The sequence below is a fragment of the Roseburia sp. AF02-12 genome, from assembly GCF_003461765.1.
In the GTDB taxonomy this organism is placed as follows: domain Bacteria; phylum Bacillota; class Clostridia; order Lachnospirales; family Lachnospiraceae; genus Roseburia_C; species Roseburia_C amylophila.
This window is the reverse complement of the sequence record NZ_QTXS01000001.1, coordinates 1566952-1624622: the sequence shown is the minus strand read 5'-3', so window position 1 is coordinate 1624622 and position 57671 is coordinate 1566952. Positions and strand designations below refer to the sequence as shown.

Annotated in this window: 56 protein-coding genes, 3 tRNA genes, 1 riboswitch and 1 other annotated feature (1 of these 61 running past the window's edge); of the genes, 54 read left to right on the top strand and 5 right to left on the bottom strand. The window is 41.9% G+C overall.

Features of this window, described 5'->3' with window-relative positions:
* The 11 genes from ftsH to fba form a co-directional block, all read left to right on the top strand.
* Positions 1-1956 carry the 3' portion of an ATP-dependent zinc metalloprotease FtsH gene (gene ftsH, locus DV740_RS07990; RefSeq protein ID WP_118087807.1) on the top strand. Its footprint begins 6 nt before the window's first position, so only the last 1956 of its 1962 coding nucleotides appear in the window; its start codon lies off the left edge, out of view; its stop codon occupies positions 1954-1956.
* The gene (uvrC, locus tag DV740_RS07985) at positions 1946-3820 is read left to right on the top strand and encodes an excinuclease ABC subunit UvrC (protein ID WP_242994249.1); all 1875 of its coding nucleotides are present in this window, start codon (positions 1946-1948) and stop codon (positions 3818-3820) included. Before ftsH ends, uvrC begins: the two co-directional genes overlap by 11 nt.
* Before the next feature lie 20 nt (positions 3821-3840).
* Complete coding sequence (locus tag DV740_RS07980; protein ID WP_117842222.1) at positions 3841-5136, top strand: methyl-accepting chemotaxis protein; 1296 nt, start codon at positions 3841-3843, stop codon at positions 5134-5136.
* A 46-nt stretch (positions 5137-5182) separates the two neighbouring features.
* On the top strand, positions 5183-6124 hold the full coding sequence (hprK, locus tag DV740_RS07975) for an HPr(Ser) kinase/phosphatase (protein ID WP_118087805.1): 942 nt from the start codon (positions 5183-5185) through the stop codon (positions 6122-6124).
* Positions 6125-6140: 16 nt separating this feature from the next.
* Positions 6141-7532: an aminopeptidase gene (locus DV740_RS07970; RefSeq protein ID WP_117696662.1), complete on the top strand. Its 1392-nt coding sequence runs from the start codon at positions 6141-6143 to the stop codon at positions 7530-7532.
* A 27-nt stretch (positions 7533-7559) separates the two neighbouring features.
* Positions 7560-8471 (top strand): UDP-N-acetylmuramate dehydrogenase, encoded by a 912-nt coding sequence (gene murB, locus DV740_RS07965; RefSeq protein ID WP_117842223.1) that lies wholly within the window; start codon positions 7560-7562, stop codon positions 8469-8471.
* Positions 8468-9340 carry an RNase adapter RapZ gene (gene rapZ / locus DV740_RS07960; RefSeq protein ID WP_118087804.1) on the top strand — a complete coding sequence of 291 codons (873 nt, stop codon included), beginning with the start codon at positions 8468-8470 and terminating at the stop codon, positions 9338-9340. The genes murB and rapZ overlap by 4 nt, the downstream gene beginning before the upstream one ends.
* Positions 9341-9353: 13 nt before the next feature.
* Positions 9354-10271, top strand: coding sequence for a DNA-binding protein WhiA (whiA, locus tag DV740_RS07955; RefSeq protein ID WP_022243580.1), 918 nt, complete (start codon positions 9354-9356; stop codon positions 10269-10271).
* Between the two features lie 21 nt (positions 10272-10292).
* Complete coding sequence (locus tag DV740_RS07950; protein ID WP_118087803.1) at positions 10293-10547, top strand: HPr family phosphocarrier protein; 255 nt, start codon at positions 10293-10295, stop codon at positions 10545-10547.
* A gap of 25 nt (positions 10548-10572) precedes the next feature.
* Positions 10573-11481 carry a diacylglycerol/lipid kinase family protein gene (locus DV740_RS07945; RefSeq protein ID WP_117696671.1) on the top strand — a complete coding sequence of 303 codons (909 nt, stop codon included), beginning with the start codon at positions 10573-10575 and terminating at the stop codon, positions 11479-11481.
* A 70-nt stretch (positions 11482-11551) separates the two neighbouring features.
* Positions 11552-12418, top strand: a complete 867-nt coding sequence (fba, locus tag DV740_RS07940) for a class II fructose-1,6-bisphosphate aldolase (protein ID WP_022243577.1) — start codon at positions 11552-11554, stop codon at positions 12416-12418.
* A gap of 49 nt (positions 12419-12467) precedes the next feature.
* Here the strand turns inward: fba and DV740_RS15415 are convergent, their stop codons facing one another.
* Complete coding sequence (locus tag DV740_RS15415; RefSeq protein ID WP_242994275.1) at positions 12468-12749, bottom strand: DUF4368 domain-containing protein; 282 nt, start codon at positions 12747-12749, stop codon at positions 12468-12470.
* A gap of 435 nt (positions 12750-13184) precedes the next feature.
* Here DV740_RS15415 and DV740_RS07930 point away from each other — a divergent pair, with 435 nt between their 5' ends.
* The 3 genes from DV740_RS07930 to DV740_RS07920 all read left to right on the top strand — a co-directional run bounded on the left by DV740_RS07930 (position 13185) and on the right by DV740_RS07920 (position 17254).
* Complete coding sequence (locus DV740_RS07930) at positions 13185-15305, top strand: glutamine synthetase III family protein (protein ID WP_117842224.1); 2121 nt, start codon at positions 13185-13187, stop codon at positions 15303-15305.
* Positions 15306-15550: 245 nt separating this feature from the next.
* Positions 15551-15889 carry a P-II family nitrogen regulator gene (locus tag DV740_RS07925; protein WP_022243575.1) on the top strand — a complete coding sequence of 113 codons (339 nt, stop codon included), beginning with the start codon at positions 15551-15553 and terminating at the stop codon, positions 15887-15889.
* Positions 15890-16057: 168 nt separating this feature from the next.
* Positions 16058-17254 carry an ammonium transporter gene (locus tag DV740_RS07920; protein ID WP_117947749.1) on the top strand — a complete coding sequence of 399 codons (1197 nt, stop codon included), beginning with the start codon at positions 16058-16060 and terminating at the stop codon, positions 17252-17254.
* Positions 17255-17441: 187 nt separating this feature from the next.
* On the opposite strand, the gene DV740_RS07915 is transcribed toward DV740_RS07920, so the two are convergent.
* Complete coding sequence (locus DV740_RS07915; protein ID WP_118087802.1) at positions 17442-20264, bottom strand: transglycosylase domain-containing protein; 2823 nt, start codon at positions 20262-20264, stop codon at positions 17442-17444.
* A 177-nt stretch (positions 20265-20441) separates the two neighbouring features.
* Here DV740_RS07915 and DV740_RS07910 point away from each other — a divergent pair, with 177 nt between their 5' ends.
* From DV740_RS07910 to DV740_RS07890, 5 genes are all read left to right on the top strand, one after another.
* Positions 20442-21098, top strand: a complete 657-nt coding sequence (locus DV740_RS07910) for a YigZ family protein (protein ID WP_117696681.1) — start codon at positions 20442-20444, stop codon at positions 21096-21098.
* 99 nt (positions 21099-21197) lie between these two features.
* Positions 21198-21269, top strand: a tRNA-Gln gene (locus DV740_RS07905).
* 179 nt (positions 21270-21448) lie between these two features.
* Positions 21449-22153: an acyl-[acyl-carrier-protein] thioesterase gene (locus DV740_RS07900; protein WP_118057107.1), complete on the top strand. Its 705-nt coding sequence runs from the start codon at positions 21449-21451 to the stop codon at positions 22151-22153.
* A gap of 13 nt (positions 22154-22166) precedes the next feature.
* Positions 22167-23003 carry a CvfB family protein gene (locus tag DV740_RS07895; protein ID WP_118087801.1) on the top strand — a complete coding sequence of 279 codons (837 nt, stop codon included), beginning with the start codon at positions 22167-22169 and terminating at the stop codon, positions 23001-23003.
* 95 nt (positions 23004-23098) lie between these two features.
* Positions 23099-23473 (top strand): RidA family protein, encoded by a 375-nt coding sequence (locus DV740_RS07890; protein ID WP_022243569.1) that lies wholly within the window; start codon positions 23099-23101, stop codon positions 23471-23473.
* Positions 23474-23583: 110 nt separating this feature from the next.
* On the opposite strand, the gene DV740_RS07885 is transcribed toward DV740_RS07890, so the two are convergent.
* Positions 23584-23778: a YjfB family protein gene (locus DV740_RS07885; protein WP_022243568.1), complete on the bottom strand. Its 195-nt coding sequence runs from the start codon at positions 23776-23778 to the stop codon at positions 23584-23586.
* A gap of 39 nt (positions 23779-23817) precedes the next feature.
* Between DV740_RS07885 and trxB the strand changes: the two genes are divergently transcribed.
* The 20 genes from trxB (at position 23818) to glpK (ending at position 44945) form a co-directional block, all read left to right on the top strand.
* A complete protein-coding gene (trxB, locus tag DV740_RS07880; protein ID WP_118087800.1) occupies positions 23818-24822 on the top strand; it encodes a thioredoxin-disulfide reductase in 1005 nt (334 codons plus the stop codon).
* 125 nt (positions 24823-24947) lie between these two features.
* Positions 24948-26189, top strand: coding sequence for a C40 family peptidase (locus DV740_RS07875; protein ID WP_118057109.1), 1242 nt, complete (start codon positions 24948-24950; stop codon positions 26187-26189).
* Between the two features lie 399 nt (positions 26190-26588).
* Positions 26589-27584 carry an aldo/keto reductase gene (locus DV740_RS07870; RefSeq protein WP_118057110.1) on the top strand — a complete coding sequence of 332 codons (996 nt, stop codon included), beginning with the start codon at positions 26589-26591 and terminating at the stop codon, positions 27582-27584.
* Positions 27585-28225: 641 nt separating this feature from the next.
* A complete protein-coding gene (locus tag DV740_RS07865; RefSeq protein ID WP_117842233.1) occupies positions 28226-28897 on the top strand; it encodes a WecB/TagA/CpsF family glycosyltransferase in 672 nt (223 codons plus the stop codon).
* A 9-nt stretch (positions 28898-28906) separates the two neighbouring features.
* The gene (locus DV740_RS07860; RefSeq protein WP_330415600.1) at positions 28907-29779 is read left to right on the top strand and encodes a YitT family protein; all 873 of its coding nucleotides are present in this window, start codon (positions 28907-28909) and stop codon (positions 29777-29779) included.
* Between the two features lie 150 nt (positions 29780-29929).
* Positions 29930-31018 (top strand): PucR family transcriptional regulator, encoded by a 1089-nt coding sequence (locus tag DV740_RS07855; RefSeq protein WP_117696702.1) that lies wholly within the window; start codon positions 29930-29932, stop codon positions 31016-31018.
* 22 nt (positions 31019-31040) lie between these two features.
* Positions 31041-31724 carry a cell division ATP-binding protein FtsE gene (ftsE, locus tag DV740_RS07850; protein ID WP_022243561.1) on the top strand — a complete coding sequence of 228 codons (684 nt, stop codon included), beginning with the start codon at positions 31041-31043 and terminating at the stop codon, positions 31722-31724.
* The gene (gene ftsX, locus DV740_RS07845) at positions 31714-32619 is read left to right on the top strand and encodes a permease-like cell division protein FtsX (RefSeq protein ID WP_117842235.1); all 906 of its coding nucleotides are present in this window, start codon (positions 31714-31716) and stop codon (positions 32617-32619) included. Before ftsE ends, ftsX begins: the two co-directional genes overlap by 11 nt.
* Before the next feature lie 79 nt (positions 32620-32698).
* On the top strand, positions 32699-33916 hold the full coding sequence (locus DV740_RS07840) for a murein hydrolase activator EnvC family protein (protein WP_117947720.1): 1218 nt from the start codon (positions 32699-32701) through the stop codon (positions 33914-33916).
* A gap of 16 nt (positions 33917-33932) precedes the next feature.
* Positions 33933-35231 carry a S41 family peptidase gene (locus DV740_RS07835; protein ID WP_117947719.1) on the top strand — a complete coding sequence of 433 codons (1299 nt, stop codon included), beginning with the start codon at positions 33933-33935 and terminating at the stop codon, positions 35229-35231.
* Complete coding sequence (locus DV740_RS14790) at positions 35231-35395, top strand: hypothetical protein (protein WP_022243557.1); 165 nt, start codon at positions 35231-35233, stop codon at positions 35393-35395. The genes DV740_RS07835 and DV740_RS14790 overlap by 1 nt, the downstream gene beginning before the upstream one ends.
* Positions 35388-36089 carry a DNA alkylation repair protein gene (locus DV740_RS07830; RefSeq protein ID WP_117947718.1) on the top strand — a complete coding sequence of 234 codons (702 nt, stop codon included), beginning with the start codon at positions 35388-35390 and terminating at the stop codon, positions 36087-36089. Before DV740_RS14790 ends, DV740_RS07830 begins: the two co-directional genes overlap by 8 nt.
* A gap of 243 nt (positions 36090-36332) precedes the next feature.
* Positions 36333-37461 (top strand): peptide chain release factor 2 gene (prfB, locus tag DV740_RS07825; protein WP_118087799.1). Its coding sequence is split into 2 segments (ribosomal slippage): positions 36333-36407 and positions 36409-37461, totalling 1128 coding nucleotides; the frame shifts between segments, so codons are not numbered across the junction.
* Between the two features lies 1 nt (position 37462).
* Positions 37463-38221, top strand: coding sequence for a TIM44-like domain-containing protein (locus DV740_RS07820; RefSeq protein WP_117696722.1), 759 nt, complete (start codon positions 37463-37465; stop codon positions 38219-38221).
* Between the two features lie 36 nt (positions 38222-38257).
* A complete protein-coding gene (locus DV740_RS07815; RefSeq protein ID WP_117696725.1) occupies positions 38258-39595 on the top strand; it encodes an SPFH domain-containing protein in 1338 nt (445 codons plus the stop codon).
* Positions 39596-39613: 18 nt separating this feature from the next.
* Positions 39614-40708, top strand: a complete 1095-nt coding sequence (locus DV740_RS07810; protein ID WP_117696727.1) for a TFIIB-type zinc ribbon-containing protein — start codon at positions 39614-39616, stop codon at positions 40706-40708.
* Entirely contained in the window at positions 40702-41526 is an 825-nt protein-coding gene (locus DV740_RS07805; RefSeq protein ID WP_117696730.1) for a TPM domain-containing protein, read from the top strand. Before DV740_RS07810 ends, DV740_RS07805 begins: the two co-directional genes overlap by 7 nt.
* Before the next feature lie 184 nt (positions 41527-41710).
* The gene (locus DV740_RS07800; protein ID WP_022243550.1) at positions 41711-42154 is read left to right on the top strand and encodes an ACT domain-containing protein; all 444 of its coding nucleotides are present in this window, start codon (positions 41711-41713) and stop codon (positions 42152-42154) included.
* A gap of 7 nt (positions 42155-42161) precedes the next feature.
* Entirely contained in the window at positions 42162-43361 is a 1200-nt protein-coding gene (locus DV740_RS07795) for a homoserine dehydrogenase (RefSeq protein WP_117696733.1), read from the top strand.
* A gap of 69 nt (positions 43362-43430) precedes the next feature.
* Complete coding sequence (gene glpK, locus DV740_RS07790; RefSeq protein WP_118057114.1) at positions 43431-44945, top strand: glycerol kinase GlpK; 1515 nt, start codon at positions 43431-43433, stop codon at positions 44943-44945.
* A gap of 206 nt (positions 44946-45151) precedes the next feature.
* Here glpK and DV740_RS07785 read toward each other — a convergent pair whose 3' ends face one another.
* Complete coding sequence (locus DV740_RS07785; RefSeq protein ID WP_117698934.1) at positions 45152-45604, bottom strand: DUF2752 domain-containing protein; 453 nt, start codon at positions 45602-45604, stop codon at positions 45152-45154.
* Between the two features lie 154 nt (positions 45605-45758).
* On the opposite strand from DV740_RS07785, the gene DV740_RS07780 reads away from it, so the two are divergent.
* A complete protein-coding gene (locus tag DV740_RS07780; RefSeq protein WP_242986237.1) occupies positions 45759-46229 on the top strand; it encodes a hypothetical protein in 471 nt (156 codons plus the stop codon).
* A gap of 19 nt (positions 46230-46248) precedes the next feature.
* Positions 46249-47070 carry a DUF975 family protein gene (locus tag DV740_RS07775; protein WP_117698933.1) on the top strand — a complete coding sequence of 274 codons (822 nt, stop codon included), beginning with the start codon at positions 46249-46251 and terminating at the stop codon, positions 47068-47070.
* 65 nt (positions 47071-47135) lie between these two features.
* Here the strand turns inward: DV740_RS07775 and DV740_RS07770 are convergent, their stop codons facing one another.
* Positions 47136-47558 carry a DUF4190 domain-containing protein gene (locus DV740_RS07770; protein WP_022243544.1) on the bottom strand — a complete coding sequence of 141 codons (423 nt, stop codon included), beginning with the start codon at positions 47556-47558 and terminating at the stop codon, positions 47136-47138.
* A 142-nt stretch (positions 47559-47700) separates the two neighbouring features.
* Here DV740_RS07770 and DV740_RS07765 point away from each other — a divergent pair, with 142 nt between their 5' ends.
* From DV740_RS07765 to DV740_RS07705, 13 genes are all read left to right on the top strand, one after another.
* Positions 47701-49842: a Tex family protein gene (locus DV740_RS07765; protein WP_117698932.1), complete on the top strand. Its 2142-nt coding sequence runs from the start codon at positions 47701-47703 to the stop codon at positions 49840-49842.
* Positions 49843-49918: 76 nt separating this feature from the next.
* Positions 49919-50067: riboswitch (FMN riboswitch) on the top strand.
* Between the two features lie 119 nt (positions 50068-50186).
* On the top strand, positions 50187-50831 hold the full coding sequence (locus tag DV740_RS07760; protein WP_022243542.1) for an ECF transporter S component: 645 nt from the start codon (positions 50187-50189) through the stop codon (positions 50829-50831).
* Between the two features lie 98 nt (positions 50832-50929).
* Positions 50930-51433 carry a YcxB family protein gene (locus DV740_RS07755; protein ID WP_117698931.1) on the top strand — a complete coding sequence of 168 codons (504 nt, stop codon included), beginning with the start codon at positions 50930-50932 and terminating at the stop codon, positions 51431-51433.
* 12 nt (positions 51434-51445) lie between these two features.
* Complete coding sequence (gene tsaE / locus DV740_RS07750; protein WP_022243540.1) at positions 51446-51877, top strand: tRNA (adenosine(37)-N6)-threonylcarbamoyltransferase complex ATPase subunit type 1 TsaE; 432 nt, start codon at positions 51446-51448, stop codon at positions 51875-51877.
* Entirely contained in the window at positions 51874-52581 is a 708-nt protein-coding gene (gene tsaB / locus DV740_RS07745) for a tRNA (adenosine(37)-N6)-threonylcarbamoyltransferase complex dimerization subunit type 1 TsaB (RefSeq protein ID WP_022243539.1), read from the top strand. Before tsaE ends, tsaB begins: the two co-directional genes overlap by 4 nt.
* Entirely contained in the window at positions 52568-53002 is a 435-nt protein-coding gene (gene rimI, locus DV740_RS07740; RefSeq protein ID WP_117698930.1) for a ribosomal protein S18-alanine N-acetyltransferase, read from the top strand. The genes tsaB and rimI overlap by 14 nt, the downstream gene beginning before the upstream one ends.
* 72 nt (positions 53003-53074) lie before the next feature.
* On the top strand, positions 53075-53269 hold the full coding sequence (locus DV740_RS07735) for a hypothetical protein (protein WP_117698929.1): 195 nt from the start codon (positions 53075-53077) through the stop codon (positions 53267-53269).
* 17 nt (positions 53270-53286) lie between these two features.
* Positions 53287-54198 (top strand): ribonuclease Z, encoded by a 912-nt coding sequence (locus DV740_RS07730; RefSeq protein ID WP_117698928.1) that lies wholly within the window; start codon positions 53287-53289, stop codon positions 54196-54198.
* Positions 54199-54200: 2 nt separating this feature from the next.
* A complete protein-coding gene (locus DV740_RS07725; RefSeq protein WP_117698927.1) occupies positions 54201-54797 on the top strand; it encodes a DUF6715 family protein in 597 nt (198 codons plus the stop codon).
* Positions 54784-55815: a tRNA (adenosine(37)-N6)-threonylcarbamoyltransferase complex transferase subunit TsaD gene (gene tsaD, locus DV740_RS07720; protein WP_022243534.1), complete on the top strand. Its 1032-nt coding sequence runs from the start codon at positions 54784-54786 to the stop codon at positions 55813-55815. The genes DV740_RS07725 and tsaD overlap by 14 nt, the downstream gene beginning before the upstream one ends.
* Positions 55815-56528 carry a 2-C-methyl-D-erythritol 4-phosphate cytidylyltransferase gene (ispD, locus tag DV740_RS07715; protein ID WP_117698926.1) on the top strand — a complete coding sequence of 238 codons (714 nt, stop codon included), beginning with the start codon at positions 55815-55817 and terminating at the stop codon, positions 56526-56528. Before tsaD ends, ispD begins: the two co-directional genes overlap by 1 nt.
* 134 nt (positions 56529-56662) lie before the next feature.
* Positions 56663-56748: transfer RNA gene (locus DV740_RS07710), tRNA-Ser, on the top strand.
* 29 nt (positions 56749-56777) lie between these two features.
* Positions 56778-56867, top strand: a tRNA-Ser gene (locus DV740_RS07705).
* Between the two features lie 371 nt (positions 56868-57238).
* Positions 57239-57618, top strand: a sequence feature (16S ribosomal RNA rRNA prediction is too short).
* The last annotated feature ends 53 nt before the right edge of the window (positions 57619-57671 follow it).

The following is a 57671-nucleotide window of genomic DNA, read 5'->3' as shown; positions in this document are numbered from 1 at the left end:
AACCTGTTTAATAATGGAAATAATAATCAGAATGGTGGAAATAATAACCAGAATAATGGGAATAATAATCAGAACGGCGATAAAAAGGGCGGTAATGGCCAGATGATACTGGCATTTGTTATCATTACTCTTGTGACGCTGTTCTTTATGAGTCTTTTAAACCGTTGCAGTGCAGATATGACTTCCCAGCGGATTACCTATACGGAATTTGTCCAGATGGTAAAGGATGACAAGGTAGAAAAGGTCGAAGTAGGTGCAAACCAGTATAATATCACACCAAAGTCAGATGATAAGACGCTGGTAAAGATGACCTATTATACCGGATTTATTAAAGATGAAAAATTATTAGATCTCTTAAATAAACACAAGGTAGAAATTGACGGATATATTCCGAATAATACATCGACATGGGTATTTAATATTTTAAGTATTGTATTGCCTTTGATTATTATCTGGATTATTTTTGGCGCAGTCATGAAGAAGGCCGGCGGCGGAATGATGGGAGTCGGCAAGAGCAATGCCAAAGTATATGTAGAAAAGACAACCGGTGTAACCTTTAAGGATGTTGCCGGACAGGATGAAGCAAAAGAATCTTTACAGGAAGTGGTAGATTTCCTGCATAATCCGAAAAAATACCGTGAAATCGGAGCAAAACTTCCGAAGGGAGCATTGCTTGTAGGACCTCCTGGAACCGGTAAAACGCTGCTTGCCAAGGCAGTTGCCGGAGAAGCAAATGTTCCGTTCTTCTCACTGGCCGGTTCTGACTTTGTAGAGATGTTTGTAGGTGTCGGTGCATCCCGGGTAAGAGATTTGTTTAAGGATGCCCAGAAACAGGCGCCATGTATCATATTTATTGATGAGATTGATGCCATCGGCAAGAGCCGTGACAGCAGATTCGGCGGTGGAAATGATGAGCGTGAGCAGACCTTAAACCAGCTGCTGGCAGAGATGGATGGATTTGATACTTCAAAGGGACTTTTGGTTCTGGCAGCAACAAACCGCCCGGAAGTACTGGATAAAGCGTTACTTCGCCCAGGCCGGTTTGACCGTAGAATTATTGTAGACAAACCGGATTTGAAGGGTCGTCTTGAGACGCTGAAGGTACACTCCAAAGATGTGCATATGGATGAATCCGTAGATTTGGAAGCAATTGCTCTGGCAAGTGCAGGACTGGTTGGCTCCGATCTTGCAAATATGATTAATGAAGCTGCTATTAATGCAGTAAAACATAACCGTAAATTTGTAAATCAGAGTGATTTGTTTGAAGCCTTTGAAATCGTGGCAGTTGGTGGAAAAGAGAAGAAAGACCGTGCCATGAGTAATCATGAGAAGAAGATTGTTTCTTATCATGAAGTAGGTCATGCAATGGTTACTGCATTACAGAAGAATACAGAACCGGTACAGAAAATTACTATCGTACCAAGAACCATGGGGGCATTGGGATACACCTTGCAGACACCGGAAGAAGAGAAATTTCTTGAGACCAAGGATGAATTAATTGCCAAGATAACGACTTATATGGCAGGCCGTGCAGCAGAAGAACTGGTATTCCATTCTGCAACCAGTGGAGCAGCAAATGATATTGAAAATGCGACCAAGATTGCAAGGGCAATGATTACACAGTTTGGTATGTCAGATAAATTTGGCATGATGAGTTTGGCTTCTGTAGATAATGCATATCTGGATGGTGCAGCACATTTGAATTGCGGCGATGAGACAGCGGCACAGATTGATGAAGAAGTCCGTACCATGATTCATAACTGCTATCAGGAGGCATATCAGCTCTTAGAAGAGAATCGCGAGGTATTAGACCATATTGCGGATTATTTATATGAACATGAAACCATTACGGGTAAAGAATTTATGAAGATATTCCGTGAGTTAAAAGGGCTGCCGGATCCGGATGAGGAAAAGAAGGAAGAAGACCAAAAAGAAGAGAACGGGAATGACGTTTAATATTAAAGAAGAATTAAAGAAGCTTCCGGATCAGCCGGGGGTCTATATCATGCATGATGCCAGTGATGCCATTATCTATGTAGGTAAGGCAGTAAGCCTTCGAAACCGGGTACGTCAGTATTTTCAGGCGTGTCATGACGAAGGAATCAAGAAAGACCAGATGGTAAAGAAGATTACCCGGTTTGAATATATTATCACTGATTCGGAATTAGAAGCACTGGTATTAGAATGCAATTTAATAAAAGAGTACAGACCGAAGTATAATACCATGCTCCGGGATGATAAGACTTATCCCTATATAAAGGTGACTCTGGGGGAAGAATTTCCCAGGGTTCTCTTTTGCCGTCAGCTGAAAAAAGACAAATCCAGATATTTTGGTCCATATACCAGTGCCGGTGCGGTGAAAGATACGATAGATTTGTTGAAAAAAATTTATCATTTAAGAACCTGCAACCGGGTATTGCCAAGAGATATTGGAAAAGAACGTCCGTGCCTTAATTACCATATTCATCAGTGTCAGGCACCCTGTCAGGGTTATATTTCCAAAGAGGAGTACCGGGAGAAAATCAATCAGGCAGTAGATTTCTTAAATGGCAATTATCAGCCGGTTTTAAAAGAATTAGAAGAGCGTATGATGCAGGCATCGGAAAATATGGATTTTGAGCGGGCAATTGAGTACCGGGAACTTTTAAACAGTGTAAAACAGGTGGCACAGAAGCAGAAAATCACCAGTTCCGATGGAGAAGATAAAGATATAATAGCTCTTGCAGCCGATGACCGGGATGCAGTAGTCCAGGTATTCTTTATCCGGAGCGGAAGGCTTATAGGAAGAGAACATTTTTATGTAACTATTGCCAATGAAGACAGTAAGGAACAGATACTGGCAACATTTTTAAAGCAGTTCTATTCCGGAACACCATATATCCCAAAGGAAATCATGCTGCAATATGCAGTTGAGGATGCGGCAGTTATTGAAGACTGGCTGACTAAGAAGCGTGGTCAGAAGGTAGTACTCCGGGTACCACAGAAAGGAATGAAGGAAAAACTGGTAGAGCTGGCAGAGAAAAATGCCGCACTGGTATTGTCCCAGGACAGGGAAAAACTAAAGCGTGAAGAAGGCAGGACAATCGGTGCAATGAAAGAAATTGCATCCTGGCTGGATTTAGAAAAGTTAGAACGCGTGGAAGCCTATGATATTTCCAATATCAATGGATTTGAAACGGTAGGTTCCATGGTGGTTTATGAAAAGGGAAAACCACAGCGCAGTGATTACCGGAAATTTAAGTTAAGAACTATCACGGGACCGGATGATTATGCATCCATGCACGAGGTTCTGACCCGCAGATTTACCCATGGACAGGAAGAAAGGAAAATTTTACAAAAAAAAGGGCTGGATGACCAATATGGGGGATTTACAAAATTCCCGGATTTGATTATGATGGATGGTGGAAGAGGTCAGGTAAATATTGCTCTTCAGGTGCTGGATGAACTGCATCTTTCCATACCGGTCTGTGGAATGGTAAAAGATGATCATCACAGGACGAGAGGATTATATTATCAGAATATAGAGATACCGATAGACACTTCCGGTGAAGGATTTCATCTGATTACAAGAATACAGGATGAAGCACATCGGTTTGCTATAGAATATCATCGTTCTTTACGAAGTAAGGAACAGGTGCATTCTGTGCTGGATGATATCCCGGGAATCGGGCCGGCACGAAGAAAGGCGCTGATGCGAAGGTTCCAGTCCTTAGACGCAATTCGCAGTGCATCCATAGAAGAATTGTCTGGGACAGAAGCGATGAACGAAAAAGCAGCGGAAGAAGTATTCCGCTTTTTCCACAGGGGAGAGGAAAAATAAAAAGAAAAAGGAGAATCACTATGACCAAAGAAGAAAAATTCAAAAACAAAAGTATCAAGAAAAAAGTTAATGATGCATTTAACATGATATTCAGGCTGTATTTTGCAACAGTAGCACTAGCCAGTCTGGGATTGATTCTGCTGGCAGTGGTACCGGATGCGTTCCGTATTCCGGTTCTGGTTATCTGCATTGTGATTATGCTGACAATTGTAGTAGTAAGTGTTACTTTAACTGGCCGGGAATCCAAGTGGTTAATTTATTATATTGTAAAACCAATCCGGGAATTAGAAGATGTAGCAGAGCATCTTTCCCATGGAGAATTGCATGAGAAAGTAACTTATCAGTCTGAAGATGAAATCGGAGAACTGGCAAACCGGTTCCGTAATATGGAAGATACTTTACAGAAAATTGTTGGCGATTTACAGAATATTTTAAAAGAATTTGCACAGGGTAATTATACCGTACGTTCTTCATGCAAAGAAGCATATGTGGGAGAATTTGAAACTGTGATGGAAGAACTGGTAAGCACCATCCAGAACGTAAGCAGTACATTATGTCTGATTAAGGAATCATCTAATCAGGTAGCCGCCGGCTCTGAACAGCTTGCAATCAGCTCCCAGGATCTGGCAAAGGGTGCAACAGACCAGTCTATTGCAGTAGATAATCTGGTGGAGAATGTTTCAAAGGTTACAGAACAGGTTGTTGCAAACAGCAAGTCAACAGATATTGTACATGACCGTGCAAAGAGCGTAGGAATAGAAGCAAATGTCAGCCAGAACAAGATGCGGGAACTTATGGAGGCAATGGAACGTATCTCGACAACATCCAAAGAGCTGGAAAGAGTTATTACTGAAATTGATGGTATTGCAAGCCAGACCAACCTTCTTTCCCTGAATGCATCCATTGAGGCTGCAAGAGCCGGAGAAGCAGGAAAGGGATTTGCAGTTGTTGCGGAGCAGATTCGTATGCTGGCTGAAAGCAGTGCAGAATCTGCAGAGACATCCAAGCATTTACTGGAGACAAACCAGGTAGAAGTAGAACATGGAAACGAAGTAACACAGCAGACATCGGAATCATTAAATAAGGTTATTACAGAACTGGATGCTATTATTACAGAAGTTGCTAATATCAGAATTGCATCTGACCGCCAGGCAGTGTCAGTAAAAGAAATTGAAGATGGTGTAAAACAGATTGATGATGTTATTCAGACCAATTCTGCAGCATCCCAGGAGGCATCAGCAACCAGTGAAGAATTGTCTGCAGAGGCAACTTCTTTAGATGAACTGGTAGAACGTTTCAAATTATTAGAACAGTAAAGAATTATAAAAAATACAGGGGTGAAGATAGGGAAGGAGTCATGCCATGGAAGGTGTAGGAATTGAGAAAATTGTAAAAAAACTGCAGTTAAAGAAATATATTGAGGATATGGAATTAAAGGGACACCGCATCAGACTTGCGGATGTAAACCGTCCGGCGTTACAGCTGAGCGGATATTTTGAACATTTCGAGCAGTCCCGTGTACAGATTATCGGTATGGTAGAATATACATACCTGCAGCATTTGAATGATTCAGAAAAGGACAGCATTTACAGCCGGTTCTTAAAATATGATATACCATGTGTTATTTTCTGCAGGGATTTACAGCCGGATGACCTGTTCTTACAGAGGGCAAAGGAAAATAATGTTCCGGTATTCGGAACAGGCAGAAGCACATCAGAATTCATGGCGGAGCTGATTTATCTTTTGAGTGAAGAGCTTGCTCCGTGTATTACCATCCATGGTGTGCTGGTAGACGTTTACGGTGAGGGACTTCTGATTACCGGTGAAAGCGGAATCGGTAAGAGTGAAGCAGCACTGGAACTGATTAAGCGAGGACATCGTCTGGTAACAGATGATGTGGTAGAAATCCGTAAAATTAATGAGCATACCTTAACCGGCACATCACCGGATATCACCAGATACTTCATTGAGTTAAGAGGTATCGGAATCATTGATGTAAAGACTTTGTTCGGTGTTGAGTGTGTAAAAGAGAAACAGAATATCGACCTTGTAATTAAACTGGAAGACTGGAAGAAGGATAATGAGTATGACCGCCTTGGTCTTGAGGAAGAATATACAGAGTTACTTGGAAATAAAGTAGTATGTCATTCCCTTCCAATCCGTCCAGGCCGAAATCTGGCAGTTATCTGCGAGGCTGCAGCCGTTAACCACAGACAGAAGAAGATGGGTTACAATGCAGCTCAGGAATTGTATCGTCGTGTACAGGAAAATCTGAACAAGAAGGACGACGAGGAAGAAGAGTAAAAGGAGATTCATTCATATGGAACGAGAAGTAGCATGGAATCATTACAGTGAAGAAGAGAAGAAGAAAGTTTTTGAATTTGCAGAAGAGTATCGTAAATTTATATCAGCATGTAAGACAGAAAGAGAATGTGTACGCACTTTTGTAGAGCGGGCAGAGGCAGCAGGATATCTTGATATAAAGAAAGTGATTGCAGAAGGAATAAAACTGGAATCCGGTGCAAGAGTGTATGCAGATAATAATGGAAAAGCACTTGCTATGTTCATTGTAGGAAAGAAACCAATGGAAGAGGGCATGCGGATTCTCGGCGCACATGTGGATTCTCCGAGAATGGATTTAAAACAGAATCCATTCTATGAAGATACCGGGCTTGCTATGTTAGATACCCATTATTATGGTGGTGTGAAGAAATACCAGTGGGTAACACTTCCGCTGGCATTGCATGGTGTAGTGGCAAAGAAAGACGGAAGTGTAGTAGAGGTAAATATTGGAGATAAGCCGGGAGATCCGGTATTTGGTGTCAGTGATTTACTGATTCATCTTGCCGGTGAGCAGATGGAAAAGAAAGCAGCAAAGGTTATTGAAGGAGAAAACTTAGACCTTCTGATTGGAAGTATTCCGCTTGCAGGTGAAGAAAAAGAAAATGCCAAGGATACGGTAAAAGAAAATATCCTTGGAATCTTAAAAGAGGAATATGAAATTGAGGAAGAAGATTTCCTGTCCGCAGAGATTGAAGTGGTACCAGCCGGAGAAGCAAGAGATTATGGACTTGACCGGAGCATGATTATGGGGTACGGACATGATGACAGAGTCTGTGCGTATCCATCCTTTGAGGCAATGCTGGCAAAAAATGAAACACCGGAATATACCAGTGTATGTCTCCTGGTAGATAAAGAAGAAATCGGCAGCGTGGGAGCAACCGGGATGCAGTCGAGATTTTTTGAAAATATGACAGCAGAAGTGATGGCAGCAGCAGGACAGTATACAGAACTTGCACTGCGTCGTGCATTGCAGAATTCCCATGTATTATCCTCTGATGTCAGTGCGGCATTTGACCCCAATTATCCGTCCGTTATGGATAAGAAAAATGCAGCATATTTTGGAAAAGGAATGGTATTTAATAAATATACCGGTTCCAGAGGAAAGTCAGGTTCTAATGATGCCAGTGCAGAATATGTTGGAAAATTGCGTGCAGTGATGGACGATGGTAATGTATTTTATCAGACTGCAGAATTAGGTAAAGTAGACCAGGGTGGCGGCGGAACCATCGCGTATATTCTGGCAAATTATGGAATGCAGGTAATTGACAGTGGTGTGGCAGTTTTAAATATGCATGCACCATGGGAGATTATCAGTAAAGCAGATTTATATGAAGCATATAAAGGATATGTAGCATTTTTGGCTTCATAGAGAAATAAAAAATGGGAGAAGCAAATTGTGAGAGAAGACTGGATAGAAGCCATTAAGACAATTGTAGATGAAAGCAGAATACGCTTGCAGGAGCCGATGAGCCGTCATACCACATTCCGGATTGGGGGCATGGCAGAGATTTTTCTGATGCCGACCATAAAAGAGGCAGTGGATGTTATCACATTGTGCAGAGCAAAGAAGATTCCGTATACGATTATTGGAAACGGAAGCAATCTTCTGGTGGGCGATAAGGGAATTCCCGGAGTGGTCATTGAATTTGGCGCAAATGCTTCTTCCATTGAAGTAAAGGAAAATATGATCCGTGCTGAAGCGGGAGCATTGCTTTCGAAGGTTGCGCACAAGGCACTGGAAGCATCCTTAGGCGGCATGGAATTTGCAGCAGGAATTCCGGGAAGCATCGGAGGTGCAGTTGTGATGAACGCCGGTGCTTATGGCGGAGAGATGAAGGATATTTTAGTATCTGCGGATCTTTTGACCAAAGATGGTGAAGTGGTAGAAGTTCCGGTAGAAGAGATTTCCTTAAGTTACAGACACAGCCGTGTTATGGAGACCGGGGAAGTAGTGCTGGGTGTAACGTTAAAATTAGTATCCGGAGAAAAAGAGAAAATTGAAGCTGTCATGCAGGAACTCCGCCAGAAACGGCAGGAGAAGCAGCCGTTGGAATTCCCAAGTGCAGGAAGTACCTTTAAGCGGCCGGAAGGCTATTTTGCCGGAAAGCTGATTATGGATGCCGGGTTAAGAGGCTATCGTGTGGGAGATGCCCAGGTATCTGAGAAACATTGCGGCTTTGTTATAAACCGTGGGCAGGCAACTGCAGCAGAAGTGGAAGAGCTGATGCGCAGGGTGCAGGAGAAAGTAGAACAGGAGTTTCAGGTAAGACTGGAGCCGGAAGTAAGAAGGTTAGGAGAATTTTCATGAAACTGGTAATTCTGACAGGAATGTCCGGGGCGGGAAAGAGTACAGCACTTAAGATGATGGAGGATATCGGATTTTATTGTGTCGATAATCTGCCGATTCCGCTGATTGAAAAGTTTATAGAGTTGGCAGATTTAAGAAATACCGAGCTTCAGAAGGTTGCTGTGGGTGTGGATATCCGAAGCGGACAGGCATTGGAAGATTTGCAGGATATTCTTGACCACCTGAGAGGTGAAGGAAAAGAATTTGATGTACTGTTTTTGGATGCAGAGGATGGTGTGCTGGTAAAACGTTATAAAGAAACCAGAAGAAGTCATCCACTGGCAGGAAGCGAGCGTGTCGATAAAGGCATCGAAGAAGAAAGAAGAAGACTGGAATTCTTAAAGAAACAGGCAAATTACATTATAGATACCAGTCATCTGCTGACCAGAGAATTAAAAACAGAATTAAATAAAATATTTGTAGAGAATCAGGAGTTTAAGAATTTATTTATCACAATTTTATCCTTTGGATTCAAGTATGGAATTCCGGCAGATGCAGATTTGGTGTTTGATGTACGTTTTCTGCCAAATCCGTATTATGTGGAAGGATTACGCCCAAAGAATGGTAATGATAAAGAGATTCAGGATTTTGTGATGCAATATAAGGAAGCCCACGTATTTCTGGATAAATTAGAAGATATGATAAAATTTCTGATACCGAATTACATAACAGAGGGGAAGAGCCAGCTGGTAATTGCCATTGGCTGTACCGGAGGCAAGCATCGTTCCGTAACCCTTGCCAATGAATTGTTTAAACGGTTGGAGAAACAGAAACAGTTTGGAATTAAGATAGAGCATCGTGACATTGAAAAGGATACGATGCGGCACTAGATGGAGATATGAGATGTCTTTTTCGGGAGAAGTAAAGGCGGAACTGGAGAAGCATATAAGTAAAAGCAGACACTGCCAGTTAGCAGAACTTGCAGCAATTATAAGTTTTTCCGGAAGAATGATATTGACGGGAGCAGATCCCAGATTGGAAATTGCAACAGAACATGCCGGATTGGCAAAAAAGTGCTATACGCTTTTGAAGCGGGCATTTGACATCAGTGCAGAGTTATCTGAACAGAATCCGGGTGTGTTATATATAGAAGAACAGGATGCCATGCGCAGGGTATTAATGGCACTTAAATTTTTGGAAGAGGACGGTTCACTGCATCCGTTCCGACAGGCAGTAAATGGAATGTTGCTGCAGAAGTCCTGCTGTAGAAGGACGTTTGTAAGAGGAGCATTTCTGGCTTCGGGTTCCATGAGTGACCCGCATAAATCCTATCATTTTGAAATTGTATGTGCAACGCCACAACAGGCAGAACAGCTCAGGACGGTAATCAGTGACTTTGGCATGGATGCGAAAGTGGTGGAACGTAAGAAGCACCATGTGGTATACTTAAAAGAAGGTGCACAGATTGTGGATATGTTAAATATCATGGAAGCACATGTGGCACTGATGAACCTTGAAAATGTACGCATTTTGAAAGAGATGCGTAACAGTGTAAACCGGCAGGTAAATTGTGAAACTGCCAATATTAATAAGACAGTGAATGCTGCAGTAAAGCAGATTGAAGATATTAAGTTTATCCAGGAAAAGGGACGACTGCAGGAATTGCCGGATAATCTTTACGAGATGGCACAGGTACGTTTGGAGCACCCGGAAGCGCCTCTTAAGGAACTGGGGGCATACTTAAATCCACCGGTGGGAAAATCCGGTGTGAATCACAGGTTAAGAAAGATAAGTGAAATTGCTGAAAACATGAGAGTATGAAAAGGATGAGGAGGAATACATATGATGAAGAAAGAGGTGACCATTAAATTTGTCAATGGTGTCGAAACAAGTCCCATTGCATTGCTTGTTCAGACTGCAAATCGTTTTTCCAGCAGTATTTATATTGAATCCGGAGATAAAAAAGTAAATGTGAAGAGCATTATGGGTATGATGTCACTGGCAATGAATTATGAGGATATGGTAACAGTTGTTACTGAGGGTGAGGACGAGAAGGAAGCCTTGGATACATTGGAACAGTTCCTGTCTGAGGGCTAGAAGGAAAAGAGAGGTTATGTAAAAAATGAAAAAGAAATTACTTTTTATATTTAATCCACATTCCGGCAAGGGACTGATTAAGAATAAACTGTTAGAAATTGTAGATATTATGGTAAAGGCAGATTATGAAGTAACCATATATCCGACACAGAGCAAAGGGGATGCGCAGAACCATGTCAGAGAAGAAGCGAAGAATTATGATTTGATTGTCTGTAGTGGTGGAGACGGTACTTTGGATGAAGCAGTTAGCGGAATGATGGAAAGTGAAGAAAAGACACTGCTTGGTTATATTCCGGCAGGAAGTACCAACGACTTTGCCAATTCTTTAAGAATACCTAAAAGCATGCTAAAGGCAGCAAATGTAGCGGTAAAGGGAAGACGGTTTCCGGTAGATATAGGATATTTTAATGGAGATTCATTCGTATATGTGGCAGCATTTGGACTGTTTACTGCAGTATCTTATCAGACCAGCCAGCAGTTAAAGAATGTATTAGGACACGCAGCTTATATTTTAGAAGGAATGAAACAGCTTTTAGACATTCCGGTCTATAAGATGCGGGTAGAATATGATGATGAGGTATTAGAGGACGAATTTATCTATGGTATGATTACCAATTCTATTTCTGTGGGGGGATTTAAGAACCTGACAGGTAAAAATGTACTCCTGGATGACGGTGTTTTTGAGGTGACACTGATTAAAGCACCGAAGAATCCACTGGAGTTAAATGAGATTATTGCAGCATTAACCAGCCGCAAGGATGATACCGACCTGGTATACTCATTTAAGAGCAGCAATATTAAGTTTTATCCGGAAGAAATTATTCCATGGACTTTAGATGGTGAGTTTGGGGGAGACCATAAGGAAGTGGAAATAAGAAATATGCACCAGGCTTTGGAGATTATGGTCAAGAATAAAGAAACATCTGTAAAATGATTGTTATATTTTTAACTTTATTTTTGAGAAAAGCCATGGTACAATGAAAAAAAACAATGGAGGAATCAAAATGTTAGTATCAGCAACAGAAATGTTAAAAAAAGCAAAAGCTGGTCATTATGCAGTAGGCCAGTTCAATATCAACAACCTTGAGTGGACAAAATCAATACTGTTAACTGCAGAAGAATTAAAATCCCCTGTAATTCTTGGTGTATCTGAAGGTGCAGGAAAATATATGACAGGTTTTAAGACCGTTGCAGCTATGGTAAAAGCTATGGATGAAGAACTTGGAATCACAGTTCCTGTAGCACTTCACTTAGATCATGGAACATATGAAGGATGTTATAAATGTATCAAAGCTGGATTTACATCTATCATGTTTGATGGTTCTCATTATCCATTTGAAGAGAACCTTGCTAAGTCTACAGAGCTTGTAAATGTAGCTCATCAGCTTGGACTTTCTATCGAGTGTGAGGTTGGTTCCATCGGTGGAGAAGAAGACGGAGTAGTTGGAATGGGCGAGTGCGCAGATCCTAACGAGTGTAAGACAATCGCTGATCTTGGTGTAGATATGCTTGCAGCAGGTATCGGTAATATCCACGGAAAATATCCGGCAAACTGGAAAGGACTTTCCTTCGAGACTCTGGACGCTATCCAGCAGAAGACAGGAACTATGCCATTAGTACTTCACGGTGGTACAGGAATTCCTGCAGATATGATTAAGAAAGCTATCTCTCTTGGCGTATCTAAGATTAATGTAAATACAGAGTGTCAGTTATCTTTCGCAGATGCTACACGTAAATATATCGAAGCTGGTAAGGACTTAGAGGGCAAAGGATTTGACCCACGTAAATTATTAGCTCCGGGTGCAGAAGCAATCAAAGCTACTGTAAAAGAAAAAATGGAATTATTTGGTTCTGTTGGAAAAGCAGAATAAGAATGATTTTTATAAGGGCCGCCCGTTAGAGGGTGCAAGTAAGGGATTTTTATCCTTTGAAAAATTGGCATAGTTTCGGAGAAATCCGGCTATGCCATTTTTTTCTTTTGCTTGCAGGAAGATTAACTGCACTAATGCAGTTGTAGATAATTTGGATTTCCTGCTGTCTGCGACCATCCATTTTCTCTGCTTTGAATACAATAATCTTGTCATCGAATTCTCGTATAATCTCAGCATTTAATTCTGTAAATTCAGCATATTTCTTTACTAATGATAAGAAGTACTGTGCATTGAGGTTTTCTTCCTTAGCCTTTGATAAGAATAATTTCAGTTCAGAGACTCTTCATATTCTTTCTTGCCTGAAATGCTGGAAACCACGGAATGCGTACATTAAAAAGTACAGAAGAGGGCACGGAAAAAGTAGTTGCAGATGAGAATGGGTATGCAGTACCGCCTGGCAGCAACTGATTTCGAAACCGGCGATTGATAAAATCGACAAAAAATGTGTATTATTTTGCACAAATTTGTAGAATGTATCAAAAATAAAAAAAATATAAACTTTGACTTGATTTTTTAGAAAGTTTCATGTATTTTAGATATAGCAGATGAAATGTGCGTGACGAACAAGGGTGTTCCAAAGGAATTGGAATGCCCTTTTTTCTATATCTGGGGAATTACCGGAGGAGAGAAGTCATACATTGATTGCAGAAAATAAAAATCATATTTCTCAGGGGATTTATGGTGAGAGGCAGAAAGGATGTATAGTATGAGTGAGACAGAATATTTCAATGTAGCAGATATTTTCGGCGAGAACGTATTCAATGATGCAGTAATGCAGGAACGTCTTCCGAAAAAGACCTACAAAAAGTTAAGAGAAGTAATCGAAGAGGGAAAAGAATTAGACCTTGAGACAGCAGACGTAGTGGCACATGAGATGAAAGAGTGGGCAATCGAAAAAGGAGCTACCCATTATACACACTGGTTCCAGCCATTAACAGGAGTAACTGCTGAGAAACATGATTCCTTTATTACAGCACCAATGCCAAACGGTAAAGTTTTGATGAGCTTTTCAGGTAAGGAATTAATCAAAGGTGAGCCGGATGCATCTTCTTTTCCATCCGGTGGATTAAGAGCAACCTTTGAGGCAAGAGGATATACAGCATGGGATTGTACTTCGCCGGCATTCGTAAGACAGGATGCAGCAGGAGCAACTCTTTGCATTCCTACCGCTTTCTGCTCCTACACAGGAGAAGCATTGGACCAGAAGACACCGTTACTTCGTTCCATGGAAGCAATTAATACCCAGTCTCTCCGGCTTTTAAGATTATTTGGAAATACAACATCTAAGAAAGTAACTCCTTCCGTTGGACCGGAGCAGGAATATTTCATCGTAGACAGAGAAAAATATTTAAAGAGAAAAGATTTAATCTTTACCGGACGTACCTTATTTGGAGCAATGCCTCCAAAAGGACAGGAAATGGATGACCATTACTTCGGAATCATCCGTGAGAGAATTGCAGCATACATGAGAGATGTAAATAAAGAATTATGGAAACTTGGTGTATCTGCAAAGACACAGCATAACGAAGTTGCTCCTGCACAGCATGAGTTAGCTCCAATCTACTCCGAAGCAAACGTAGCAGTAGACCACAACCAGTTAGTAATGGAAACCTTAAAGAAGGTTGCCGGTCGTCATGGCTTACAGTGTCTGCTTCATGAGAAGCCATTTGCAGGTGTCAATGGTTCTGGAAAACATAACAACTGGTCTATCACAACAGATGATGGAATTAACTTATTAGAGCCGGGCAAAACACCTCATGAGAACGTACAGTTCTTATTAGTGCTTACCTGTATCTTAAAAGCAGTAGATAAACATGCAGATCTGCTTCGTGAATCTGCAGCGGACGTTGGAAACGACCACAGATTAGGAGCAAACGAGGCACCGCCAGCAATCGTTTCTATCTATCTTGGAGAACAGTTACAGGATGTATTATCACAGCTTATCTGCACCGGAGAAGCTACACACAGTTTAGCTGGTTCTAAATTAGAGACTGGTGTTAAGACATTGCCTGACTTCATGAAAGATGCAACAGACCGTAACAGAACTTCACCGTTTGCATTTACCGGAAACAAATTCGAGTTCCGTATGGTTGGTTCCCAGGATTCCATCGCACAGCCAAACGTTGTATTGAATACAATCGTAGCAGAAGCATTTTCTGAGGCGTGTGATGAACTGGAAAAAGCAGACGATTTTGATATGGCAGTACATGATCTGATTAAGAAATATGCAACTGAGCATCAGAGAATCGTATTCAACGGAAACGGATATTCTGATGAATGGGTAGAGGAAGCAGAGCGTCGTGGACTTCCAAACATCAAGTCCATGGTAGATGCAATCCCGGCACTGAATACAGAAAAAGCAGTTTCTTTATTCGAGCGTTTTGGTGTATTTACCAAAGCGGAGCTGGATTCCCGTGTAGAAATCGAATATGAGACCTACGCAAAAGAGATTAACATCGAAGCAAAAGCTATGATTGATATTGCAGGAAAACAGATTATCCCGGCAGTTATCAAATATACAACAGAGCTTGCAACTTCTGCAGCAGCTGTAAAATCTGTATGTGATGCAGACATCAGTGTTCAGACAGAATTACTGGCAGAAGTATCTGACCTCTTATCTGAGACCAAGGTTGCTTTGGCAAAACTGGAAGAAGTAACAGAAAAAGGTGGAACAATGGAAGAGGGAAGAGATCAGGCTGTATATTACAGAGATGTTGTAAAAACAACAATGGATGCATTAAGAGCTCCGGTTGACAAGTTAGAGATGCTTGTTGACAAAGATATATGGCCAATGCCATCTTATGGAGATTTAATCTTCGAAGTATAAAAAAGAACTTTAATTGCAGGGCATTCTCCTTAGAACAGACGGAAAAAGAGGCATAAAAGGGAGGATGCCAGGCAACTTAAGTTACCTGGCAGATTATGAAAAAGAATATTTAAAGTTATGTTTTTCTTTTGCTTATGACTATACTATATCAGCCTAATTTGAAAAAAGCGTGTTGATAAAGTGAATCATCTTTGAATGCCAGGTGAATAAATTGTGAACAATAATAAGAAGGAGGACGAGATGATATGAAAAAGCTGGAAATTATTATTAAACCGGAAAAGCTTGAAGACTTGAAAGCAGTCTTAGAAAGCAGTGAAGTTAATGGTTTAAACATTGTAAATAGCATGGGATATGGTAATCAGAAGGGTATTATCAAGAATTACCGTGGAGCATCTTATAATGTAACATTACTTCCGAAAATCAAAGTAGAGACCGTTGTCTCAGATGAAGTTGCGCCAGGATTAATTGATAAGGTAGTAGATGAGATTAATACCGGTAACTTTGGTGATGGTAAAATCTTTGTGTATGATGTAGAAGATGCCGTTCGTATCCGTACCGGCGAACATGGAGACAAAGCATTATAAAAGATGCAAAGAGGAGTAAGGCACAGATAGGAAACTGTCTTGTGGATATTGAAAAAAGAATATCGCAAATAAATATTATCGAAGGAGATAAGCAGACGAGGAGAGAGCCTTGTTTGATATCTCTATTTTTTTACTTTAATATTTATTTTGGTAAAGGAGGAAATGATTATGGATATGAGTGTTTGGTTCCTGATGGGAGCAGCGTTAGTATTTTTTATGCAATGTGGATTTGCAATGGTAGAGGCTGGTTTTACCAGATCCAAAAATACAGGTAATATTACAATGAAGAACCTGATGGACTTCTGTATTGGTACCGTTGCATTTTATTTATTAGGATATAATATTCTTTGTGGTGATGGAAAATTTGTAGGATGGGGTTTAAATCCATTGAAGAATTTTGGAACAACAGACTGGTCCAATTTCGTATTTAACCTGGTATTCTGTGCAACAGCTGCAACAATTGTATCTGGAGCAATGGCAGAGCGTACCAAATTCATTACATATTGTATTTACAGTTTTGTAATCAGCCTGATTGTATATCCGGTAGAAGCACACTGGGTATGGGGCGGAACTCCATGGCTTACAGACCTTGGATTTACAGATTTCGCAGGTTCTGCATGTATTCATATGGTAGGTGGAATTACCGCATTTATCGGAGCCGCTTTATTAGGACCTCGTATTGGTAAATATGACAAAGATGGTAAATCAAGACCTATTATGGGCCACAACATTTTGATTGGTGCTTTGGGAGTATTTATTCTCTGGTTTGGCTGGTATGGATTTAATGGTGCAGCAGCAACTGATACCTTACAGCTTTCACAGATTTTTGCAACAACAACCATTGCACCGGCAGCAGCAACTGTTACAGCAATGATTTATACCTGGATTAAGAATGGTAAACCGGATGTGTCCATGTCTTTAAATGGTTCCCTGGCAGGTCTGGTAGCAATTACAGCAGGATGTGCAAATGTTGATGCAGTAGGTGCATTCGTTATCGGTGGTTTAGCTGGTATCCTTTGTACCATGTCAGTATACTTTGTAGAAGACAAATTAAAAGTAGATGACCCGGTTGGCGCTGTATCCGTACACGGTGCCTGTGGTCTTTTTGGAACATTGATGGTAGGTCTCTTCGATTATACAGATGGCCTCTTCTATGGTGGCGGAGTTCATCATCTGGCTATTCAGGCACTTGGTGTCGTATGTATCGCAGGCTGGGTAATTGTAACCATGAGCATTGTATTTATCGTATTAAAAAAGACAATTGGTCTTAGAGTATCAAAAGAAGAAGAGTTAGAAGGTCTGGATTCTACTGAGCATGGCTTAGAGTCAGCTTACCCGGATTTTGTAACAAGAGAACTTCACTAATCATGTACTAATCTAATTGTGATTAGGTTAGTAATTATCTAATCCCCTTAGTAGTATATACATCAACAACGAAAGTCCTGGCGTATGTCAGGGCTTTTGTTGTTGTCTGTGCCCGGTATCAGATAGAAAAAATAGAAGCTGCCTTTGGCAGCTTCTATAGGTGTCTGATTATAGAATAATGATTTGGTTAATTCGTAGTGTTTCCATCAGAGCCGGTACCGGAACTTCCACCGCCGGTTCCTGTACCACCACCGGTTCCTGTGCCACTGCCGGTTCCTGTGCCACTGCCGGTTCCTGCACCACCACTGGTTCCTGTACTGCCGCCGGTTCCTGTGCCACCATTGGTTCCTGTATCACCACCGGTATTTGTACTGCTTCCGGTTCCGGTATTACCATGATCTGGTGTAGTATTATCCCCACCACCGGTAAGACTTCCACTGGTTGGATTAGAAGTATCTGTTGTATTAGTAGATGGTGTGGAAGGCTGTGTAACGGAACTTGAAGTGTGTACGTTACAGGTGCTGTTGGATAATTCATCTGTCATAAGATATGGAGAATCATCCGTACCTTCAGAACCGCCAACGATATAGATACCAGTCTGTCTTGTTTCGTTCGGACAATATTCATTTGCAAGCATTCCGGAGGAAGTACAGATTGTTGCGCTGACATGATGGTCACATACTTCTGTTGGAACTGTGCCGGTTGCAAAATATTCTGTTTCAACCATGCTGCCACGCGGATCACAGTCACATAAACCTTCTACGGCAAGTTTTCCGGATTTCTTACATACGACAGCAGAAGTAATTCCGCTTGGCATAGTAAAGTCTTTATATTCCAGATTTTCATGAACACGGGACATAACTGCTTTCCAGATTAACTTTGGATATCTGGTGCTGGAAAGTTCGCTGTTATCATCATATCCGCCCCATACACCACAGGTATAATATGGTGTGTATCCTACGAAAAGAGCATCGCGGTCAGAGGTTGTAGTACCTGTTTTACCGGCAATCGGCATAGAACCGAAGTTAACGATTGTACCGGTACCGGAGGTAACAACATCTTCCATGGCATTGGTTAAGAGCCATGCAGTGGTGTCCTTTAATACAGTATGGGTCTGCGGAGTATTGTCAATTAAAACATTTCCGTCATGGTCTAAAATCTTGGTATAGAATCTTGGTTTGGTATAAGTACCGCCATTTGCAACGGTCGCATAGGCGGCAGTTAATTCTAAGTTGGTAACACCTTTATAGATACCTCCAAGGCAGAGAGCCTGATTATTATCGTGTTCAGCATCTAAGGTGGTAAATCCGAAGCTCTGTAAGTAACTGTAACCTAAATCGGTACTGATATCGGTGAGGGTCTTAACTGTTACAATATTGATGGAGTGGCAGATTGCTTCTCTTAAAGTAGTAAATCCGCGATACTGGTCATCATAGTTACGAAGAGAACGTCCATTGGTATAAGAATAAGGAGCATCATCTTCTACAGAAGCTAAGGTCATTCCGCCACTGTCAAGAGCAGGTGCATAAGCAGCTAAAATCTTGAAGGTGGAACCCGGCTGTCTGGTGGTATCAGAAGCACGGTTTAAGGTTTTGTTTGCGGTTTTATCACCACGGCCACCAACTAATGCTTTCACTTCACCGGTAGCCTGATCCATCAGCGTAAGGGAAGCCTGTGGCTGAATCGTAAAGGTAACGGATTCGCCGCTGCCCGGGATGGTATCTCCCTCTTCCATAATATCTGCTTTATACTGGTCAATGGCAGCCTGGGCATCTTCTTTGGAACTGAAGTTGATGTTGTAGCTGTTATTACCGGTTTTTTCACGATAGTAGGTGAGCATGGTCTGTTCACTGTAATTCTGCAGTGTACCATCGGCTTTCTGGATGGAAAGACGATAGGAGAAAGAATATTCCACCTGACCGTTGTAGTTATCTAAGTTATTGACTTCCTCATCACAAATCTGCTGGAGATTAGCATTCTGGGTGGAGTAAATGGTAAGACCACCACCATAGAGTGCATTGAAAGCCTGTGTCTCGGTATAACCTAATTCATTGATTAAGTCATCCATTACTTGGTCGGTAAGGGTATCCACAAAGTAGGAGTTGACATTTGCAGTAGAAGAAGTGCTGTTATCTACAATCTGAATACGGTCGTAGACATTATCTGCTAATGCTTCGTCGTGTTCTTCCTGCGAAATATAACCTTGGTCTAACATATTGTCTAAGACATCTTTACGACGGGATGCGTTGTTGTCCGGGTTAGTAATCGGATTATACTTTGTCGGACTCTTGGTAATTGCTGCAATTACTGCACACTCAGAAAGTGTTAAGTCAGATACATCTTTGTTAAAATATCGTTTGGATGCAGCCTGGACACCAAGGGTATTCTGACCAAGGTTAATGGTGTTTAAGTAATTTTCCAGAATCCAGTCCTTGGATTCTCTTTTTTCAAGCTGTACAGCCAGATACTGTTCCTGTATTTTACGCTCAAACTTGTCAGCCATACTGTCTTCGCTTGTCCAGTCAGTGAAAACGTTGTTTTTCAGAAGCTGCTGTGTAATTGTGCTGGCTCCCTGATTAAAATGAAAACCGGATGCAATGCCTTTGAAGCCGGCACGGATGATTCCTTTGATATCAATTCCGTTGTGATCGTAAAAACGTTCATCTTCGATGGCTACGAATGCATGTTGAAGATTAATCGGCATCTTATCAATGGTTACCGGGTCACGATTTGTACCGGAAGTAACCAGAGTGGCAATTTCATTACCCTCATCGTCAAGAACGGTAGAGAGCTGTCCGGTAGGACTTGCATCAATATCATCTATATCTGGTGCAGAATCAATGATTCCTTTGAAGATTCCGATTCCTGCACAAATACCGACGACAGCTGCTAAGAAAAAGCAGATCAGTAGAGTCTTGCAGAAAATTACGGAAAACTTCTTACGGACCATAGTACCTTTGGAAGTGAGCTCTTTTTCCTTCCTGGCGGTACTCTTCTTTCCATAATTCATAATGTGCCTCCTTTGGATTAATAACATTATTTTCTTATTATAGCAAAAAGATACCATATAATAAAGAAAAAAGTAAAAACGCAAGGTTTTGATAAGAAATTCTTAAGGTTTCCTTGCAGGAAAAATGGAAATCATGCTACAATAAGGAAACGAAAAAAGAGGCAGGAGCAATGCAATATGTCAGAAGTTTCAAACGGAAAAGTAATATATGAAGGCGGCAGTGGTGAGCTTGAAGAGAAAAAATCGCGGTTTATTGCAAATATTGCACCAGTTACCACAGAAGAGGAAGCGGTAGCATATATCAATACTATGAAGAAAAAATACTGGGATGCAAGACATAACTGCTCCGCATTTATAATAGGAAGAAATCAGGAGCTGACCCGCTGCTCGGATGACGGAGAACCTTCCGGCACAGCAGGCCGTCCGATGTTAGACGTACTTTTACGGGAGGGCATCCGGGATGTAGTGGTAGTAGTAACCCGGTATTTTGGTGGAACACTTCTGGGAACCGGTGGACTGGTGCGTGCTTATCAGGGTGCTGTACAGGAGGGTTTAAAGAATTGTACCATCATTGAAAAGAGACCGGGAAAGCGTCTTAAGATAAGTACGGATTATACAGGACTTGGCAAGATACAGTATCTTCTGGCAGAACAGGGCGTTACGATTATGGATACCGAATATGCAGAAGGTGTGGAACTGGATGCAGCAGTACCGTTAGAACAGTGTCTGGAATTAGAAAAGAAACTTACGGATTCCACCAGTGGAAAGGCAAAGCTGATGTGGGAAGAGACCATTGAATTTGCAGATTTGAACGGTACAATCAAAGTTTTTTGATGACCTGTAAAAACTTTTTGCAAAAAATCGAAAAAAAATCGAAAAAGTGCTTGACGAATGGAATGTTTTCATGTAGAATACCCATTGTTGACACAACAAAGGGCTATCGCCAAACGGTAAGGCAACGGACTCTGACTCCGTCATTTCAAGGTTCGAATCCTTGTAGCCCTGCTCATGAAAACACCACAGCAGCGTGGTGTTTTTTTACTTTACAGGAAATTGCTTTCCCGCAAAGTAAAAACGATCCGCGAGGATGCGCACTGCGACGTATAAGGTAGATGCCGCAGGCGCGAGAATGTGCCCAGGCACATTTTTTTTAATAGCCAGGCATTTACAAGGAGGACACATCTATGTATTCCATGAAAAGCAGAGTAAGATATAGTGAAGCAGACAGCGGACAGAAGATGACATTTCAGGCATTGACTAATTATCTGCAGGATTGTTGTATATTCCAGTCAGAGGATCTTGGAATTGGCGTGGACTATTTGAAGGAGCATGCACAGGCATGGTTTTTGGCATCCTGGCAGATTGTGGTAGAACGGCTGCCGGTTCTTGGAGAAAAAATAACAGTAAAGACCTGGCCATATAACTTTAAAGGTTTTTATGGTTATCGTAATTTTACCATAGAGGATGCTGAGGGGAAAATCTGTGCTTATGCGGATTCCCAGTGGATTTTTATGGATTTAAAGAGGGAAAGACCGGCACGGATTTCTGATAAGATGTTAGAAGAATATCAGATGGAAGAGCCTTTCAAAATGGACTATGCGGACAGAAAGATAAAACTTCCGGAGAAAATGCAGGAAAAGGAAAGCTTTCAGATTCGCCCGGAGCAGATTGATACCAATCATCATGTAAATAATGAACAGTATATTGCCATGGCAAAGAATTATCTGCCTGAGAATTTTAATATCCATAAAATGCGGGCAGAATACCGGAAAGCAGCAGTATTAGGAGACAAGGTATTCCCATTTGTATATGCAGATGATAAAATGTATCTGGTATCACTGGCGGATGAAGAGCAGAAACCATATGCCATTGTAGAATTTGAACAATAGAAAGCAGGAAAATATGAATCTTGGAGAAAAACAGGAACTAACAGCAGTAAAGAAAGTTGAATTTGGAATGTATCTGGCAGAAAATCCGGAGGATGAGACCAGAGTGCTTTTGCCGGCAAAACAGGTGCCGGAGGGACTTTGCATTGGAGATAAAGTAGAAATCTTTTTATACCGGGATTCCAAAGACCGTCTGATTGCAACCACCCATGAACCGAAATTGGTACTGGGACAGCTTGCAGTGCTTCCGGTATTGGAAGTTGGTAAAATAGGAGCGTTTTTAGACTGGGGACTGGAAAAGGATTTATTCCTTCCTTATAAGGAGATGACCCGCAAGGTAAATGCCGGGGATGAAGTCATGGTAACTTTATATATTGATAAGAGCCGCAGACTTTGTGCCAGCATGAAGAATCTTTATGACCTTTTAAGCAAAGATTCTCCATATAAAGCAGGGGATGAAGTAGAAGCAAGAATCTATGAATTCAGTGATAATTTTGGAACCTTTGCAGCGGTGGATGATAAATATTCTGCAATGATTTCCAAGCATGAGGACAGCAGCCATCTTCGGATAGGGGATGTAATTGCTGCCAGGGTAGTCAATGTAAAACCGGATGGCAAGCTGGATATTACCCTTCGGGAAAAAGCTTACCTTCAGATGGACAGCGATGCACAGAAGGTAATGGAAGTGATAGATTCCTATGCCGGCGTACTGCCATTTACAGAAAAGGCATCACCGGAAGTAATCATGAGGGAAACCGGACTCAGCAAGGCAGCATTCAAGCGTGCTGTAGGCAGACTCTATAAGGAGAGAAAGATAACTCTCAGCGAGCATGCAATCCGTAAAAACAGTTAATTTACGCGAGCAGCCAGAAAAACTGCATGTTTGCATGCAGATTTGGCGAGCACCGCGAATAGTTATTATTTAAATAAAGAAAGAAGGAACGAGACATGAAGAAAGTAATCGCAACAGAAAAAGCACCGGCAGCAATCGGACCATATTCACAGGCAATTGAAGTAAATGGAATGGTATATACTTCTGGTATTATTCCCGTTGTACCGGCAACCGGCGAGATTCCGGAAGGCTCTGTAGCACAGGCAAAACAGGCACTGACCAATCTTTCCAATCTTTTAGAAGCAGCAGGCACAAATATGGACAAAGTGGTTAAGACGACGGTGTTCATCAAAGAGATGAATGATTTCGCAGCAATTAATGAGGTTTATAAGACATTCTTTACCACCGATTTCCCGGCAAGAAGCTGCGTAGAAGTAGCACGTCTGCCAAAAGACGTTATGCTTGAAATCGAAGCAATCGCAATGAAATAGGACAAGGAAACATAGAAAAAGACCGGAAATCTTAAAGTCTCCCTGAAGGAAGAAAAAGGTTCCGGTCTTTTGCGTTGCAATGTATTGTCTTGCAAAACCATACAGTGGATTTAAACGGAGACATCAAAGTTCCCGCCAACAGCAGGATTTACAGACAATTCCATGGCACGAATCAGGCTGTCACTCATACTCTGACTGACATCCAGCTGGTTACTCAGCATTGCAACTCCAATCGCTTCGCTGGTTGGAGTAGAGGCACTGTTGAGTGCGCTTAAAGCAGTATTGTTTAATGCTGCAATATCCATATCAGTCACATCCTTTCTGCTTTGATATGTACTTTCATTATGGCATGGCAGATTAGAAAAAGCAAGGAAACATTCATATATTTTGGAAAAGGTGGTATACTTATCCTACTGAAGAAATGGAGGAGCCACAACATGTATGATGTGATTATAATAGGAAGCGGTCCTGCAGGGCTGTCGGCGGCAATTTATGCAGGAAGAGCAAAATTTGATACACTTATAATAGAAGAAAAGCCAATGAGCGGAGGTCAGATTGTCAATACCAGTGAAGTGGACAACTATCCGGGACTGCCAGGAGTGGGGGGATTTGAACTGGCACAGAAGATGCGGGAGCATGCCCAAAAGAGCGGCGTGACTTTTGTAAAAGAACAGGTCGTATCGGTAGAGGATAAGCAGGAAAAGAAGCTAGTAACAACCAATCAGAACCAGTACGAAGCAAAAGCAGTAATCATTGCATCAGGAGCATCTTACCGGAAGCTTGGGGTACTGGGGGAGGAAAGACTTACCGGTATGGGAGTTTCATATTGTGCTACCTGCGATGGAGCATTTTTCCGGAATCGGACTGTTGCGGTGGCAGGCGGTGGTGATGTCGCGTTAGAGGATGCACTCTTTTTGGCAAGAGGTTGTGAAAAAGTATACCTCATTCACCGGAGAGACAGTTTCCGTGGCGCAAAAGTGTTAGCGGAGCAGGTGCAGACAAATGAAAAAATTGAAATTTTATATGATACCGTAGTAGAGGAAATCTGCGGTGAAGGAATGGTAGAGAAAATCAAAATATTGAATAGGAAGACACAGAAAGAAAAAATGCTTCCGGTAAATGGCGTTTTTGTTGCAGTGGGAATGGTGCCGAATACCGTAAAAGTAATACCGGATCTGGCATTGGATGATACAGGATATATCAAAGCCGGAGAGGATGGAAGGAGCAGTGTGCCTGGCATATATGCAGTGGGGGATGTCAGAACCAAGCAGCTGCGCCAGGTCGTAACGGCAGTAGCAGATGGCGCCAATGCCATTGCTTCTCTGGAAAGTGATGGAGCAATTTCGTAAAAGAACGGAAAGAATGATGTAAAAAAAGCGGGAATTTTAGGTTGACATGACAGGTTAGCTGCGCTATAATGACTCTGTAATAAATGTAATAAATTTGTAACAAATCGTTAGGTTTGGAGGTTTTTATGTATAAGAAAGCGTTAAGATTAACAGCCTGCGGACTCGCAAGCGCATTATTAGTCACTGGAAGCAATGCAACAACATATGCAGCACCAGTCGCAGGTGTTACTTCAGCAATGGAAGTGGGGGCTTCCAATGACACATTAGTAGCAGGTTTTTCTCTGACATTCAGCAATTATATGGCAAGCAGTGAACTTGTAGCAAAGGCGAATGTGGCAACTGCACAGAATAATGACACACCTGTTGTTACAGAAGGGGATGCAGCACAGCAGGATACAGCAGAAGAGGCACAGCCGGCAGAAGAAGATCCGTTCGCAAATGTGGCAATTGCACAGGTTGATAACTATGTAAATATCAGAAGCGAAGCATCAGAAGACAGTGAGGTGCTTGGTAAGCTTTATAATAATTCAGCAGCAACCGTCCAGCAGACCGTAGATGGATGGTATCAGATTACTTCTGGTACCGTTACCGGTTATGTTAAGAGTGAATATGTAGTAGTCGGCAACGAAGAACTGGCCCGTTCCGTCGGACGTCGTGTAGCAACTGTAAATGAAGATGCAGTTACTTTATTTGTGAGAACAGAGCCTTCTACCGATTCTAAGAAACTTGGAATGGTTGCAGGACTGGATGATTTGACAGTTACAGATGAGTCTGTAGATGGATGGGTAAAAGTTTCCATCGAAGAGGGCGAGGGATATGTATCCGCTGATTATGTAACATTATCTACTGAATTCGTTCAGGCAGAATCCAAAGAAGAAGAAGCCGCAAGACTTGCAAAAGAAGAGGCTGAAAGAAAAGCAGCAGAAGAAGCCGCAAAGAAAGCAGCAGAAAAATCTTCTAAGAGCAGCAGCTCATCCTCCAGTACATCTGGTGGTACATCTACATACAATGCACCATCCGGATCTGATGGAGCAGCAGTTGCAAACTTCGCAAGCCAGTTCGTTGGTAATCCATATGTAGCAGGTGGAACAAGCTTAACAAACGGAGCAGACTGTTCCGGATTTGTAATGAGTGTGTATGCACAGTTTGGAGTATCATTACCGCATTCTTCAGGAGCAATGAGAGGCTGCGGATATGAAGTTGGTACAGACCAGATGCAGCCGGGCGATATCGTATGCTACAGTGGACATGTTGCAATTTATGTTGGTAACAACACAATCGTACATGCCAGCACACCGTCATCAGGAATCAAATTTACATCACCGATTGACTATAAGCCAGTTCTTTCTGTAAGACGTATTTTCTAGGATGTCCGGATTTGATTTACGCGAGTAGCGAGAAAAATCGCATGCTTGCATGCAGATTTGGCGAGCGCCGCGATAACTCGAGAAACTCGCAAAGCGTGTTTCTTGTAGTTTATGGTAAAATTAAGGATGAAATAATATTGAAAAAGATAAACAGGGACTGTTGCGGTTGCAACAGTCCTTTTTTTGCTTTACAGGAAATTGCTTCCCTGTAAAGTAAAAAACGTTCCGCGAGGATGCACACTGCAGGTAGACATTTGGAAAAAAGCAGATATAAAAATTTGATACGTTATTAAAAGATATTCTATTTTTATCTGGAAAAACTGCAATTATAATAAAATCAGCCAATAAAGTGGCGGAGGCGCATTATTATAGAATGAAAGGAAAGGCAGGTTACCACAGATGGAATATACAGCATCAGAACAAAGATATGAAACCATGAAATACAGAAGAGTAGGAAAGAGCGGATTGTTGTTTCCAATATTGTCCCTTGGTTTCTGGCATAATTTTGGAACCAATGATAATTATGAGAACATGAAAGCAATGTGTTTTACGGCATTTGACCATGGAGTCACACAGTTTGACCTGGCAAATAATTATGGCCCGGAATATGGCAGTGCAGAGAGTAATCTTGGCAGAATCATGCGGGAAGAATTGCATGCCTACCGCGATGAATTATTGATTACAACGAAAGCAGGTTATGATATGTGGCCGGGACCTTATGGGGACCATGGCAGCAGGAAGTATCTGATTGCGAGCTTAGACCAGAGCTTAAAACGTATGGGACTTGAATACGTGGACATTTTTTATCATCACAGAATGGATCTGGATACGCCATTGGAAGAAACCATGCTGGCATTAGACCAGATTGTAAGAAGCGGAAAAGCATTATATGTAGGAATATCCAATTATGATGGCGTGCATATGAAACAGGCAGCTGAAATCTTGGAAGATTTAAAGTGTCCGTTTGTGATAAACCAGAACCGCTACAATATCTTTGACCGTACGGTAGAGAATAATGGCTTGCTAGAAGCTGCAAAAGAGAAGGGGAAAGGTGTGATCGCATTTTCTCCACTTGCACAGGGAATGCTGACAGATAAGTATATCGATGGAATTCCGGAGGACAGCCGGATTAAAAGAGATGGCAGATTCCTTCATGCATCCGACCTTACGGAAACAAGAATGCAGCAGATTAAGAGCCTGAATGAAATTGCAAAGCGCCGTGGACAGACACTGGCACAGATGGCATTAAGCTGGATATTAAAGGATGAGACGGTAGCAAGTGTTCTGATTGGCGCATCCCGTCCGCAGCAGATATTAGATAATTTAAAGATTGTAGATGCACCGGCATTTACCACGGAAGAGTTAGAAGAAATCGAAGCTGTCTGCAGAGCCTGAAGCCTGGACGCAGATGCAGTTTTGGAAAAAAGAATGGAAGGAATTGTTCATACAATTTCCCAATCAAAATAGTTATGTGAACGAATATGATATTATGTAAATATACATATGGGGAAGAGGTGCTATTTTGAAAAGTGGAAAAGAAATTCATTTGACGGAAAAGAAGTGTAAATTGCAATCAGACAATTTTACACTTCTTTTTTGAAAATATACAATATGCACAAAAAAGAAAAGAACGTCGAAAAAAAGTGCTGGAAATTATAAAAAAGTCCAAAAAGTTATCCACATCGAAAAATGTGGAAATATCGAAAAAAAGGAGTTATACACCAAGTTATACACATTATCCACAGAAAAAAGGAGAAAAATATAGGTTTACATAGCAAAAAATAAGAACAGATGTTTTGTGAACAAATGATAAAGTTGATAACTTTTTAAAAAAATATACAAAATCTATTGACATTGCAATATTGAAAAAATCATATAAAATTGTCTGAAAATGTCAGTTTATTTACAAAGGTGTAAAAAGGCAATCTGAGAAAATTATTACAGAAAATTTGCACAATGGTTGAAAAAAACTGGAGCTTTTGCTATACTACTTGCATAAAAGCGCATGGAAATGCACAGAATAAGACAGGTGTAAGATGTTAAAGAAAATCGATATACTGGGAATAGAAGTAGATAATTATACAGTCCGTGAAGCAATGATGCAGGTGGAAAATTATCTGGATAACACGATAATGAATACCATAGAGACCATAGATATGAAGATGTTAGAACTGGCAGGACAGGATGAAACGGTGCGGGCGTGCATTGAACAGCTGGATCTTGCGGTAATCGGAGAGAAGGAGATTCTGATTGCGGCAGATGTTCATTCCAGCCAGCGGCTCAGTGAGACCATTAATCATGATTTCTTCCGGGAATTCATCAAGCGGATTATCCGTAACCATAAGAGAGTTTTTTTGTTGGCAGAAACCATTGCTCAGGAAGAACAGCTGGAGCATTTCCTTGTAGGAAAATACGAACAGATTGAGGTGGCAGGTCATTGTGCGATTGAGGAAAAGTCCAATGACTTTGAAAGTGTGGTAAATGAGATTAACAGTGCCAGTGCAGATGTTATTTTTTCCATTCTGCCGTCTCCGTTACAGGAACAGTTTTTGACAGAAAATAAAAGCAAACTGGATGCTAAAATATGGTATGGGTTGAGCAGTGATTATGCACCGCGTTCCCGTATCAGCAGAATATCCCAGATAGCGGGCAGATTGATTCATAAGAAGAAACTGCAGAGCAAATTACACAAATATAATAAAGATTAAAGGAAACGGATGGTTATGGGTCTGGGATATAAAAGACCGGCCATAGTGGATTATTTGTGTATGACAGCAGGAACCTGCCTTATGGGTATAGCAATTCAGTCCATCTATGACCCGGTAGGAATGGTTGTTGGTGGATTTAGCGGAGTTGCAATTCTTATCAGACAACTGACAGTAAAATGGATTCCCGGAGGAATTCCGTTATGGTTTACGAACCTGGCGTTGAATCTTCCGGTTTTTTTATGCGCATGGAGAAGAAAAGGAAAGAAATTTTTGTGGCGGGCATTATATGGAATGGTAATGCTGTCTTTCTGGCTTCTGGTACTGCCTCACTGGAATATAGCACAGGATGATTATATGCTGGCAGCTATTTATGGCGGATGCATCTCCGGAGCGGGAATCGGTCTGGTTCTGGTGACGAAGTCCTCTACCGGAGGGACGGATATGGTAGCCACTTTATTACAGCGTTTTCTTAAACAATATACCATTGCACAGATTATGCTGGTGTTAGATGGTATCATTGTGTTAAGCGGAATGTTTTTCTTTGGAGTAAAGCCGGCGTTATATGCTGTGGTGGCAATTTTTATAACAACGGAAGTATCGGATGCAATTATGGAAGGTATCAAATATTCCAAGGCGGCGTATATCATTACGGAAGATGCCACTGAAGTGGCAGATGCACTGATGCACCGGATGAACCGCGGTGTTACGGCGATTCATGCAAAGGGAATGTATTCCGGAAATGAGAAGGACATACTCTTTTGTGCAGTGTCGAAAAAGGAAATTGTAGAGTTAAAAGAGATAGTAATGGAACTTGACCCGAATGCTTTTGTAATTGTGACGGATGCCCGGGAAGTGCTGGGAGAAGGTTTTTTGGAATATTAGCATAAAAATATTCACATTTCCTCTTTATTTTTTTGACGTTTTGCATTAAAATAAGATTCAAAGAGTTTTATCTTTCACAAAAGGATGCGGATTTTTTGTGAAAGTTGTCCAGTAACTGGGGCGATATTGATAAGAGAAGGAGAAAAAAGTATGATTTCAAATCAGATACTTCAAAACACAATTGACGGTTTGAAAGGGATTACACGAGTGGATATGTGCATTATCGATACTGAGGGGAAAGTATTGGCAACCACATTTCCGGATGCAGATAATTATATCAATCCTGCATTGGCATTTGTAGAATCTCCGGCAGACAGTCAGGTGATTCAGGGATGCCAGTTCTTTAAAGTTTTTGATGATCATCAGATAGAATATGTTTTACTGGCAAATGGTGACAGTGATGATGTGTATATGGTGGGAAAAATTGCCGGTTTCCAGATTCAGAATCTTCTGGTAGCATATAAGGAACGGTTTGATAAGGACAACTTTATTAAGAATCTTTTATTGGATAATCTTCTTTTAGTAGATATTTATAACCGTGCGAAGAAGCTTCATATTGAGACGGAAGTACGCCGTGTGGTATATGTTGTAGAAACCAACCGGGAAAAGGACGGAAATGAACTGGAAAAAGTACGCAGTATCTTTGGTGGCAAGTCCAAGGATTTTGTGACAGCGGTAGATGAGAAAAATATCATTGTGGTAAAAGAACTTGCAGAAAATGAGACCTATGAGGATTTGGAGAAAACGGCAGAAGTTATCTTAAATCTGTTCAAGGCAGATGAAGACTGCGAGGCTTATATCGCATATGGTACCGTAGTAAATGAGATTAAGGAAGTATCCCGTTCTTATAAAGAAGCCCGAATGGCATTGGATGTAGGAAAGATATTCTTTGAAGAGAAGAATATTATTGCGTATTCTGCACTGGGAATTGGACGTCTGATTTATCAGCTCCCGATTCCACTTTGCAAAATGTTTATCAAAGAGATTTTCGATGGAAAATCTCCGGATGATTTTGATGAAGAAACACTTACTACCATCAATAAATTCTTTGAAAACAGCCTGAACGTTTCAGAAACATCCAGACAGTTATACATACACAGAAATACACTGGTATACCGTCTGGATAAACTGCAGAAAAGCACAGGCTTAGACCTTCGGGTATTTGAAGATGCCATTACATTTAAAATTGCGTTAATGGTAGTAAAATACATGAAATATATGGAGACATTGGATTACTAAGCAGTAGTTTTAGGAGGAACACATGATTAAGCTTGAACATGTAAGCAAGTCATATTCGGCAGGAATACCGGCATTAAATGATATCAGTCTTAATATAGAAGAAGGGGAATTTGTTTTTATCGTTGGAAACAGTGGCTCCGGAAAGTCAACACTGATTAAATTATTGTTAAAAGAATTAGAGCCGACCAAAGGGGTTATTACGATTAACAACCGTAATTTAAATGCAATCCGGAGAAAACAGATACCGAAATATCGTCGTAATGTAGGTGTTGTGTTCCAGGATTTCCGCCTTTTAAAAGACAGAAATGTATATGAGAATGTAGCATTTGCCCAGAAGGTAATAGGTACTCCGGCAAGGCTCATAAGAAGCAGTGTACCGACCATGTTATCTATGGTAGGGCTGGCTGCCAAATATAAATCTTATCCAAAACAGTTGTCCGGTGGAGAACAGCAGAGGGTTGCCATTGCAAGAGCACTGGTAAATCAGCCGAAGATTCTTCTGGCAGATGAGCCGACCGGTAATCTTGATAACCATAATGCATGGGAAATCATGAAGCTCTTAGAGGAGATTAACCAGAAGGGAACGACAGTAGTCGTTGTTACACATAATCTTGAGATTGTCAAGGCAATGAAGAAACGTGTAATCACAATGAAGAAAGGCGTCATTATCAGTGACGAGAAAGGTGATTGCAGCGATGAGGATTAGTTCGTTTTTTTATTCAATAAAACAGGGTATCAAGAATATCTGGCGTAACAAAATGTTTTCAGTAGCATCTATTGCGACCATGTGTGCCTGTATCTTTTTGTTTGGACTTTTCTATTCGATTGTAGAAAACTTCCAGTCAATGGTAAAAGAGGCAGAGGAAGGCGTTGCAGTATCTGTTTTCTTTAATGAGGGAATCTCGCAGGAACAGATAGATGAGATTGGTAATAAAATTAGTAAGCGTGTGGAAGTTGCCAGCTATGAATTTATTTCCGCAGATGAAGCGTGGGAAAGGTGTAAAGAGACATATTTTGGTGGCTCAGAAGAAGCTGCAGAGGGATTTGCGGAGAATCCACTTGCTAATTCTGCCAGTTATGAAATTTATATGAAAGATGTTTCCATGCAGGATGCACTGGTTACATATTTAGAGTCCTTAGATGGCGTAAGGGAAGTGCATCATTCTGCAGTGGTGGCAAATACATTGTCTGATTTTAATAAACTGATTGCGTATGTTTCCGGAGGCATTATCTTAATCCTGCTTGCGGTTGCTATCTTCTTAATCAGTAATACCGTTACAGTTGGCATCTCGGTACGAAGAGAAGAGATTGCGATTATGAAGCTGATTGGAGCTACGGATTCTTTTGTGCGGGCACCATTTGTAGTAGAGGGTGTGCTGATTGGACTTCTGGGTTCTGCATTGCCACTGATTCTGCTTTACTTCATGTATGGCAAGATTATAGTATATGTAGCGGACAAATTCAGCTTTTTAGATAATATTATGAATTTTATTCCGGTTGCAGAACTGTTTCACAGTCTGGTTCCAATTTCACTGCTGTTGGGAGTGGGAATTGGATTTGTTGGCAGCCGGCTGACTATTAAGAAGCATTTGAAAGTATAAGGACAAAGGGTATCGCCTGTGTACTGGGGCAGTCACGGGGATACCCTGTTTTGAATATATAAAAGGTGATGAGAATAAGATGAAGATACGAAGAAAAGTAACAACCGCAATACTGACAGCTGTGATGTTACTTTCTCCGGTGATGGAGATATCTGCCAGCAGCCTGTCTGATGCACAGAAGGAAAAAGAAAATTTAGAGAAGCAGTTAGAGGAGGCCCAAAGTGTCATTGATGGGCTGAAAGATTCCAAGGCTGATATTCAGACGAAGGTAAAGGAATTAGATCAGCAGCTTACAAGCATTTCTCTTGAAATTACCAATACACAGGCACAGTTAGAGGAAAAGAGTGCCGAGATTACAGACACCCAGAGCGAATTAGAGGATGCCCAGGCGGATGTGGCAAGCCAGGCAGAAGCTATGAGCAAAAGGATTCAGTTCATGTATGAAAATAGTGGAAAAATGTCATATCTGGAAGCATTTTTTCAATCCGGCAGTATGGCAGAATTTTTGAATCAGGCAGAATATATCCGGCAGATTTCAGAATATGATAGAGATATGCTGCAGCAGTACAATGACAGTGTACAGACCGTGGCAGATGCCGAGGAACAGTTAGAACAGGAATATACAGAGCTGGAAGAATTAAAGGCACAGGTAGAATCCCAGCAGCAGACCGTGCAGGCTCTGATGGATGCCAAGGAAGACGAACTGGATAAGGTAAAGAGTGACATTACGGTGGCACAGTCGGATGCAGATGCAGTACAGGCAGAGATTGATGCACAGAATGAAATTATTGCGCAGATTCAGGCAGAGGAAGCCAGAAAAAAAGCGGAAGAAGAGAAACGAAGACAGGAAGCAGAGGAAAATGGAACTACTCCGGATACGACTCCTGGAGATGTATACAGTGGCGGGGCTTTTGTATGGCCGTGTCCGAGCAGTACCAGGGTAACCAGTGATTACGGAACGCGATTATCTCCGACCCAGGGAGCATCCTCTAATCATAAGGGACTGGATATTGGGGCAAGCTATGGTGCGAGTATTGTGGCGGCGGCAGATGGAACGGTTTCCTATGCAGGCTATAATAATGGAATGGGCAACTATGTAATGATCAGCCACGGCAGCGGGCTATATACAGTATATGGGCATGCTTCGGCACTTTTGGTATCCACCGGTGATAAAGTCACGGCGGGACAGACGATAGCCCAGGTAGGAAGTACCGGTATATCTACTGGAAATCATTTACATTTTGGCGTATCCTTAAATGGAAGCTATGTAAGCCCATGGAATTATCTGAGTAAATAGTAAAAGAGGAAGAAAGATGGACGAAATAAGGGAAGAGACAAATTCAGCAGAAGCAATCAGGCAGGAAATAAAGGAAAAGAAAAGAACTTACTGGCGTGGTGCGATTACCGGTGCTGCTTCGGTCATGGCGGTATTGCTGATTGTATTATTGATTGGTATTTACAGTGGTACTGTGGTAATTGGTGGAAAAGGCGTAACAGGAGGCAGCCAGACGGTAGCAGCATCAGATGGTGATCTGCTTTCAAAGGATGTCATCAATAAGCTTGATAATCTGGCAGACCAGATTAATGCAGATTATTATGAAGATGTGGATCAGGAAGACTTGATTAACGGAATGTATAAAGGCTTGTTTGAGGGGATCGGAGACCCATATAGTGAGTATTATACCCCGGAAGAATATGAAGATATCATGATATCTACCCATGCAAATTATTATGGAATCGGAGCAGGACTTACCCAGGATAAGAATACCATGGAAGTATCCGTTACCCATATTTATGATAATTCTCCGGCACAGGAAGCAGGATTAAAAGAAGGCGATAAGATAGTCAAGGTAGATGATATTGAAGCCACTTCTATGGAATTGTCGGAATTGGTAACCAACATCCGTGGCGAAGAGGGAACCACCGTTCATCTGGTAATTGAAAGAGAAGGGGAATCAGAAAATCTGGAATTTGATGTGTCTCGTGCCAAAGTAGATATTCCAACAGTAGCTTATAAAATGTTAGAAAACAATATCGGATATATACAGGTATCTGAATTTGCAGAGAATACACCAACCCAGTTTTCGGATGCAATTACAGATTTACAGGGTCAGGGTATGGAGAAGCTGGTTATTGATTTACGTGATAATGGTGGCGGAATGGTAGTATCCTGTCAGCAGATGTTGGATATGATTCTTCCGGAAGGAACCGTTGTTTATACGGAAGATAAATATGGCAACCGTCAGGATTATACTTCTGATGCAGAGCATTATCTTGATATGCCGATTGCAGTATTAGTCAATGGCAATTCCGCCAGTGCATCCGAGATATTTGCAGGAGCCATCCGGGATTTTGATTATGGAACACTGATTGGAACCACAACTTTTGGAAAAGGCATTGTGCAGAATATCATGCAGTTAAAGGACGGCAGTGCCATTAAGCTTACGGTAGCAAAATATTATACACCAAACGGTGATAACATCCATGGAACCGGAATTACACCGGATGTTGAAATTGAATATGAGTACACCGGAGATACCGAGGGTACTTATGATGAGATGCAGGATAATCAGATATTAAAAGCCATTGAAGTATTGAACGGAGAAGAATAATGAAGATGAATAACGAAGAGAAGAAAAAACTTATCATTCGCTATGTGGTGGCAGTAATTCTTTTGGTAGTTACCATCCTCGTACTTAAGGGGATGTATCAGGATGCGGAAGAGCATGACAATGCACAGAATACAGAAATTACAACAGAGATAAATCATGAGTAAATTAAATGAAAAGATTCGCCAGCAGTTAATGGAATGGGCAGAACCGGATTTTGGCACCTTTTCCGCCGGATTGATTCCGGGGGAAAAACATGTGCTTGGAGTAAGGCTGCCATTACTTCGTTCTTATGCAAAAGAATTAGCAAAAGGAGACTGGCAGACTTACCTTTCACAGGCATTGGATGATTCCATGGAAGAGACCATGTTACAGGGCATGACCTTAGGCTATGTGAAAAGTGATTTCACAGGAATCCGTCCGTATCTTGATGCCTTTCTTCCAAAGATTAAGAACTGGTCGGTATGTGACAGCACCTGTGTAAGTTTAAAAATTGCCAGAAAAGAGCCGGAGGCAGTTTTAGAATATTTACTGCCTTATCTTCGCAGTGACGAAGAATTTTTCATCCGGTTTGGCGTTGTGATGTTATTAGATCATTTTATTATGGAAGACTATATTGACCTTGTCTTAGAAGAGATGGATAAGATTCATCAGGATGCCTATTATGTGAAAATGGCAGTAGCCTGGAATTTGTCCGTGTGTTTTGTGAAGTTCCGGGATAAAACACTTTCCTATCTCAGGACAAATCATCTGGATGACTGGACTTACAATAAGACGATACAGAAAATCAGGGAATCCTATCGCGTGACCAAAGAGGATAAGGAAATGCTCTTAAAAATGAAACGGAAAGCAGAAAAATAGACTTTTCAACCAATATTAAGGAAAATATAATTGATTCGAAGCCGGGAAACCACTATAATGTTTATAGTGGTTTTTCTTACTTTACAGGAAATTGCTTTCCTGCAAAGAAAAAACGCTCCGCGGGGATGCGCACTGCGGCGTATAAGGTAGATGTCGCAAGCGACCGCGCAGGCGCGAGAATGTGCCAAGGCACATTCTTTGTTATACAGAAAATCATAAGAATATAAGAAAGTTGGTGATACTGTGGTTGAATTGGACGCATACCGATACAAATTGGGAACCTATAAGGCTCCACTACAGGAAGTGAGGGATTCACTTTGACTTAGCAGATAAGTCAAAGAAAATCGAAGAACTGGAAAGGGAAATGGAAGCACCAGATTTCTGGAATGATGCAGAAGTGTCCCAGCAGAAGATGAAAGAGTTAAAAAGCTATAAGGATGACGTGGCAGTCTGTGCACAGCTGGAAGAGAAACTTTCCGACATTGAAACACTGATTGCGATGGGAGATGAAGAGAATGATGTTTCCCTGATTCCGGAAATCGAAGAAGAGATAAAGGAATATGAAGAAGCGTTTGAAAAGATTCGGATTAAAACCCTGTTATCCGGAGAATATGATAAAGACAATGCAATTGTATCCTTACATGCAGGAGCAGGCGGAACAGAATCCTGTGACTGGGCATCCATGCTATACCGCATGTATACAAGATGGGCATCCGATAAAGGATTTGCCATTGAAGTACTGGATTCCTTAGATGGAGATGAAGCAGGAATCAAATCCATTACCTTTCAGGTAAACGGAGAAAATGCTTACGGCTATCTGAAATCAGAAAAAGGCGTACACCGTCTGGTGCGGATTTCACCGTTTAATGCGGCAGGAAAGCGTCAGACCTCCTTTGTATCATGTGATGTGATGCCGGATATTGAAGAAGACATTGATATTGAAGTAAAGGATGAAGATATAAGGATTGATACCTACCGTTCCAGCGGAGCCGGTGGACAGCATATCAATAAGACATCTTCAGCAATCCGGATTACCCATTTTCCGACGGGAATTGTAGTAACCTGCCAGAATGAGCGTTCCCAGCACATGAATAAAGACAAGGCAATGCAGATGTTAAAATCCAAGCTGTATTTATTGAAACAGCAGGAAAATGAAGATAAAGCAGCAGATATCCGTGGCGAAGTCACAGAAATTGGCTGGGGAAATCAGATACGCTCCTACGTATTGCAGCCGTATACTATGGTAAAAGATACCAGAACCGGCGTAGAGACGGGAAATACAGATGCAGTATTAGATGGAGATATCGATATTTTCATTAATGGATATTTAAAGTGGCTGTCACTGGGCTGTCCGGAGAAGATGGGAGAGTAAGATGGAAAAAGTAATCATACCACTGGTCATTATTCTTGTCATTGTGGGAGTGATAGCAGGCGTGGTTTTCTATGTGAAAAATAAAGTAAGAAAATTCTCACAGGATCTCTTTGGAACAGATTCTTTAGTGGAAGGCTGGAAGAAACAGGAAGAGGAACTGTCTGTCACACCATGTTCCGTATCCGGAATGACAAGATTATTAGAACCACAGATACAGCGGGATTTCCCGGAATTTAACTGGGTGCAGTTTAAAAATAAGGCAGAAGATGCATTGAAATTGTCATTGATGGCAATTTCCGCACATAGTATAGGAAGGGCAGAGAGCCTGTCGGAAGCACTTAAAGAAGAAGTGGCAGCAAGAATTGAGCAGAATCAGACAGCAGGTGTAAATGAGGTATATGAACGTATCCGTGTTCATCAGACTGAGATTGCCAGATATGAAAAACAAAAGGGAAAATGCATTATTACACTACAGAGTGCAGTGGAGCATATTCACTATAAAGAAAAAGACGGAAAACTGATTTCCGGTAAAAAAGATTTGTTAGAACAGACCAAGTACAACATGGAACTGATGTATATCCAGGATGAGAGCAAAGTCAGTGCTGATAAAGGGGTAGGACTTACCTGCCCGCACTGCGGTGCTCCGGTTACATCCCTTGGAGCGAAATACTGTGAGTTCTGTGGCAGTGAAGTAATACCAATCAATATGCAGGTTTGGTCTCTGCAGCATTTTTACGAAGTTACATACCAAAAGGTGTAATGAAAATATATAACATAAGAAAACAGGAGGTTTGTTATGGGTTTAATTAAAGCAGTAGCACAGGCAGTTGGAGGAAGTTTTGCAGATCAGTGGTTAGAGGTAATCGAGCCGGATGATATGGGAGATCAGACCGTCTTTACCAGAGGTGTGTTGATTCGCCGTGGACAGAATACAAAGGGAACGGATGATACCGTATCTAATGGTTCCATCATCCATGTATATGATAATCAGTTTATGATGTTAGTAGATGGTGGAAAAATCGTAGACTATACTGCAGAACCGGGATATTACAAAGTAGATAATTCTTCTTTGCCATCCCTGTTTAACGGGCAGTTAAAGGATACTTTAAAAGATTCCTTCGCACGTATCAAGTTTGGTGGTCAGACACCGGATAAACAGAAGGTATTCTTCATAAACCTTCAGGAAATCAAGGGAATCAAATTCGGAACAAGAAATCCGATTAACTATTTTGATAATTTCTACAATGCAGAATTGTTCCTGCGTGCACACGGAACTTATTCCATTAAGATTGTAGACCCGATTCGTTTCTATGCAGAAGCAATTCCAAGAAACAAAGACAGGGTAGAAATCACAGATATCAATGAACAGTATATCTCTGAATTCTTAGAAGCATTACAGACATCTATCAACCAGTTATCTGCAGATGGTGTCCGCATTTCCTATGTATCATCCAAGGGACGCGAGCTGAGTAAATACATGTCAGAAACTCTTGATGAGGAATGGAACCAGATGCGTGGTATGGAGATTCAGGCAGTAGGTATTGCAAGCATCTCTTACGACGAGGAATCCACTAACCTTATCAATCTGCGCAACAAAGGTGCAATGATGGGTAGTGACCCGAATGTAATGCGTGGTATTGCTGTTGGAAATATTACGGAAGGTATCCGTGATGCAGGTTCTAATGCAGCAGGTGCAATGACCGGATTTATGGGTGTTGGAATGGGAATGAATGCATTCAACAGCAGCATGGACAGCTTAAATCAGATGACTGCAGGCATGCAGCAGAATCAGCAGATGAATAATGGAGCACAGATGGCAGGCGGAGTAGCAGGCGTGCAGCAGGCAGCACCGGCTCAACAGGCAGCTCCGGCACAGCAGGCAGCAGCACCGGCAGGCAATGAGTGGACCTGTGAATGCGGAACAACAAATACCGGAAAATTCTGCTGTAACTGTGGAAAACCGGCTCCTGCACCGGCAGTAAAGTCAGACTGGACCTGTGAGTGTGGAGCAGTAAATACCGGAAAATTCTGTACTAACTGCGGAAAACCGGCTCCGGCAGCAGACTGGACCTGCGAATGTGGAACAGTAAATACCGGAAAATTCTGCAGCAATTGTGGAAAACAGAGACCATAAGGGAGGAAGGAGCATTGCATGTCAGTAATTAGTTTTAAGTGCCCGAATTGTGATGGCGAACTGATTTTTGACCCTGCTTCCGGAGCATATAAATGCGAATATTGTGGTTCAAAATTTACACAGGAAGAACTGGATGCCATGAAGCCGGCGGAGGAAAAGGAAAAGCCTGCCGGCAGCATGGATGGAAGTCAGGCTTCTGAGAATACAGACGGAACACAGGAAGAGAAGAAGACAGAGGAAGAAGCAGTCATTTATACCTGCCCAAGCTGTGGCGCACAGATTGTAACAGATGCAACCACGGCGGCAACCTTCTGCTATTATTGCCACAATCCGGTAGTGCTTTCCGGAAGATTATCTGGAAACTATATGCCGAATAAGGTAATTCCGTTTGCAATTGACCGTAAAGAAGCAGAAAAACGTTTTATGGAATATGTAGGCAGGAAAAAGTTTGTTCCAAAGGCATTTTTCAATAAGAAACAAATTGATAAATTATCTGGTGTATACTTCCCATTCTGGATTTATGATACCAGGATGAATGGTAATCTTTCGGCAGAGGCAACCCGTGTCCGGGTATGGCGTTCCGGGGATGAAGAATATACCGAGACTAAATTCTATGAAGTAGAACGTGGCGGAGATGTATCTCTTTCCAATCTGGAGCTGAATGCGTTACAGAAAGCCAACAAAGAGCTGGTAGAGGGTGTACTGCCATATCAGTTTGACAAGATGAAGGATTTCTCCATGGGGTATCTTTCCGGCTTCCAGGCAGAGAAGCGTGATATTGAAAAAGAAGGCGTAGCAGAGGAAGCTAGACGAGAGACAAAGGATTATGCAACCAGGCTCTTGCGGGAAAGTGTATCCGGCTATGACGGTGTGAAGGTACATAACTGCGGATTTTCTAATGGCAGTGAGAACTGGAATTATGTGCTTCTTCCAATCTGGACCATCACCTATCGCGCCAATAATGGCAAGATGTATTACTATTCCATGAATGGTCAGACTGGAAAAGTATGTGGAGAACTTCCGGTAGATTATAAGAAGCTGACTCTGGTTAGTGGAATCATATCAGCAGCAGTGCTGGTACTTGGATTGTTAGGAGGGCTGCTGATATGGTAAAGAAAAAGATAATTGTACCGTTACTGCTTTTATGCAGTATGTTATTTGTTGTTCCTGTTATGGCATCAGAGCCAAAGGCAGACTTCGTCTATGATGACGCAGAGCTTTTTACCCAGAGTGAAGCAGATTCCATCAGTGAAAAAATCGGCGATTTTTCCAGTGAGACCGGCTGGGAAATCTATGCATTTACCACAGAGGATGCGCAGGGGTATACTTCCCAGGAGTATGGAGAGAATACCTTTGACCAGTATGCCACCGGCATGGATGGCGTTGCTTTTGTCATTGACATGGATAACCGTGAAATCGCAGTGGTTCATTTTGGAGAAGCAAACCGTTATTATACGGATGAAAGAGTAGAAAGTATTCTGGATGAAGGCTTCAATTATATGGGAGATGCAGAGTATGCAGATGCCATGGAGGCAATGATTGATGAGGCAGAATATTATTATGGACAGGGCGTGCCAACCGGTCAGTATAATTACGATGAAGAAACCGGGGAGTATGATTACTACGAGAAAAATACGCTGACCTGGTTTGAAATTCTGATTACCTTACTGGTGGCATTAGGTATCGGTGGTGCATTCTGTGGAATCACAATTGGTAAATATCGCCTGCATTTTGATAAGTACAAATATGATTACCACAAGAACAGCCATGTAAATCTTACAAACCGTACTGACCGCTTTGTAAATCAGGTAGTAACCCATCGTCATATCCAGAGGGAATCTTCTGGTGGAGGCGGAAGTAGTTCCGGCAGAACAACAGTACATACCGGAGCAGGAGGACGAAGCACCGGAGGCGGAAGCCGTAAATTCTAAGAGCTTTCGGATAAGGAAAGCAAATATAAAAATTCGTCAATTTACCCATATGGAATCCGAAAAAGGTTCCATATGGGTACTTTTGTATAAAAAAGAGAAATTTACTTGTAATGGCTGTGTATATGTGCTATCATCTTTCTGGTGAGAACAGTTGTATTTGTACCACAAACAGTCGGAGGGGAATATGGCAGAGAATACGAAGTATTTTGTGTTGAAAGAGAAGGCTGTACCGGAGGTATTGCTGAAAGTAGTGGAAGCGAAACGTCTTTTAGAATCCGGACGCGTAACATCTGTACAGGAAGCAGCCGAGCAGGTAGATATCAGCCGGAGTTCATTTTATAAGTATAAAGATGATATTTTTCCATTTCACGACAATGCGAAGGGGAGAACAATTACGATGGTAATCCAGCTGGATGATACGCCGGGATTATTATCAACCGTTTTGAATATTGTGGCAGAGTTTCATGCCAACATATTAACTATCCACCAGTCTATACCGGTAAACGGGATTGCATCCCTGACACTGAGTATTGATATTCTGCCGGAGACAGGAGATTTGTCACAGATGGTAGATAAGATTGAAGGACAGGATGGAATACATTATCTGAAAATATTAGCCAGGGAGTGAAACAACAATGAAAGCAGCAGTAATGGGATATGGAACAATTGGTTCCGGAGTAGTAGAAGTATTAAACATTAATCATGACAGCATTGCAAAACGTGCAGGCGAAGCAATCGAAGTAAAATATGTTTTGGATTTACGGGATTTCCCGGGAGACCCGATTCAGGATAAAATCGTGCATGATTACAAAGTAATTGCAGAAGACCCTGAAATTGGCATGGTAGTTGAGACAATGGGCGGTGTAGAACCGGCATATACTTTTGTCCGTGCCATGTTAGAGGCAGGAAAGCATGTAACAACTTCAAATAAGGCATTAGTAGCAGAGAAAGGTGCAGAACTGATTGCACTTGCCAAAGAGAAAAATGTGAATTTCCTGTTTGAAGCCAGCGTAGGAGGCGGTATCCCGATTATCCGCCCGTTAAATTCCTGCCTGACTGCCGATGTAATTGAAGAGATTACCGGTATTTTAAATGGAACGACCAACTATATGCTTACCAAGATGAGCGTAGAGGGTTCTGAATTTGCAGATGTATTAAAGGATGCACAGGATAAAGGATATGCAGAGAAAGATCCGACTGCCGATGTAGAAGGCTTTGATGCATGCCGTAAGATTGCAATCTTAACTTCTTTAGTATGCGGACAACAGGTAGACTTCAATGACATTCATACGGAAGGAATTACCAAAATCAGTGCAACAGATATCAAATATGCAAAAGCAATGGGTAAAGCCATTAAATTACTGGCAACCAGCCGTAAAGTAGGAGAAAGCTATTGTGCAATGGTATCTCCATGTATGCTTCCACAGGAGCATCCACTGTATCCGGTGAATGATGTATTTAATGCAATTTTTGTACATGGTAATGTATTAGGAGATGCAATGTTCTACGGAAGTGGAGCAGGAAAACTTCCAACCGCCAGTGCTGTTGTGGCTGATATGGTTGAAATTGCAAAATTCAAAGACACCAACCTTCCAATGGAATGGAGACCGGAGAAATTAGAGCTTGCAGATTATAAGATGGTAACCAACCGTTTCTTTGTCCGTACCAAAGCAGACGAAGCAGCAGTAAAGAATGCATTCGGAGCAGTTGAGTTCGTTGCAGCAGAAGGTGTAAACGGAGAACTTGGATTTGTAACAGAAGAAATGACAGAAGCAGCATATGAAGAGAAAGCAGCAAAACTTGCTGATATTCTTCAGATGATTCGTGTAAAATAGTTGCGAAAAACCCTTCTGGAAATTATAATTGTACTAAGGGTATAAATATAATTTCAGGAGGGTATTTTTATGTCAAAATTTATTATGGCGTTAGACGCCGGAACCACCAGCAACCGGTGTATTCTCTTTAATGAAGCCGGTGAAATCTGCAGTATGGCACAAAAAGAATTCCGTCAGATGTTTCCGAATCCAGGATGGGTAGAACATGATGCCAATGAGATATGGTCGACGCAGCTTGGGGTAGCAGTAGAGGCAATGTCTAAGATTGGTGCTACGGCAGCAGATATTGCAGCCATTGGAATCACCAACCAGAGAGAGACGGCAATTGTATGGAACAAAGAGACCGGAGAGCCAGTTTATAATGCGATAGTCTGGCAGTGCCGCCGGACCGCTGATATTGCAGATGCGTTAAAGAAAAAGGGGTTGGAAGATTCCTATCGTAAGAAAACAGGATTGATTATTGATGCCTATTTTTCGGCAACGAAAATCAAGTGGATTTTAGATAATGTGAAGGGTGCAAGAAAATTAGCGGAAGAAGGAAAGCTGCTCTTTGGAACGGTAGAGACCTGGCTGATCTGGAAACTGACGAAAGGGGAAGCACATGTAACCGATTATTCCAATGCGTCAAGAACCATGCTTTTTAATATAAACACATTAACCTGGGATAAAGATATTCTGGCAGAGCTTGATATTCCGGAGAGCATGCTGCCAAAGCCGATGCCGTCAAGCTGTGTATATGGTTATACAGACCCGGCATATTTTGGAAGTGCGATACCGATTGCCGGTGCAGCAGGAGACCAGCAGGCAGCTTTATTCGGACAGACCTGCTTTTCCGAAGGAGAAGCGAAGAATACATATGGTACAGGCTGTTTCCTGTTGATGAATACAGGAGAACGTCCGGTATTTTCAGAAAACGGACTGGTCACCACCATTGCCTGGGGGCTGGATGGCAAAGTAAATTATGCACTGGAAGGCTCTATCTTTGTGGCAGGTGCGGCAATCCAGTGGCTGCGTGATGGTATGCGTCTCATTGACTCCGCATCGGATTCAGAGTATATGGCGACCAAAGTAAAAGGAACACATGGCTGTTATGTGGTTCCGGCATTTACCGGACTGGGTGCTCCGTACTGGGATCAGTATGCAAGAGGAACAATTGTAGGAATTACCAGAGGAACCAACAAGAATCATATCATCCGGGCAACTCTGGAATCTATTGCTTATCAGGTGGAAGGAGTTATCTCTGCCATGGAAGCGGATGCTGGAATTGAAATCCGTTCCTTAAATGTAGATGGCGGAGCCAGTGCCAATAATTTCCTGATGCAGTTCCAGTCAGACATGATACAGGCGCCGGTCAATCGTCCGGCATGTGTAGAGACAACAGCAAAAGGTGCGGCGTATCTGGCAGGACTTGCAGTAGGCTACTGGAAGACCAAAGAAGATGTGATAAAGAACCAGCAGATAGAGCGGGTATTCCATCCACAGATGGAAGAAGAAGAGAGACAGAAGAAATTAAAAGGCTGGAAGAAGGCAGTAAAATATGCCTTCGGATGGGCAAAAGATACAGAAGAAGAGGAAGAGGCGTAAGCCACTTCCTCTTCTTCACTTTACAGGAAATTGCTTTCCTGTAAAGTAAAAAACGCTCCGCGAGGATGCGCACTGCGGCGTATAAGGTAGATGTCGCAAGCGACCGCCGCAGGCGCGAGAATGTGCCAAGGCACATTCTTTTTTCTCGTTAAGCGTTTGAAAAAGCTGCTGGTGGCAGCTCCTTATAGGTTTCGATATATGATATATTATGATATATGCGTCAGCGGCATAAAATCAATCTGAAAGAATAGAAGAGCTGCATTTTTCACAATGAAATTTATAATAATAATAGCCAGTGCAATCCAAAGAAATGCTTCCCGGAAATGCATGCCAATACGAAGCCTTCCCTTAGAGAGCCGTTCAATGGTCTGGGAAATCATAAACCAGGTGCAGAGCACAAAGGCATATGGCACAAAGGGATGATAAACCAGTGAGTGCAGGAAATCCCCATGCAGTAAAAAAGCTACGGCTCTGGTGCCACCGCAGCCAGGACAGTAAAGTCCGGTCAGGCTGTGAAGCACACAGGGGAAAAGATATTTTGAAAGCTGGATATTTGTTGCTTTTATAAAAAGCACCAGCAGAAGAAGTGTGCCTATGATGCACCAGCCGGTGATATATAATCCGTTGTCCATAGCAGTGGACGTTTTTTTCTTTTCCATATAAACCCTCGCAAATCAGTATTCAAACAAAATATAGAATCTGTTGGTAGTATACAATTGTCATAAGGGAAAGTCAAAGTTATTGTGTTTCACCCAAGATATGTGTATAATAAAAAGAGGCACTTTTTTCAGACTTTGGAAGGAGGAGTGGTTTATGCAGATTGATGGATGGAATCCGAAAGATATAGGATATGATACCGGGTACAATCATACATATGGGGTCGGAACTGACGCAGATGCGAAGAGTACCGGGGTGGCAGAGGGCAGCAAAGGCGAATGCCAGACCTGTAAGAACCGGAAATATCAGGATGGTTCCAACGAGAATGTTTCTTTTAAATCAGCTTCCCACATCTCTCCGGAGGCGGCGGGAATCCGTGTGGCAGCCCATGAGGCAGAACATGTTTCCAATGCTTATGCCAAAGCAGCAGAAGGAAATGGTCAGGTGGTATCTGCAAGCGTAACACTTCGTACCGGCGTATGCCCGGAGTGCGGAAGAGTATATGTGGCAGGCGGAGAGACCAATACCACCATTAAGTATCCGAATGAAACAAATCCTTATCAGCAGGAGCGGAAGAGCCAGGATGCGGCAGATCTGACCGGAGCCAGAATCGACACAAGAAAATAAAAACAGGAGCTTGAGATAGATGAAAAGAAAATCAGCAGAAATAAAACGTATTGCAAGAGAAAATCTTACCGGACATTATGGATTGCCAATGGGAGCCATGGTAGTATCGCAGTTAATCGTAACTTTGCCGACCATGTTCTTTTCCTGGAATTTGACACCGTATTCCGGAAAAATGGAGTGGGCAATTTATTATGTGGCAGCATTTGTACTGGCATTGCTGGGGGTTGTTTTAAATATAGGAATTCTCCAGATTGCCCTGCGAATGGGAAGAAAGCAGCCATATAAGTTTACCGATATGTTCTATGGATTCAATCATCATCCGGATAAATACATTCTGGCATATCTTTTATTTATGGTTGTGGTATTAATTCCGATGCTTCCGGCAATCGCAGTCTCTGTTGGAATGTATGTAACTGCCATTTCCGGCAGCATGAAAATCACAGAGGGGATTTTTATTGGCTATGTAGTAGCTATGTGTGTACTTGGAATTGGAGGAGAAGTGATCGCATTTATTCTTTCCTTAAAATATTCCATGCTGTTTTTGATATTGCTTGAGGATAATACCAAGGGAATCCGGCAGGCAATGAGGGAAAGTAAAGCACTGATGCAGGGCAACAAGGGAAGATACTTCTATATCATGTTAAGCTTCCTTGGCTGGTCTTTCCTTGGCCTCCTTTCATTTGGAATTGGCTTCCTGTGGATTGGACCATACTATACGCAGACACAGGTGACATTCTATCGTGACATTACAGGAGAATTAGACCGGACAGAAAACCAGACAGACCCATACGGAACAAAACAGCAGAATCCGCAGTACAGTACGTGGAGTGCTTCGGTATAAAAATAAGAAAAGAAAAATGCCGGGAAATCAGAATTGGTTTCCTGGCATTTTTCTTTTGCATATATTTACTGGTACATTTGATTCATTTCATTAAACTGCCGCATCAGTTCGTTATAATCAGCGGTATTTCCATTGGACATCTGGTTGATGAAATCGGCGTTGGTAAACATCATGACAATGACGAAAGTATAAAGTGCAATAGTAAGTACAAGACCGATAATTCCAAGGACGATACCGATTTTGCCGGTGGTGGAAAAAGTCATCTCGCCGCCACGGGAAAGAAGTCCTAAAATAATGGCAAGTGCCCCACAAGGCAGTGCTGCATACAGGCAGCAGAAAGTTACAATGGAGACAATGCCAAGAGCAATGGATGCGGTGGCAAGTCCGGTGGAACGTTTGTCCATGTAATTACGTTGTGGTGCCTGGTTCATATTATATGAATAATTGGGATTTGGTTGATAGCCGTTTGGCTGCTGTTGAAAATCCATAAAAAACCTCCTCAAATCGTGAATAAATCCAGTATACCATTTTCTGCCGGAAAAAACAATAAAAGCCAAAATCTTCCCTTTTGCAGAAATGCCTGATGTGCTATAATGAGCGCAAACGCATCAACAGGAAAGGAAATACAAGATGGACATAACAGCAAAAATTGCCGAAGAACTTGGAATCAGAAAAAATCAGGCACAGGCAGCAATTCAGTTAATTGATGAAGGAAATACCATTCCTTTTATTGCCCGGTATCGAAAAGAAGCAACCGGCGCATTAAATGATGAAATATTACGTAACTTATTTGACCGGCTGACTTATCTTAGAAACTTGGAAGAGAAGAAAGAACAGGTCATTGCCAGCATTGAAGAACAGGGCAAGCTGACGGACGAACTGCGGAAACAGATAGAAGAAGCACAGACACTGGTAGTCGTAGATGATTTGTACCGTCCATACCGACCGAAGCGCAGAACCAGAGCAACCATCGCCAAAGAGAAGGGCTTAGAGCCGCTGGCAAATGTAATCAGTCTTCAGATGCTTAAGACTCCAATCTTAGAAGAAGCAGCAAAATATATCAACGAAGAAAAAGAAGTTCATACTGCAGAGGAAGCGTTAGAAGGTGCTAAGGATATTATTGCAGAGCATATTTCCGATGAAGCAGATTATCGTATCCGCATCCGTGACCTTACCGTAAAACATGGTCGGATTGTATCTGCTGCCAAAGATCCGGAAACAGAATCTGTTTATGAAATGTATTATGATTTTGATGAGCCGATTGCAAAAATGGCAGGACATCGTACGCTGGCATTGAATCGTGGAGAGGCAGAGAAAATACTGACAGTAAAAGTAGAAGTGCCGGAAGAACAGATTATTCCGTATTTACAGAAAAAGGTAATAACCAAAGATAATGCCATAACCAGACCTGTTTTGGAAGAAGTAATCGAAGACAGCTATAAGCGTCTGATTGCACCGGCAATCGAGCGTGAGATTCGAAGTGACCTTACGGAAAAGGCAGAAGACGGAGCAATCAAAGTTTTCGGAAAAAACTTAGAGCAGCTTCTGATGCAGCCGCCAATTGCAGGACAGGTTGTGCTTGGCTGGGATCCGGCATTCCGTACCGGATGTAAGCTTGCAGTGGTAGATCCGACCGGAAAAGTATTGGATACGACAGTCATTTACCCGACAGCGCCACAGAATAAGGTAGAGGAAGCAAAAGTAGTATTAAAGAAACTGATTTCCAAGTATCATATTACACTGATTTCTCTTGGAAATGGAACAGCATCCCGTGAGTCGGAGCAGATTATTGTAGATTTATTAAAAGAGATTCCGGTAAAAGTACAGTATATTATTGTAAATGAAGCAGGTGCTTCCGTATATTCTGCAAGTAAACTTGCAACAGAGGAATTCCCAAACTTTGATGTGGGACAAAGAAGTGCCACTTCCATGGCAAGACGGTTGCAGGATCCGCTGGCAGAGCTGGTTAAAATTGATCCGAAATCCATCGGGGTTGGTCAGTATCAGCATGACATGAACCAGAAAAAATTAAGTGAAGCCTTAGGCGGCGTGGTAGAAGACTGCGTAAATAAAGTTGGTGTAGATTTAAACACCGCATCTGTATCCCTGTTGGAATACATTTCCGGTATCAGCAAAGTGATTGCGAAAAATATTGTGGCATACCGGGAAGAAAATGGAAAATTTGCATCCAGAAGCCAGCTTTTGAAAGTGGCAAAATTAGGACCGAAGGCATATGAACAGTGTGCCGGTTTTCTTCGTATTACCGGTGGAAAGAATCCGTTGGATGCAACCGGCGTGCATCCGGAAAGTTATGAAGCAACCAGAAAGCTTTTGGAAAAATTAGGATATTCAGAAGAAGAGATAACTGGTGGCGGATTAACCGGGATTTCAAAGAAGATTTCAGATTATAAGAAACTGGCAGCAGAATTGGAAGTAGGAGAACTTACTTTACGGGATATTGTAAAGGAACTGGAAAAGCCGGCAAGAGATCCGAGGGAAGATATGCCAAAGCCGATTCTGCGGAGTGACGTACTGGAAATGAAGGATTTGACCCCGGGAATGGTATTAAAAGGAACCGTCCGTAATGTCATTGACTTCGGTGCCTTTGTGGACATCGGAGTACATCAGGATGGACTGGTACACATTTCCCAGATGAGCGAACGCTATATCAAACATCCGCTGGAAGTGGTCAGTGTGGGAGATATTGTAGAAGTAAAAGTAATGAGCGTAGACCTTAAGAAACAGAGAATCCAGCTTACTATGAAACTGTAAATAAAAGGTAACAGATAAAATTGGGTATTGACAAGGAAAAAGTGAAGCTCTACAATAGACCCATAGTAATTGAATAGGAAGTCTTCGGGGCAGGGTGATATGCGAAGCATAGATTCCCGACCGACGGTGATTGTGCATGACACATTAGTCCGTGAACTGCAGTATTGCAGTTGATTTGGTGAAAATCCAAAACCGACAGTATAGTCTGGATGGGAGAAGATAAGTGACCATTAAGGTGATTATTTTGCGTGCCCCGGATAGTTTTATCCGGGGCTTTTATGGTACACCAATACTCCGGACATCCCTTGCAAGAGCTAAAAGTAAAGAAAAAAGGAGTAAAAGAAATGAGTACAAACAGTGTAACAACAAACAGCAACGTAAAAACAGGTGTAAATGCAAGATATCTGACGATGACAGCAATGCTTTCGGCCATTGCGTTCATCCTGATGTTCCTTGATTTTGCAGTTCCGTTTATGCCAAACTTCATCAAACTGGATATTTCAGAACTTCCGGCATTGATTGGAGCATTTTCCATGGGACCGGTCAGCGGAATTGTAATCTGCCTGATTAAAAATCTGATTCATCTGACTATTACAACCACAAGTGGTGTTGGAGAACTGTCCAATTTCATTCTTGGAGTAGCGTTCGTGCTTCCGGCAGGACTGATTTACAAATTTAAGAAGAACCGCAAAGGTGCATTAATCGGTTCTTTAGCAGGAGCACTTTTCATGGCAGTATTCAGTGTGGTATCAAACTATTTCCTGGTATATCCGTTCTATACAGCATTTATGCCGGAAGATGCCATTATTGGTGCTTACAATGCAATCGCTTCTGCAGTAGGCGGACATATGGATAATTTATTGGAGTGTCTGGTAGTATTTAATATGCCATTCACCTTCTTAAAAGGTATGATTAGTGTTGGAATTACATTTTTGATTTATAAACATATTTCACCAATCATCAAAGGAACCAACAGCCGTAAGAATTAGACGTCCCTTTTTTGCCCGACACAAAATTGATAAAGAGTTTGTCTATTCCCGAAAATAATGCTATACTTCAATCAGAAAAGTAAACAGGAGGAAAGACAATGCCAATTGAATTTGATGTAAAAATAACAGCGAACGATATGTACCGGTTTAATATGTATCATATATATACCAGTTTTACCGGAATCTTTTCCATCTTGGCAGCGGTGCTTGGATTTGTAGCCGCAGTGGGAACCTATGGAAAGGTAGATACCATGTATACGGTGCTTTACATCATATTTGGCATTGTCTTTCTTTTTTATTTTCCATTAACCTTGAAAATGCGGGCGGCAAGACAGATTTCCATGTCAGAGGCACTGAAAAGTACGCTGCATTATATGTTGGATGATGAAGGTGTCCATGTATCTCTGGGAGAAGAAAATGCCCTGCTGGAGTGGAAACAGATTTATAAAATGGTGTCAACAAAGCATAATGTTCTGATTTACAGCAGCCGCGTAAATGCATATATCCTGCCGATGGAAATTGTAGGCGGACAGTATGCAGCGTTGAAGAAACTGGCAGATAAGAATTTGAAGAAGCACCAGAATTGTATGAAGAAGAGATAGGAAGAAAAGTATATGGTATATGAAACATTTTCGGCAGAAGAAACAGAAAAGTTAGGCGAACAGATTGGACGGGAAGCAAAGCCGGGAGAAGTGTATACATTAATCGGAGATTTGGGAGTAGGAAAAACCGTTTTTACCCAGGGAATAGCCAAGGGTTTGGAGATAACAGAACCTATCTGCAGTCCGACTTTTACTATTGTGCAAGAGTATGAAGAAGGAAGAATGCCATTTTATCATTTTGATGTATACCGGATTGCGGATATTGAGGAAATGGATGAAATCGGCTATGAGGACTATTTTTATGGAAATGGTCTGACCATGATAGAATGGGCAAATCTGATTGAAGAAATTTTACCGGATCATTACCGGCAGATAACAATAGAGAAAGATTTGGAAAAAGGATTTGATTATCGCAGGATAACAATAGAAGAGGTGGAACGATGAAAATATTGGGATTGGACAGCTCCGGACTGGTAGCCAGCGTAGCAGTAGTAGAAGATGATGTGCTGTTGGGAGAATTTACTGTAAATTATAAGAAAACACATTCACAGACCTTGCTGCCAATGTTAGATGAACTTGCGAAGATGATAGAACTGGATTTGGATACATTAGATGCCATTGCAATTGCAGCGGGCCCGGGCTCATTTACCGGACTTCGGATTGGCTCTGCAACAGCAAAAGGATTGGGACTTGCACTGGATAAGCCGCTGATTTCCGTACCGACCGTGGATGCATTGGCATACAACCTCTATGGGCATAGAGATATTATCTGTCCATTAATGGATGCCAGAAGAAACCAGACCTATACCGGTTTATATCAGTTTGAAGACGAAAAAATGCAGGTATTGTGCCCACAGTGCGTTGTGGGAATTGATGAGATTGTAGCAAAGATAAATGAAAACAATGCTCCGGTTGTATTTTTGGGAGATGGTGTCCCTGTATTTACCACTTATATAGAAGAAAACTGTAAAGTGCCATATTCCTTTGCACCGGCACATGTGAATAAGCAGCGTGCAGCAGCTGTTGCAGCTTTAGGAGAAGAATATTACAAAGCAGGTAAATTAGAATCTGCAGAAGAACACAAACCGGAATATCTGCGCCTTTCCCAGGCAGAACGCGAGAGGATGGAACAGCATGGAAATTCGTAGAATGTCAGAGGCAGATGTTTTTGATGTAGCGGCCATAGAGGCAAAAGTCTTTTCGCAGCCATGGAGTGGGCAGGGATTTCGCGATGCTCTTGCCATGAACCATGTGATTTTTCTGGTGGCAGAAGAAGCGGGTTCCATCTTAGGATATTGTGGAATGTATATGGCATTAGATGAAGGCGAGATTACCAATGTGGCAGTAAGTGAGGCCTGCAGAAACAGAGGTTATGGGGAACAACTGGTAACAGAACTAATGCAGCAGGGTAGAAAACATGGTATTAGCCGGTATGTTTTAGAGGTAAGGGTATCCAATGAGCCTGCCATTCGCCTGTATCAGAAACTTGGATTCTCTGTACTTGGAACTCGAAAGAATTTTTATGAAAAGCCCTCAGAGGATGCATATATCATGAGCAGGGTCCAGTAATTTCCGCTGCAAATTTATTGGAATGGTTCTATAATGAAAGAGAACCACAAGATAAGAGACGGAGGATGCGAAATGGTTTGCAATTGTTGTGGAAAAGAAATCGAAGAACGAAAACAGGATTATATTTATATAGAAAAAGAATGGAATTATTTTTCTACGAAGGATGGTGTGAAAAGCAAACTGCGTGTATGCGAGTCCTGCTTTGATGAATGGACAAAACAGTTTGTGATACCGCCTTTAATGGAAGAAGTAACAGAAATTGTATAGAGAGCTGAGGAAATAGAATGTTAGATGTCTGTTTATTAGGAACCGGTGGAATGATGCCATTGCCATATCGCTGGCTGACTTCACTGATGACAAGATATAATGGCAGCAGTCTGATGGTTGACTGTGGCGAAGGCACCCAGATTGCAGTAAAAGAAAAAGGCTGGAGCTTCAAGCCGGTGGATATTATGTGCTTTACACATTACCATGCGGACCATATCAGCGGACTGCCTGGAATTCTTCTTACCATGGGAAATGCGGAACGAACGGAGCCGCTGACGATGATTGGACCAAAGGGGCTGGAACGTGTGGTAAATGCACTGCGTGTGATTGCACCGGAACTGCCTTTTGAGATTAAATTTATAGAACTGACGGAACCGGAAGAGACTATAGAATTAAAGGGATATACGATCCATGCTTTCCGGGTGAACCATAATGTTACCTGCTACGGCTATACCTTGGAGATTTCAAGGGCTGGAAGATTTTCAGTGGAACATGCATTAGAACGGCAGATACCGCAGAAATACTGGAGCCGCCTGCAAAAAGGTGAAATTATTGAAGAAGAGGACAAGACCTATCTGCCGGAAATGGTATTAGGCCCGCCAAGAAAAGGCATCAAGCTGACATATTGTACTGATACCCGCCCGACGGAGAGCATTGCAAAAAATGCCAAAGATTCCGATTTATTTATCTGTGAAGGTATGTATGCAGAAAAAGAGAAACTTGCAAAAGCGAAACAATATAAACATATGACTTTTTATGAAGCAGCACATCTTGCCAAGGATGCCGGGGTGAAAGAAATGTGGCTTACCCACTTCAGCCCGTCCCTTGTAAGGGGCGAAGACTATATGGATGCTGTAAGGAAGATATATCCGAATGCATATTTAGGCAAAGATGGAAAGAGTGTTACACTGGATTTTGAGGAGGCGTAAACATGAAGAAACGTACAGCAGGCATAATTAAGACAGTTATTATAGGTGTGATTTGCATTGGAATTGTGGTCGGATTTTATTATTATCTGACAAACCGCTCACCAAGAAGTGTGGAAACAACAGGAGAAACAGATGAGATAACCTCTGTTTTAAGTAAAAATTTAGAGAAGGATTATCCGGCGTCACCTCGTGCTGTAATCAAATATTATAATAGGATTCTGCTCTGCCTTTATAATGAAACTTATGATGATGAGCAGTACCAGAAGCTGTTGGAGAAGATGCGTGCACTGATGGATGAAGAGTTATTGGAAAACAATCCGCAGGATACATTTTCAACCCAGATGCAGAATGACATTGCGGCTTATAAAGCAGAAAGTAAGATTATAGCAACAGCATCTGTCTGCGATACAGATGAAGTGGCTTATAAGAAAGTAGAGGGAAGTGATTGTGCCTATGTGACGGCATCTTATTTCCTTCGCTCTACCAAGGCATATAACCGGGCTAACCAGGAATATGTGCTGCGTAAGGATGAGAATGGGGACTGGAAAATATTAGGATTTGTGGCACTGGAAGGAGACAATGGTGATGCAGAAAAATAAAGGAGATATTGCAATTCTTGCAATAGAAAGTTCCTGCGATGAGACTGCGGCAGCAGTTGTAGTAAATGGAAGGGATGTAAGATCGAATATCATTTCATCCCAGATTGCATTACATACCTTATATGGAGGTGTGGTTCCGGAAATTGCATCCCGTAAACATATTGAGAAAATTAATCAGGTAATAACAGAAGCGATGCAGGAAGCGCAGGCAGACTGGGCAGATATAGACGCAATCGGTGTAACTTATGGACCGGGATTAGTGGGTGCCCTCCTGGTTGGTGTGGCAGAAGCGAAAGCAATCAGTTATGCAAGAAATATTCCACTGGTAGGTGTGCATCATATTGAGGGACACATCAGCGCAAATTATATTGAAAATAAAGAGTTAGAGCCACCATTTTTATGTCTTGTGGTATCCGGCGGTCATACACATCTGGTAAAAGTACTGGATTATGGAAAATATGAGATACTTGGAAGAACCAGGGATGATGCAGCAGGTGAAGCCTTTGATAAAGTGGCGAGAGCAATCGGATTAGGCTATCCGGGTGGACCAAAGATTGAAAAAGTAGCACATGAAGGAAATCCTCATGCTGTGGAATTCCCAAGACCGAAGATTGCAGATGGGGAGTATGACTTCAGCTTCAGTGGTTTAAAGTCTGCTGTTTTAAACCATCTGAACAGCTGTAAAATGAAAGGTATTGAGATTGTGCAGGCAGATATTGCAGCATCTTTCCAGAAAGCGGTTATTGATGTGCTGGTGGGAAATGCCATGCATGCCATTGAAAAATATCAGATTGATAAATTTGCTATTGCGGGAGGAGTGGCTTCTAATGGAACCTTAAGAGGAGCAATGGAAGAAGAGTGCCGGAAGAGAAATGTGGCATTTTATCATCCGTCGCCGATTCTCTGTACCGATAATGCAGCAATGATAGGTGCAGCAGCATATTATGATTACCGGGCGGGAATCCGTTCCGGACTTGATTTGAATGCAGTACCAAACTTAAAATTAGGAGAACGTTAATGGCAAAGTATACAGCAATCGTGCTTTCTGCGGGAAAAGGAAGCCGCATGGGAAGCTCTGTCCATAAGCAGTATCTGCTTCTTTGTGGGAGGCCGGTGATTTATTATACCCTTAAGGCATTTGAAGAAAGCCCGGTAGATGAAATCGTACTGGTAACCGGTGAAGGAGAAGAGGAATACTGCCGGAAAGAAATTGTAGAAAAATATAAATTGCATAAAGTAACGAAGATAGTAAAGGGTGGTAAGGAACGTTACCACTCTGTTTTTCAGGGCTTAAGTGCGTGTGAACATACGGATTATGTACTGATTCATGATGGGGCACGCCCGTTTATAGGGCAGGAAGTCATCCGACATACAATGGATGAAGTGCAGAAAAAACATGCATGTATTGCAGCTGTGCCGGTGAAGGATACCATAAAAAAGGTAGATGAAAATGGAAAAGTAGAGGATACCCCACCAAGAAAAAACCTTTATACGGTACAGACACCGCAGGCATTTTCCTATTCCCTGATTTATGATTCTTATCAGAAGATGATAGCGGATGGAAGAGAAGATGTTACAGATGATGCAATGGTAGTGGAGGCGTATGGAAAAGTTCCGGTATATGTAATAGATGGTAGCTATCGCAACTTTAAGATTACAACACCGGAAGATTTGGAAATGGCGGAGTTTATGCTGAATGCAGGAAATCCTGGTAAAGGTGTATGTTCATAGAAAATAAACCATCCGGCATCAGTGGGAAATCAAATGGATATATTTTGAAATTTTGAAAAAATGAAAATAATTGTTGACATGCTATCTATTTGATGATAGAATCATTTTTGCGCTGATTTGAAGCGTATCAATATGGAGAGATATCGAAGTGGTCATAACGAGGCGGTCTTGAAAACCGTTTGTCCGCAAGGGCGCGTGGGTTCGAATCCCACTCTCTCCGCTTCCAACTTAATAATTGGAAACTGATTCGGAGAAGTACCCAAGCTGGCCGAAGGGACACCCCTGGAAAGGGTGCAGGTCGTTAACAGCGGCGCGAGGGTTCAAATCCCTCCTTCTCCGCTCGCTTGTGAGATGATTATGCGGACGTTCGACAATGGATTTTACGACTGTAAAAAATAAGTCAAAAAAAGTAAAAAAAGTTGTTGACAAAGAAAGAGTCCTGTGATAATATAAAAAAGCTGACCGGTGAGAGCAAAGCAAAAGAGCTCACAGAACTGGTCAAGAACCTTGATAACTGAACAGTGAAATAACCTTGAAAGATTTTGAGAAAAACGTAATCAAAAGATTACAAAATCATTCAGGACAGCATCTCTATTTAATAGAAGAATGCGACCTAAAACAGTAAACTTTAGGATATTTAGCCAAGCTAGATTTCTGAAAGGACAAACACTATAACATGAGAGTTTGATCCTGGCTCAGGATGAACGCTGGCGGCGTGCTTAACACATGCAAGTCGAACGAAGCACTTTATTATGATTTCTTCGGAATGACGATTTAGTGACTGAGTGGCGGACGGGTGAGTAACGCGTGGGTAACCTGCCTTATACAGGGGGATAACAGTTAGAAATGACTGCTAATACCGCATAAGCGCACAGGATTGCATGATCTGGTGTGAAAAACTCCGGTGGTATAAGATGGACCCGCGTCTGATTAGCTGGTTGGTGAGGTAACGGCCCACCAAGGCGACGATCAGTAGCCGACCTGAGAGGGTGACCGGCCACATTGGGACTGAGACACGGCCCAAACTCCTACGGGAGGCAGCAGTGGGGAATATTGCACAATGGGGGAAACCCTGATGCAGCGACGCCGCGTGAGCGAAGAAGTATTTCGGTATGTAAAGCTCTATCAGCAGGGAAGAAAAAA

What these genes read in the sequence shown, in the direction of transcription:
- DV740_RS07760 (WP_022243542.1), top strand. Translation starts at nt 50,187, where the DNA reads ATGAGTACAAACAGTGTAACAACAAACAGCAACGTAAAAACAGGTGTA.
- whiA (WP_022243580.1), top strand. Translation starts at nt 9,354, where the DNA reads ATGTCTTTTTCGGGAGAAGTAAAGGCGGAACTGGAGAAGCATATAAGT.
- DV740_RS07725 (WP_117698927.1), top strand. Translation starts at nt 54,201, where the DNA reads ATGAAGAAACGTACAGCAGGCATAATTAAGACAGTTATTATAGGTGTG.
- DV740_RS07785 (WP_117698934.1), bottom strand. Translation starts at nt 45,604, where the DNA reads ATGGAAAAGAAAAAAACGTCCACTGCTATGGACAACGGATTATATATC.
- ftsE (WP_022243561.1), top strand. Translation starts at nt 31,041, where the DNA reads ATGATTAAGCTTGAACATGTAAGCAAGTCATATTCGGCAGGAATACCG.
- DV740_RS14790 (WP_022243557.1), top strand. Translation starts at nt 35,231, where the DNA reads ATGAAGATGAATAACGAAGAGAAGAAAAAACTTATCATTCGCTATGTG.
- DV740_RS07810 (WP_117696727.1), top strand. Translation starts at nt 39,614, where the DNA reads ATGTCAGTAATTAGTTTTAAGTGCCCGAATTGTGATGGCGAACTGATT.
- DV740_RS07895 (WP_118087801.1), top strand. Translation starts at nt 22,167, where the DNA reads ATGAATCTTGGAGAAAAACAGGAACTAACAGCAGTAAAGAAAGTTGAA.
- DV740_RS07775 (WP_117698933.1), top strand. Translation starts at nt 46,249, where the DNA reads ATGAAAAGAAAATCAGCAGAAATAAAACGTATTGCAAGAGAAAATCTT.
- DV740_RS07765 (WP_117698932.1), top strand. Translation starts at nt 47,701, where the DNA reads ATGGACATAACAGCAAAAATTGCCGAAGAACTTGGAATCAGAAAAAAT.
- rimI (WP_117698930.1), top strand. Translation starts at nt 52,568, where the DNA reads ATGGAAATTCGTAGAATGTCAGAGGCAGATGTTTTTGATGTAGCGGCC.
- ispD (WP_117698926.1), top strand. Translation starts at nt 55,815, where the DNA reads ATGGCAAAGTATACAGCAATCGTGCTTTCTGCGGGAAAAGGAAGCCGC.
- uvrC (WP_242994249.1), top strand. Translation starts at nt 1,946, where the DNA reads ATGACGTTTAATATTAAAGAAGAATTAAAGAAGCTTCCGGATCAGCCG.
- DV740_RS07830 (WP_117947718.1), top strand. Translation starts at nt 35,388, where the DNA reads ATGAGTAAATTAAATGAAAAGATTCGCCAGCAGTTAATGGAATGGGCA.
- DV740_RS07730 (WP_117698928.1), top strand. Translation starts at nt 53,287, where the DNA reads ATGTTAGATGTCTGTTTATTAGGAACCGGTGGAATGATGCCATTGCCA.
- DV740_RS07865 (WP_117842233.1), top strand. Translation starts at nt 28,226, where the DNA reads ATGTTAAAGAAAATCGATATACTGGGAATAGAAGTAGATAATTATACA.
- ftsX (WP_117842235.1), top strand. Translation starts at nt 31,714, where the DNA reads ATGAGGATTAGTTCGTTTTTTTATTCAATAAAACAGGGTATCAAGAAT.
- tsaE (WP_022243540.1), top strand. Translation starts at nt 51,446, where the DNA reads ATGGTATATGAAACATTTTCGGCAGAAGAAACAGAAAAGTTAGGCGAA.
- DV740_RS07815 (WP_117696725.1), top strand. Translation starts at nt 38,258, where the DNA reads ATGGGTTTAATTAAAGCAGTAGCACAGGCAGTTGGAGGAAGTTTTGCA.
- DV740_RS07950 (WP_118087803.1), top strand. Translation starts at nt 10,293, where the DNA reads ATGATGAAGAAAGAGGTGACCATTAAATTTGTCAATGGTGTCGAAACA.
- DV740_RS07870 (WP_118057110.1), top strand. Translation starts at nt 26,589, where the DNA reads ATGGAATATACAGCATCAGAACAAAGATATGAAACCATGAAATACAGA.
- DV740_RS07900 (WP_118057107.1), top strand. Translation starts at nt 21,449, where the DNA reads ATGTATTCCATGAAAAGCAGAGTAAGATATAGTGAAGCAGACAGCGGA.
- DV740_RS07925 (WP_022243575.1), top strand. Translation starts at nt 15,551, where the DNA reads ATGAAAAAGCTGGAAATTATTATTAAACCGGAAAAGCTTGAAGACTTG.
- DV740_RS07755 (WP_117698931.1), top strand. Translation starts at nt 50,930, where the DNA reads ATGCCAATTGAATTTGATGTAAAAATAACAGCGAACGATATGTACCGG.
- DV740_RS07805 (WP_117696730.1), top strand. Translation starts at nt 40,702, where the DNA reads ATGGTAAAGAAAAAGATAATTGTACCGTTACTGCTTTTATGCAGTATG.
- DV740_RS07910 (WP_117696681.1), top strand. Translation starts at nt 20,442, where the DNA reads ATGTCAGAAGTTTCAAACGGAAAAGTAATATATGAAGGCGGCAGTGGT.
- tsaD (WP_022243534.1), top strand. Translation starts at nt 54,784, where the DNA reads ATGCAGAAAAATAAAGGAGATATTGCAATTCTTGCAATAGAAAGTTCC.
- DV740_RS07920 (WP_117947749.1), top strand. Translation starts at nt 16,058, where the DNA reads ATGGATATGAGTGTTTGGTTCCTGATGGGAGCAGCGTTAGTATTTTTT.
- DV740_RS07835 (WP_117947719.1), top strand. Translation starts at nt 33,933, where the DNA reads ATGGACGAAATAAGGGAAGAGACAAATTCAGCAGAAGCAATCAGGCAG.
- DV740_RS07930 (WP_117842224.1), top strand. Translation starts at nt 13,185, where the DNA reads ATGAGTGAGACAGAATATTTCAATGTAGCAGATATTTTCGGCGAGAAC.
- glpK (WP_118057114.1), top strand. Translation starts at nt 43,431, where the DNA reads ATGTCAAAATTTATTATGGCGTTAGACGCCGGAACCACCAGCAACCGG.
- DV740_RS07860 (WP_330415600.1), top strand. Translation starts at nt 28,907, where the DNA reads ATGGTTATGGGTCTGGGATATAAAAGACCGGCCATAGTGGATTATTTG.
- hprK (WP_118087805.1), top strand. Translation starts at nt 5,183, where the DNA reads ATGGAAGGTGTAGGAATTGAGAAAATTGTAAAAAAACTGCAGTTAAAG.
- DV740_RS07735 (WP_117698929.1), top strand. Translation starts at nt 53,075, where the DNA reads ATGGTTTGCAATTGTTGTGGAAAAGAAATCGAAGAACGAAAACAGGAT.
- DV740_RS07885 (WP_022243568.1), bottom strand. Translation starts at nt 23,778, where the DNA reads ATGGATATTGCAGCATTAAACAATACTGCTTTAAGCGCACTCAACAGT.
- fba (WP_022243577.1), top strand. Translation starts at nt 11,552, where the DNA reads ATGTTAGTATCAGCAACAGAAATGTTAAAAAAAGCAAAAGCTGGTCAT.
- DV740_RS07795 (WP_117696733.1), top strand. Translation starts at nt 42,162, where the DNA reads ATGAAAGCAGCAGTAATGGGATATGGAACAATTGGTTCCGGAGTAGTA.
- rapZ (WP_118087804.1), top strand. Translation starts at nt 8,468, where the DNA reads ATGAAACTGGTAATTCTGACAGGAATGTCCGGGGCGGGAAAGAGTACA.
- tsaB (WP_022243539.1), top strand. Translation starts at nt 51,874, where the DNA reads ATGAAAATATTGGGATTGGACAGCTCCGGACTGGTAGCCAGCGTAGCA.
- DV740_RS07970 (WP_117696662.1), top strand. Translation starts at nt 6,141, where the DNA reads ATGGAACGAGAAGTAGCATGGAATCATTACAGTGAAGAAGAGAAGAAG.
- DV740_RS07980 (WP_117842222.1), top strand. Translation starts at nt 3,841, where the DNA reads ATGACCAAAGAAGAAAAATTCAAAAACAAAAGTATCAAGAAAAAAGTT.
- DV740_RS07945 (WP_117696671.1), top strand. Translation starts at nt 10,573, where the DNA reads ATGAAAAAGAAATTACTTTTTATATTTAATCCACATTCCGGCAAGGGA.
- DV740_RS07770 (WP_022243544.1), bottom strand. Translation starts at nt 47,558, where the DNA reads ATGGATTTTCAACAGCAGCCAAACGGCTATCAACCAAATCCCAATTAT.
- DV740_RS07855 (WP_117696702.1), top strand. Translation starts at nt 29,930, where the DNA reads ATGATTTCAAATCAGATACTTCAAAACACAATTGACGGTTTGAAAGGG.
- DV740_RS07915 (WP_118087802.1), bottom strand. Translation starts at nt 20,264, where the DNA reads ATGAATTATGGAAAGAAGAGTACCGCCAGGAAGGAAAAAGAGCTCACT.
- DV740_RS07820 (WP_117696722.1), top strand. Translation starts at nt 37,463, where the DNA reads ATGGAAAAAGTAATCATACCACTGGTCATTATTCTTGTCATTGTGGGA.
- trxB (WP_118087800.1), top strand. Translation starts at nt 23,818, where the DNA reads ATGGCATGGCAGATTAGAAAAAGCAAGGAAACATTCATATATTTTGGA.
- DV740_RS07875 (WP_118057109.1), top strand. Translation starts at nt 24,948, where the DNA reads ATGTATAAGAAAGCGTTAAGATTAACAGCCTGCGGACTCGCAAGCGCA.
- DV740_RS07890 (WP_022243569.1), top strand. Translation starts at nt 23,099, where the DNA reads ATGAAGAAAGTAATCGCAACAGAAAAAGCACCGGCAGCAATCGGACCA.
- DV740_RS07840 (WP_117947720.1), top strand. Translation starts at nt 32,699, where the DNA reads ATGAAGATACGAAGAAAAGTAACAACCGCAATACTGACAGCTGTGATG.
- DV740_RS07780 (WP_242986237.1), top strand. Translation starts at nt 45,759, where the DNA reads ATGCAGATTGATGGATGGAATCCGAAAGATATAGGATATGATACCGGG.
- DV740_RS07800 (WP_022243550.1), top strand. Translation starts at nt 41,711, where the DNA reads ATGGCAGAGAATACGAAGTATTTTGTGTTGAAAGAGAAGGCTGTACCG.